Origin of the sequence: Desulfococcus sp., from assembly GCF_050178255.1 — a bacterium.
Lineage (GTDB): Bacteria > Desulfobacterota > Desulfobacteria > Desulfobacterales > Desulfococcaceae > Desulfococcus > Desulfococcus multivorans.
The window spans coordinates 1-57671 of record NZ_JBFXGG010000011.1 but is presented as its reverse complement, the minus strand read 5'-3'; the positions used below and the strand labels follow the sequence as shown (position 1 = coordinate 57671).

Here is a 57671-nt window from a genome sequence, read left to right as displayed (position 1 = left end):
ATCGAAACGTCCGACGGCATGAAAGCCTGCCAGGACTACGGAAAAGCGGTGGGATCGAAACTCCCCTCCTGACGGCCTCGCCGGCTTTCCTTAAGTATCCGACAACGACCGGGGCAATGCCCCGGTCGTTGTGTTATGGGGGAAATGTTTCTTGACACACCCACGCCGCTCGATTATATCTCATGGCTCAAAAATCGAATTTTCCCATTTCATTCTAAAAATTTAGGATTGTTCCTATGAACCGGCTTTCGATGCTGACCACATCGCTCACCACGATCGGTGCCAAAATCATCTTTATCGTCCAGGAGTTGGGCCGGCTCGGGATCTTCTTTTTCCGGGGCATCCTCCATATCTTTTCATTTCCGATTCAGTTCTCAAAATTCCTTGATCAGCTTTATTTCATCGGCATGAAGTCGGTTCTCGTCATCTGTCTGACAGGCGCCTTCACTGGAATGGTGCTGGGATTTCAAGGCTACTATACCCTCGTCAAATTCGGATCGGAGGGCATCCTGGGCACCATGGTGGCCCTCACCCTCATCCGGGAGCTGGGACCGGTTCTGACGGCCATCATGATCACCGGGAGAGCCGGCTCCGCCATGGCGGCGGAGATCGGCATCATGCGCATCTCCGAACAGATCGACGCTTTGGAGACTATGGGCATCAACTCCATCCGGTTCCTCTACAGCCCGAGACTTGCAGCCGCCCTCGTCTGTTTTCCCCTTCTTACTGCGATTTTCGACGCCGTCGGTATCTTCGGTGGATACCTGACCGGTTCGCTCCTTCTGGGCATCAGTCCGGGCATTTATTTCTATCGGGTGGAATACAGCGTCCAGATGGTGGACATCAACGGCGGATTCATCAAGGCCGTCGTCTTCGGGGCGGTGGTCATTACGATCTGCTGTTTCCAGGGGTACTATACCCATACCCGTAAAGAGGGATTCGGTGCAAAAGGGGTCGGTTTCGCCACGACTTCCGCCGTCGTCATCTCATCGGTTCTGATTCTGGCCACCGATTACGTGCTAACCTCATTCCTGATGTAGGACCACCTATGGTACAGCCTCTGATTCAATTGCAGGACGTCTATAAGGCATTCGGCGACAACGTCGTCCTGAACGGCGTCTCCTTGAGCATCTTCAAAGGGGAGATCACCTCCATCATCGGCAAAAGCGGCGAGGGCAAAAGTGTTCTTCTGAAGCACATCATCGGCCTCATCGAACAGGACCGGGGAACCATCCTTTACGAAGGAAAGTCGATATCCCGAATGAAAAAGGGTGAACGGAACGCCCTGAAAAAAAAATTCAGCTACATGTTCCAGGCAACCGCTCTTTTCGATTCCATGACCGTTTTTGAAAATATCGCCCTGCCCCTCAAGGAGAAAACCCGTATGCCCAAAAAAGAGATTCGGGAACGGGTGCGGAATAAGATGCATCAGCTGGACCTTGACGACATCGATCGGGACTACCCTTCCCAGCTGTCCGGGGGTATGAAGAAACGGGTGGCCCTGGCCCGCGCGCTCGTCACTGAGCCCGAGATCATTCTCTTTGACGAGCCCACAACCGGCCTCGACCCCATCCGCAAAAACGCGGTTCACAGCATGATATCCGATTACCAGCATCGATTTGGGTTCACCGGCGTTATCGTCAGCCACGAAATTCCGGATATTTTCTACATTTCCCAGCGTATTGCCATGCTCGACGAAGGTAGAATCATTTTTGAAGGCAGTCTGGAGGAGATGCAATCCTCCGACAATCCCCTTATCCAGCAGTTCATCCAGGGACAGGAGAGCCGTCGCGACGGTTTGACAGGCCTGACGCCCCAACCCCAGGGAGAACGCCGCTACCAGGAGGAGATGGCCCGCATGCGGAACGACAACACCACCTTCACTATTGTCATATTGACGATCGACAACCTGGATATGGTGAAAAAGATGGGTGGATACGAGGCCCGGCAGACGGCTTTCAAACAGTTTGCCAGCCGGGTTCAGCAGTCCCTGAGAATCACGGATATCTGCTCGAGGCTAGGCATGAACAAGATCCTCCTGATCCTGCCCCGAACCCGCAAAGATGAGGCCGAAGAACTCTGTCGACGGATGGCTGAAAAATTCAGATCGGAAGGCCATATGGAGATTCAGGCCTACCCGGGGTTCTGCTTTTCCGTGAGCGCCGGAATGGCGGAGGCGGAGATGGACAAACCCATCGCAAAACTCATTGCTGTGGCGGAATCGGCGAAAAACATCTTTTACGAATTCAAGGTCTGCTAGCGCCATGGAGGCAATATGAAAAAAGGAACCGTTGAAACCGCCGTGGGGATCTTTTTCGTCATCGGCATCATGTGCGTGGGATATCTCACCGTCAAGTTGGGAAAAATGGAATGGATCGGCAGCGACTATTATACGGTCAATGCCCGCTTCCAATCGGTTGCCGGCCTGAAGGAAGGCGCCGAGGTGGTAATCTCCGGCGTGGAGATCGGCAAGGTGGACAACATCAGCCTTGATCTCGACCGGATGGAGGCGCTTGTCCGGATGAAGATCAAGGACGAAGTCCGGCTTTCCGACGATGTCATCGCCTCCGTCAAAACCTCTGGACTCATCGGAGACAAATATATTAGAATGTCGCCGGGCGGTTCGGACGACATCATTCCGCCGGGCGGAATGATCATCGAAACCGAATCCCCCATCGATATCGAAGATCTGATCGGCAAATACGTTTTTGGCGGGGTTTCATCATCCACCGGCCAGGAATAGGTTTGGATTCAATTTCCGGCTTTCGTTATGGTGGCCGGATAGAGACGTTTGAAACCCCATCAGGAAGGGAGGAAATGATGATCAGAGCGATCGCGATTGTCATTATTTTGCTTTTAAACATTCAGATGCCGGTTTACGGCGCTCAGACAAAACCCTTGGACGATATCAGGGAACCCATTGAAAATGGGATCGCCCTGTTGAAAGATCCTCAGTATGCCGTCGCGTCAAAGCGAGATGAACAGCGGGAAAAAATCTGGGAGATCGTTCGGGATATTTTCGACTTCAGGATCATTTCAATGATGGCGCTGGCCCGGGATTGGAAGGCTTTCAACGCCAGACAGCAAAAGGATTTTACCGAGGCCTTTACGGAACTTCTCAAAACCAATTATCTCAACAAGATTCAAGGTCAGTTTCAAGACGAGCGGGTCGTTTTCCTCGGAGAAGACCTTCTTACCGAAAAAAAGGCCGTCGTCAGAAGCAAAATCCTTCGCCAGGACACCGAAATTCCCATGGACTACAAGGTCGTTTTCAGTCATGGGAAATGGCGGATTTACGATATCAACATCGAAGGCATCAGCCTCATCAAGAACTACCGGACCCAGTTCAAGAGCATTCTCGCCAAGGAATCTCCGGATGCGCTCATCGAGCGAATCCGGGAGACAACCCGGGAGGAGAAAAAAAGCGGAAAACCGAGCGCATAGAACGTCGAGCTCGGAAGCCTCCTGCACCGCGATACTGGAAAACCTTAAGCCGACGGAATGCACATGGAATCAAAAAGACAGACCAGGTGGTTTTGGGTGATGATCACGCTGGCGGGCCTATTTTTTGTTGTCACGAGCGCGCCGGCGCAGGAAGTTCCTCAGCAGATCCAAACGCTTTCGGCCGAAGACGAAGCTTTTGCCGTGGCGGAGGCACTGGAAGAGGATGAAGAACCCATGCCCCAGATTGCAGATCCTCTCTATTATTTAAACAAGGGCTTTTTTCATTTCAACGACAAGCTCTATTTCTGGGGCCTGAAGCCCGTTGCCGAAATTTATCGGTCGGTGCTGCCCAGACCCTTTAGAACCGGCATTCGGAATTTTTACGTCAATCTCAAGATGCCGATACGGTTCGTCAACTGCCTGCTCCAGGGCAAGACAGACCGGGCCGGCGTGGAATTGGGGCGGTTCATGGTCAATACCGTTTTCGGTGGTCTGGGGTTTTGGAACGCGGCGGATCTCGAACCCAATCTTTCGGAGCCCCCCGACGAGGATTTAGGGCAGACCTTCGGCTCTTACGGAATCCCCCACGGCTTCTACCTGGTGTGGCCCATTCTTGGCCCGTCGACGTTGAGGGATACCTTTGGAAGGGTCGGCGATATGTTCATCGATCCCGTTACCGTGATGACGCCGGACGCATCCCCTTACCTGAACGGTCATGAACAGGTAAACCGGCTTTCCTTGAACATTGGAGATTATGAATCGATAAAAGAGGCGGCGGTGGATCCATACGAATCCCTCAAAGGAATCTATCTCCAATATCGTGAAAAAGAACTCAAAAAATGATCGTGGTGCCGACAGCCACATGATGAAGAAGCTCCGGCGAATTCTCTATCAACCCTATAAATGGTTGATTCTGTCTCCGGTTTTTGTGGTGACCACCATCTTTTTCGGGGGTCTGGCCGTAGTCCTGTCCTCCTTTCTCAAGCCCCGGATCTCCAGCTATCTGTGCGGCGCCACCTGGGCCAGAATAAATGCCGGGATTACCCCCATGTTCGTCCGCGTCACCGGTCGGAGGTTCATCGACAAGCATCAGTCCTACGTCGTTATTTCCAACCACCAGAGTCAATATGACATATTTGTGCTTTACGGTTGGCTGGGCATAGACTTCAAATGGGTGATGAAGATCGAACTGAGAAGAATACCCTTCATCGGAGTGTCATGTGAAAAATTGGGGCACATCTTCATCGATCGGTCTGACCGGGCTGCCGCCATCCAGACCATCAACGCCGCTAAAAAACGGATTGTCGACGGGACATCGATCCTTTTCTTTCCGGAAGGCACCCGGAGCCGAAGCGGCCACCTCGGTCCCTTCAAAAAGGGTGCCTTCAAAATGGCCCTGGACCTCGGTCTCCCCATCCTTCCCATCACGATCCGCGGCACGCGATCTATTTTGCCGCCCGATACCCTGGACATCTTCCCCGGAAGAGCCGACCTCATCATTCATCCGCCGGTGGATACCCGTGAATACCACGAAGAGAACCTGGATATCCTCGTGGAGAAAGTCCGCGACATCGTGAAGGCGCCATTGGCGAAATCTTTATAAGGCGATCCGAATCGAATTCGTCTCGAAAAAACCGAGACCGTTAGCTTCAGAGGTCGTCCATACCAGCCGGATATCACCAGAATCGATATTGAACGATCATTCATTTCTGCCTGAATTCCTATTCGGCATCTTATGGCACTTCTGACACCCGAAATACGATTATATTTTGTTTAAACAGGCAGTTCTTCTCTTCCGGCCTCTTCAAAATCTGAAATGAAAATTCATTCGCTGTCGAATTGACAGTCACGTGAGGTTATCCGGACCGAATCGATTCATTCGTTTGAATGATATCAATAACATTTTTATTTTATAGAATTAAGACACCGATCCGCTTTCGAATAGTTTTGCTTGACATGCGGATCTTCCCTCTGATAAATGAATGAATATTCATTCATTAATGAAAAGAACTCTCGACTCAGGAGGTCAACATGGTCAGAAAAATCAAAAAAGCAGCCGTTATCGGCTCCGGCGTCATGGGCGGCGGAATTGCAGCACTCCTGGCCGGCGCCGGACTGAAAACCCTGTTGCTGGATATCGTCCCCTTTGATCTCGATGAAACGGAAAAAAAGGATCCCGCAGCCCGAAACCGCATCGTGAAAGCCGGTTTCGATGCCCTCGTCAAATCCCGCCCCGCCCTTTTGATGCAACCCAAAGACGTCGATCGGATCACCATCGGCAACCTCGAAGACGATTTCGATCAACTGAAAGAGTGCGATTGGATCGTCGAGGTCGTCGTTGAAAATCTGAAGATCAAGCAGGCCCTTTTTCAACGCATTGAACCCGTCAGAAAATCGAACGCCATTGTTTCGTCCAATACATCCGGCATCCCCTTGAAAAAAATGACCGAGGGTCTCGGCACGGCATTCAAGCAACATTTTCTGGGCACTCATTTCTTCAATCCAGTCCGTTACATGAAGCTGCTCGAGATCATTCCAGGTGAAGAGACTCTACCCGATATCCTTGAATTCATAGCTGATTTCGGCGAACGTACGCTGGGAAAAGGGATCGTCTGGGCCAAGGACACCCCCAACTTCGTCGGCAATCGCATCGGTGTCCACGGCATCGTCAAAACCATGCAGTTCATGGTTGAAGACGGTCTTACGATACCCGAGATCGACGCATTGTTTGGCCCGGCACTGGGACGACCCAAAACCGCCATGTTCAAAACCACCGATCTCGTGGGACTCGACACCATGTATCACGTCGCCCAAAATACCTATGATCTGGTACCCGAAGACGAGCAGCGGGAAGCCTTCAAGGTTCCGGAATTCGTAACCCACATGATCGACAGGAAATTCCTCGGCAAGAAAGCCAAGAGCGGTTTTTACAAGACCGAGGTGACGCCGGAATGGAAAAAGGTCCGAAAGGTCATCAACATCGACACCCTCGAGTATGAAGAATACGAAAATCCCGATTTCCCTTGTCTTGTGGCAGCAAAAAAAGCCAAAACCCTGCCGGAAAAAATGAAGGCCGTCCTTTACGGTGACGACCGCGGCGCCCGATTCGCCTGGAAAGCCATGGCCTGGGCACTGATCTACGCCGCCAACCGTGTCCCCGAGATCTCCGACACCATCGTCGAAATCGACAACGCCATGAAATGGGGCTATAATTTTGAAATGGGCCCCTTTGAAACATGGGAAGCCATCGGCATCAGAAGATCCGTGGAAAAAATGGACGCCGACGGCATACCGGTGCCGGAAAACATTCGGAAAATGCTGGAACAAGGTTATGAGACCTTCTACCGAACGGACAACGGAAAAAGATACTTCTACGATTTTGCATCAGGTGACTACCAGCCCGTAGCCGTCTCCGACAACGTCATCTCTCTTGCGACCCTCAAGGCCGGCGGCAAAACCGTGGATACCTGCAGATCCGCTTCCCTCGTGGATCTTGGAGACGGCGTCTTCTGCTGTGAATTCCATTCCAAGATGAACGCCATCAACGCGGAGATCGTCGACTTCATCAGTGGGGCGCTGGACCATGTGGACACCCACGGCGTCGGCCTCGTGATCGGTAATCAGGCCGGCGGCATGCCTGGTGCCTTTTCGGCCGGCGGGGATCTCTTTTACATGGCCGGCCTGGCCCAGGCCGGTAAATACGACGAGATCGACACATTTCTCAAGAAGGCTCAAGACGGTCTTCAGCGCGCGCGGTATGCCGCTTTTCCGGTAGTGGCCGCCCCCTTCGGCCTGACATTGGGGGGCGGATGCGAGGTCTGTCTCGCGGCCGACCGGATCGTTGCCCACGCGGAACTCTACATGGGCCTCGTGGAGATCGGGGTCGGACTTCTTCCCGCCGGCGGCGGATGCACCAATTTCTGGAAAAAAATTGTCGCCTCGATTCCCGACGCCGTAACCGGCGCGGACCTGACAACCTATTTTTTGCCGGTCTTCCAGGCTATTGCCATGGCAAAAGTCTCTTCGTCGGCGGCAGATGCCCGGAATATCGGGTTTCTGGGCCCCAACGACCGCATTGTCTTCAACCGGGACCACCAGATCGGCGAGGCTAAGAAAGAGGTGCTGCGAATGGTCGACGAAGGGTACGCTCCACCCGTCAAACGAAAAATTCCGGTGCCCGGTCAGGCGGCCCAGGGCATGGTCCATGCGGAACTCTTCAACCTGCAGAGTGGTGGATTCGTGAGTGAATACGACGTACTTTTGGCCCGAAGAATCGCCCATGTCATCTCCGGCGGCGACGTCAGGAAGGACAGCCGTGTCGATGAAGAGTTGCTGCTCAAACTCGAACGGGACGCTTTCGTGGATTTCTGGAAAAACGACAAAACCGCAGCCCGGGTCGACCATATGCTGAAAACCGGAAAGCCCTTGCGAAATTAAGATGTTAAAACCCAAGGAGGAACTCAACCATGAGAGATGCATATATCGTGACAGCCATCAGGACCCCCGGCTGCAGGCGCAACAAGGGGGGCTTTAAAGATACCCGGCCCGAGGAATTGCTCTCGTTTATCCTGAGAACCGTCGTTGAAAAGACGCCGGGCCTTGACGTCGGAATGGTGGACGACGTCATGATCGGCTGCGCCTTTCCCGAGGCGGAGCAGGGGCTTAACATCGGCCGAATCGCCGCACAGATCGCGGGGTTTCCCGAGAAGGTCGGCGGTGCGACCGTCAACCGATTCTGCGCCTCGGGTCTGGAGGCCATCGCCCTGTGCGCCATGCGCATCATGGCGGGCTGGTCCGACATCACCCTCGGCGGCGGCGTGGAGTCCATGACCTTTGTCCCCATGCCCGGCAACCTGCCCCGCCCCGATGCCGACTATTCAAGGGAACATCCCGAGCTCTATGTCTCCATGGGCATCACTGCGGAGAATGTGGCCTCCCGCTACGGGATTTCCCGGAAGGACCAGGACGAATTCGCACACCAATCCCAGATGAAAGCGTCGAAAGCCCTCGAAGGAAAATTGTTCAAAGAGATCGTTCCCACGCCGGCCGTTAAATTCGTTAAACGGAACAACGGAATCTTTGCAAAGGAAACCTTCCTCCAGGATTTCGATGACGGCATCCGGCCGGCCACCACCCTGGAAGGCCTGGGTAAGCTGTATCCGGTCTTTCGCGCCAACGGCTCGGTGACCGCCGGAAACTCGTCTCAAATGACGGACGGTGCCGCGGCAACGGTCCTCATGAGCGGTGAGATGGTGAACAAACTCGGCATCACCCCTATCGCCAGGCTCAAACACTACACCACCGTGGGATGCCGCGCCGACGAGATGGGTGTTGGCCCCCGGTACGCCATTCCCAAACTCCTGGATCTGGCAGGACTTTCCATCGAGGACATCGGCTTGTGGGAAATCAACGAGGCCTTCGCCTCCCAGGCCCTCTATTGTATCCGGGAGTTGGGGCTCGATAAATACATGGACCGCATCAATGTCTACGGGGGCGCCATCGCACTGGGGCACCCGCTGGGCTGCACCGGCGCCAAGCTCTGCGCACAACTGGTCCACCGTATGAAGGAACGGGGCGTCAAATACGGCGTGGAATCCATGTGCGTCGGCGGCGGCATGGGCGCCGCGGCCCTGTTCGAGCTGTGCGACTGACCCTATTCCTTGCCCGTAATTGCATCGGAGGGGGCGCCACTCCCCCTCCGAATCCCCTACCCTCTCTGTTTTTGATATTCCCACTTTGATGCATCCGCAAAAAGTCGCTTGAACGACATATTGACACAGCATATAGTGTTTATACGCTTGGACAACTCCAATACCATGTAGCTATAACTATAAATTCTGACTTTTTGCGAAGTCGGCGACTTTGGATTTTCTATTGATTTTTCCCATAAAACAGTTTTATTTTAGCACTCAACTTTCGACTTTCATGCGGTGACCGGAAAGAGGTGCCGGGAGGATACGGCCCGCGCCCCTTCAGCGGCGCTTGAACGAAACCGCGTCGGGCGCGGGCCGTATCTTCCCGGCACCGGTCTATGAAAGTCAAAAGTTGAGTTCAGCATTCAAGCATCGCTGCATCGGCGCGAATCAGACTGCGTCGCCATATTTCCTGAATTAAAAAGAGCCGGTCATGGAAAAAAACACCCGATTCAACTTCTACTACCTGATCCTGGCGTTCTGGGGCGTTCTCATCCTTCAGAACTTGATTTTCGGACAATTTAAACCCAAGGTTATCCCTTACAGCGAATTTCTCCAGGCCGTCAACGACAACCGGGTCAAAGAGATCGCCGTCGGAAAGGAGCAGATCAAGGGGCGCATGCTGGATGAAAGCGGAAATCCCGAGGTCTTCGTTACGGTGCGGGTCGACACGGACCTCTCCCGGACCTTGGAGCAGCATCAGGTGGAGTTCAGGGGAGAGGTCGAGAACACCTTCCTGAAAACCCTTCTTTCCTGGGTGGTGCCCATTTTTCTGTTCTATCTCATCTGGTTTTTCATGATGCGGAAAATGCAGATGTCCCAGGCCGGAATGATGACTTTCGGCAAGAACAAGGCCAAGCTGGTGGGGGAAAAGGATGTAGAGACACGCTTCGCCGACGTGGCCGGAGCAGATGAAGCCAAGGAAGAGTTGCAGGAGATCGTCTCCTATCTCAGAGAGCCCCACATCTATCAGGAACTGGGGGGCCAGATGCCCAAAGGTGTTCTGCTGGTCGGTCCGCCGGGAACAGGCAAAACATTGATTTCACGAGCCGTTGCCGGAGAAGCCGGGGTCCCGTTCTTCTCCATCAGCGGATCGGATTTCGTCGAGATGTTCGTGGGCATGGGGGCCGCCCGGGTGAGAGACCTTTTCATCCAGGCCCGGGAAAAGGCCCCGTGCATCATCTTTATCGACGAATTGGACGCCATCGGCAAGGCCAGGGGTATCGGAGGGTTCGGCGGCCATGACGAACGGGAGCAAACCCTCAACCAACTCCTGGTGGAAATGGACGGGTTCGACACGCGCAAGGGCGTTGTGATTATGGCGGCCACCAACCGCCCCGAGGTTCTTGACCCGGCGCTTCTGCGGTCGGGCCGGTTCGATCGCCAGGTCCTGGTGGACCGGCCCGACGTCAACGGGAGGGAAGCCATCCTCAAGATACACGCTCGAAAAATCAAACTGGCCGAGGAGGTGGACCTCCATGTGCTCGCCCAGAAAACCGCCGGATTCACAGGTGCGGATTTGGCCAACGTCATCAACGAAGCCGCTCTTCTCGCAGCCCGAAAACGGAAAAAAAGCGTCGGTATGACGGAACTGGATGAGGCTGCCGATCGTCTCATCGGCGGACTGGAAAAGAAAAACAGGGTTATCAATCCCAAAGAAAAGAAAATCGTCGCCTATCACGAAACCGGGCATGCCCTGGTGGCGGCCTTCACGCCCGGCGCCGACAAAGTTCACAAGATTTCCATCATCCCCCGAGGGGTTGCCGCCCTGGGATACACCCAACAGCGCCCCACCGAGGACCGCTACCTCATGAGCCGTGAAGAGCTTCTGGGCAAAATCGACGTCCTTCTGGGGGGCCGGGTGGCCGAAAAGATGGTGTTCGAAGACGTGACCACCGGAGCCGGAAACGACCTGCAGCGGGCAACGGATATCGCTCGTGCCATGATCTCGGAATACGGCATGGGAGAGACCCTCGGCCTGTCCACCTATCCCCGTCGCCAGACGCCGATCTTTCTCGGCAACGATCAAACCGGCATGAGAAGCCGGGATTACAGCGAGGAAACCGCTGCAAAACTGGATGCCGAGGTCAAGGATATCCTTACCCGGCGTGAAAAGCACGTCACCGGATTGCTGACGGCGCACAAGGAGACCCTGGTGACCATTGCCGAAACACTTCTTGAAAAAGAGGTGCTGGACAATGCCGCCTTCGAGGCCCTCATCCTTCGGCATGCGGCAGCTCCCGATCAACCCTCTTCTGAAAAACAGGCAATCCATGAATCCTGAAAGCCATTTAAAATTTTCTTGACAGATCCGGCGGTGCGTATCATTTTTTCGGGTAAATAATCTCGATTTAATGTAAAGGATGCCGCCTGCCTGGAAGGCCGCAGTTCGAAAACGGTTGCCCCCTCAGACCGTACGGCTGCTTTCCTGTTCCATTTATCGACGATGCAACCCGAGGAGGGTATAGTGAAGATCGGTTTTGTCTCTGAGCGCCGTTTCGGTGAGCCCCGCATAGCGGTGATGCCTTCCATGATCGACAGATATCGCAGGATCGGCATCGAAGTCGTCGTGGAGCGGGGGATCGGTGAACATATGGGCCTGGCTGACGGTGCCTTCCAGGAAGCCGGAGCCGAGCCGGCCGATCCGGGGACCGTCCCGGAGGTCTGTCAGGTTCTGGCACGTCTCAGGGCGCCCTCGGATGAAGAGATCTCCGCCATCCCCGCGGGAACCCTCCACATCAGTTTTCTCGATCCTTTCAGCGAAACCGAGCGGATAGCCCGCATGGCGGCCCAGGGAATCACGGCCGTCAGCATGCAGATGATCCCGAGATCGACCTACGCCCAGAAAATGGATGCCTTGAGTTCCCAGGCCAACCTCGGGGGTTACGTCGCGGTCATTCTCGGCGCAGCCCGGTCCGCCAGAATCATGCCGATGATGACCACCCCCGCGGGCACCATCAAGCCCATGGCCGTTCTGGTGATCGGCGTCGGAGTGGCCGGACTCCAGGCCATCGCAACGGCCCGAAGGCTTGGTGCCCGCGTATCCGCCTTTGATACCCGTCCGGTTGTCGAGGAGCAGGTCAAGTCCCTCGGCGCCAAATTCGTCAAAATCGATATCGGAGAAACCGGACAGACCCAGGACGGCTACGCAAAAGAGCTGACCCCGGAGCAACTCCGGATGCAGCGGGAAGGCATGACCAAAGTCTGCGCTCAGTCGGACATGATCATCACAACGGCCCAGGTTTTCGGACGCCCGGCACCCCGCATCATTACCGCCGATATGGTGGCGGCCATGCGCCCGGGCACCGTGGTGGTGGATATGGCGGTCGAGAGCGGCGGCAACGTTGAGGGTTCCCGGAAAGATGCCGAGGTCGACGAGAAGGGCGTCATCATCCTGGGGCATGCCAATCTTCCCGGCAGGGTGCCGGTGGATGCGAGCACCATGTACGCCATGAACGTCTTTCATCTGGTCCAGGAATTCTGGGATGCCGACGCCAAGACAATCCGACTCGATGCCGGAAACAAGATCATCGATGCCTGCCTCGCGACGCGGGACGGTGCCGTGTTGTCGAAGCGCCCTGAGTGATCCCCGATACGGCCGTCCGCCGTCGTCCCAACATCAATCGAGAGGATATGCCATGTCATTCGATATGCTTTTCGTGTTCATGTTGACCGTGTTTCTAGGGTTTGAACTGATTTCCAGGGTTCCGTCGACCCTCCACACCCCCCTCATGTCGGGGGCTAACGCCATCTCCGGCATCACCCTGATCGGCGCGATTACAGCGGTGAATCTATCCGACACAGGAGGGGGATTCAGCCACGTACTCGGAATCCTTGCGGTCATCTTCGCCACCATCAACGTCGTTGGCGGCTATGTCGTCACCAACCGAATGCTCGCCATGTTCAGGAAAAAGGACGGTTCCCGATGACCCCAACGACTGCGAATGAAACAATGCTGATCGTCACATCCCTGGCCTACATTCTCTCGGCAATGCTGTTCATCTTCGGTCTCAAGATGTTGAGTTCTCCGGAAACCGCACGACGGGGCAACCTGGTGTCGGCGACAGGGATGTTTATCGCCGTGATCTTCACCCTGATCCGGGCTGGACTGGACTTCAAGTGGATCGCCGTCGGCGTGGCGATCGGAGCGGCCGTCGGCGTCCTGGCGGCCCTCAAGGTAAAGATGACCGGAATGCCTGAAATGGTAGCGCTTTTCAACGGAGGCGGCGGATTGGCGAGCATGCTCGTTGGCTGGTCCGAATTTCATGCCCATCCTGATCAGACCGTCGTCTTCATTCTGGTTTCCGTCTTTCTGGCGGTTCTCATCGGGGGCATGACCTTCACCGGGTCCGTCGTGGCGTGGGGGAAACTGAGCGGAAACATTCCCTCTCGGCCGATCCTGTTTTCCGGTCAGCAGATCATCAACGGAGGACTCTTCGTCATCACCCTGGGGGTGGGGGTGCTCTTCTGCGGCAGCTTTTATCCGAGCATCTCGGCGGTCTATGTGCCGACTGCGGTCATCCTTTCCCTCGTCATCGGGATCGTCACTGTGATCCCCATCGGCGGCGCCGATATGCCCGTCGTGATCTCCCTGCTCAATTCCTATTCGGGGCTGGCCGCCTGTGCGGCCGGTTTCGCCATCGGCAACAATATCCTCATCGTGGCGGGAGGACTGGTGGGCGCGAGCGGACTGATTCTCACGAACATCATGTGCAAAGCCATGAACCGGTCCCTCACCAACGTCCTCTTCAGCGGATTCGGCTCCCACGAGGCTGCCGGGGGCGCCGGGGGCGCCGAGGGTACCGCCCAGTCCACTTCACCTCAGGATGCCTACTATGTCCTCGAGGCGGCCTCATCGGTGGTGTTCGTTCCCGGCTACGGCATGGCCGTGGCCCAGGCCCAGCACGTCGTCCGGGAATTGGCGGACCTCATCGAGGCCAACGGCGCGGAGGTCTCCTTCGCCATCCATCCGGTGGCCGGCCGCATGCCGGGCCATATGAACGTGCTCCTGGCCGAGGCGAACGTGCCTTACGACAAACTGGTGGAGATGGACGACATCAATCAGACCATAGACACCGTCGACGTCTGCATCGTCATCGGCGCCAACGACGTGGTGAACCCGGCAGCGCGGGAGGACGAAGGCAGCCCCATTTACGGCATGCCCATCATCGACGCCGACAAAGCGAGAAACGTTTTCGTACTGAAGCGGTCCATGGCATCCGGCTTTGCCGGTATTCCCAACCCCCTCTTCTACCGAAGCAACACCCGCATGATCTTCGGCGACGCCAAGGCGACAATCGAAGCCCTGGTGGAGGAATTCAAGAGCTGAGATCCACTCTCAAACCGATTTCCTCTCCGGCCATACTTCAATATCCGCAGGTGCCGTCATCAATCCGCATTATCCCCAGGTCCTTCGGTCTGAATTCCATTGAAAACCCTTTACCCGCCAAACGTCAACGCATGATAAAAATATCGTTATTTGACGCGCCCTTCATCAGGGCAACCGGATAGGGACTAAAAGTTGAAAGGGCATAAAAGCGCCAATCGCCAGAGCCACACGCCCCGTCGGCTTCGGCAGAACGCGTCAGATCCGCGGATCATGTATCGGCACATAGGAATTATCGTGATGAGGGACTTGTCGCCAAGGGAATATCCTGCTATGGGGAATGTCTTCAGGGTATTGCCATACAGGCGATACAGGCAAAACCTGCAACCTGAACACCAATATATTGTTATAATTAAGCATTTAATAAATTGAGGAATGAAAAGCAACGCAAGATTTTGGATTCATGCAACCCTGAAGATCAACACGGCAATCGAGAATCAAGATGGCTATACCGCCGGAAATTTCATAAAATACACCTCATCTTAACAGCTATACAATCATTCATCATGAATCTCAAAAAATACACCTATTCTCCCGCATGGAACCTTCTACTGATCACCTTGGGTTCGACATTGTTCTCTCTGGGTGCCAAGGGCATCGTTGTCCACCACAACTTCATTACCGGGGGCATCTACGGCACGAGCCTCCTGCTCTATTACAAAACCGAATGGCTCAGCCCGGGGATCTGGTATTTCCTCTTGAACCTGCCCCTGTTTGTCGTGGGCTGGTTTTATATCAGCCGACGCTTTTTCTTATACAGCCTATACGGGGTCGTGGCGCTCACCCTCACCTCCGAGCTGATCACCCTCGATTTCGGCATCCAGGAGCAGATCTACGCGGCTGTCGCCGGCGGCATCATCTGCGGTGCAGGAAGCGGCATCGTCCTGAGATCCCTGGGCTCAGGCGGGGGCCTCGACATCGTCGCCGTCATCCTCAACCAGAAGTTCAACATGGGGTTCGGCAGGCTCTATCTGATGTTCAACGCCGTGCTGTTCAGCTTCGTCATCACTTACTACAATGCGGATATCTTCATTGCATCGGTTATCCTGGTCTTCATCACCTCCGTATCCCTGGAGCATATCCTGTCGCTGTTCAACCAGCGCAAGGTGATCTTCATTGTGAGCGACAAGAACGAGGAGATTTCAAAGGTCCTCATTCACGATCTCAATCAGGGCGCCACTTTCCTCAAAGGCCGGGGCGTATACAGCGGCAGGGACAAGCTGCTTCTGATGGCCATCACCAACAATATCCAGATGAAGCGCGTCGAGGAGGCGGTATTCAACATTGATCCCAACGCCCTGTTCATCGTCGAGAACAGCTTCACGGTCATCGGTTCCAGCTTCGGGGGACGCAAGATCTACTGATATGGAGGAAAGCCGTCTATGCCCGCCCCGAAGGCTTGTCATATGAATACCGACTCCAGGACCGCAACAGGCAGAGAGCCCCGGCGCCGGATTCACGGCATCGAAACCGGCATCCGCGACAGCGGGAACCATACGCCGTGAAGCGTTTCCGTCTTTTCACCGGCAACCGCCTGGAAGCCTTGGCGGCGGCCCTGGCGAATACCCTCCGCCGCCCTTTGGCCGATCCTTTGACACCCGAAATCGTCGTTGTCCAGAGCCTCGGCATGGAGCGATGGCTCTCCATGGTTCTGGCCCGTCGTCACGGCATCTGCGCCAACATGGCCTTCCCTTTCCCCAACACCTTTGTCTATTCCGACATCTTTCGGGCGCTCCTGCCCGGTCTGCCCGAACATTCACCTTTCGAGCGCCCGGTGATGACATGGGCCATCATGGCGACGCTCCCCGGCGAACTGGGAAATCCCGATTTCACGCCCTTGAGGCATTACCTTGACGGCGACGCCGGAGATCTCAAATGGTTTCAACTCGCCAAACGGATCGCCGATCTTTACGATCAATACCTGATTTTCCGTCCGGATTGGATTCTTGACTGGGAGGCAGGCGGCGGCGAAGGTTGGCAACCGGCCCTCTGGCGGCGACTTTCCGAAGGCCGGCAAGCCCGCCATCAGGCGGCCTTGGGCAGGTCTCTCGCCGACATTCTCGCCGACGCCCCCCTTCTCTCGGAAATCCTGCCCGAACGCATATCGGTTTTCGGCATTTCGAGTCTGCCGCGTTTTCATATGGAAATTCTGGACATTCTCTCCCTGCACCGGGAGGTCAATCTGTTTCTGATGAATCCCTGCGCCGAGTACTGGGGGGACACCCTCTCCAAGAGCGAACAACGTCGGGTGCTTCGCAAAGGCCGGGAAAAGGCGGTGCCCGAGGCGGACCTCCACATCGGCGAACAGAACAGCCTGTTAGCTTCCCTCGGAATTCTTGGCCGGGATTTCTTCGACATGCTCATCGCCTTCGATCCGGAGGTTGTAAACATCTTCGAGGATCCCGGCCGGGAAACCCTTCTGGCCTGTATCCAATCCGACATCCTGAACCGGGTCGATCGCCCGTCGGAAGACGCTCCCCGACAACGCATCCCTCCCGAGGACCGATCCATCACCTTTCACGTCTGCCACAGCCCCATGAGAGAGATAGAGGTGCTTTTCGATCAGCTCCTGTCTTTCTTTTCGGCAGACGAAACCCTCCGACCCAGCGACATTCTCATCATGATGCCGGATATCGAAACCTATGCCCCTTACATTCATGCCGTCTTCGATCGTCCCGCGGGCGACCCGAAGCGAATTCCTTACAGCATCGCCGACCGAGGCATCCGAAGCGAAAGTCGTCTTATCGAAGCCTTTCTCGATCTGATCGACCCCGGCGACGGCCGCATGGATGCGGCACACGTGACGGCGCTCCTTGAACGCCCCTGGATCCACCGGAAATTCGATCTCGACGAGGCTGAAGTCGACCGCATCCGTCAATGGATCCGGGATGTCCGGATACGCTGGGGTGTCGACGGACCCAGCCGGGCGAAGTTGGGACTGCCCGATATTTCGGAGCACACCTGGCGAGCGGGACTCGACCGCCTTCTCATGGGATACGCCATGGCTGGAAAAGATGAACGTACATTCGCCGACATTCTCCCCTACGATCCCATGGAGGGCTCGGAAACGGCGGCTTTGGGCGGCCTTCTCGAATTCACGGACCGATTGTTCTCTCACACGGAACAATTGTCGATCCCCAGGCCCCCCGCGGAATGGGCACGTTTCCTGAACGAGGTGCTCGATGCTTTTTTCGAAATCGATGCCGCCGCCGAGAGAGACGCCCAACTCATCGGGGATGCCGTCGCCGAACTTCGCCGGACGGCGGACCGGGCACTGTTCGAGCGCCCCGTGGACATCCAGGTGATTCGAGCCTATCTGTCCGGTCGACTCGATCGGGACGCCTTCGGGTTCGGCTTTATCACCGGCGGCGTGACATTCTGTGCCATGCTGCCCATGCGAAGCATCCCGTTCCGGATCATCGGCCTGATGGGCATGAACGCCGCCGACTATCCCCGAAACACCCCGACCCCGGGCTTCGATCTTATGGCTGCGCACCCGAGGCCCGGGGACCGTTCCCGTCGCAAGGACGATCGCTATCTTTTCCTGGAAACCCTCCTTTCAGCCCGGGAGAAGCTTTACGTGAGCTATGTGGGACAGAGCATCCGGGACAACGGGGTCATTCCACCGTCGGTCCTCGTCAGCGAACTCCAGGATGTTATCGAACGGGGATTTATTTTTCACGACGGGACGAACCTCGACACGCCCATCATCACCCGGCATCGGCTTCAAGCCTTCAGTCCCGCCTATTTCACGAAAGCGACGGATCGTGACAATCGGCTCTTCAGCTATTCCGAAACCAATCTGACCACGGCCCGGAAGCTCCTCGCCGAGCGCTCACATCTACCGCCCTTCATTTCTGCAGGGCTTCCGGAACCCGACGATACCTGGCGCACCGTCGACATAGAACATCTCTGCCGCTTTTTCGGAAACCCCCACAAGTATCTTCTGAATCATCGCCTGGGGGTATTCCTTGCGGAGCGGGAGATTACCGTCGAGGAAAAGGAGCCTTTCGACATCGCCGGTCTGGATCGTTACATCCTGGCGGAGAACATGGTCCGGAAACATCTATCGGGACAACCGCCCGAAGCTCTGTTCGCCTTGAAACGGAGCGCCGGAGATCTGCCTCATGGGCGTGTCGGTGAAGCCCTCTATGAAGAACTGTCAGTGGAAACGGCGGCCTTTTTCAAAAAAATCTCAGGCCTGGTAGGCATGGCCGCCGAACCGCCCGCGGCCATCCGCCTGGATCTGGAAGGCTTCAGCCTTTCCGGCCGAATTGACGAATTCCACGGCGATCGCCGGGTGCAGCATCGGTTTGCGACAGTGAAGGCAGGAGACCAGCTGAACACCTGGATCCGACACCTCGCCCTGAACGCCGCGGAGGGTCCCCATCCCAGGCAGTCGGTGGTCGCCGGAACAGACAAGGTATGGAAATTTTTACCTGTCGAAAACGCCGCGGCTCACCTTGCACGCCTGCTCACACTGTATTGGGAAGGCCTTCAACAGCCCCTGCCGTTCTTCCCCCGATCGTCCATGGCCTTTGCCGAACAACGCCGGGAGCGCGGGAAGCCCCTGGAAACCGCCCTGGCGGCCGCCCGGAAATCATGGGTCGGTTACAATGGCAGCGGCGAAGGCGAAGATATCTATTATCAGCGGTGCATCGGCGACGGCGATCCCTTTGATGAAGCCTTCCAGAAGATAGCCCTCGCGGTCTTTGCGCCGCTTTTTGACCACAGACAGGAGATCCGGTAACGCTGTGAACACCGACGAAGCGCCCGAAACCCTTCCACCGCCGTTCGATCTGCCGGAGAGTCCCCTGGTCGGCACCACCCTCATCGAAGCGGGGGCCGGCACCGGCAAGACCTACACCATCACAGGGATTGTTCTCAGGCTTATCGTCGAACAGAAGATACCCATCAGCCGTATCCTTGCGGTCACCTTCACCGAAGCCGCAACCGAGGAGCTCAAGGGTCGGATCCGTGACCGCCTCAAGTTGGCCCTCGGCGTGCTCCGCGGGGAGGCTATGGGAGACCGTCTCCTTGAACGGCTTGCGGAGAAATGGGACCACCGTTCGAAATCCGGTTCGGCAGAAGCGATCCAGGCCCTCAAGGAAGCCGTCCGGGACTTTGATGAAGCGGCCATATTTACCATCCATGGGTTCTGCAATCGAATGCTCCGGGAAAATGCCTTTGAAAGCGGCGCCCTTTTCGATACGGAACTGACGGCCGACCAGGACGGTATTCGACGCGCCGTTGTCGAGGATTTCTGGCGGACCCGCCTCTACACGGCCGATCCAATCTTCGTCCGTTACGTGTTGGCCAAAACCAATCCCGAAGCCTTGTTCGCCCTTCTTTCGAGTCGGCACATCCAGCCGGACATCGCCGTCATCCCTGTCGGAGAAACACCCGATACCCGCATTGCCGAGGCGGCATTCCAAAAGGGCTATGCGTCACTTCAAAAGACATGGGCATCATGTAAAGAAGAAATCGTAGAAATTCTTCTGAATGCGCCGGGGCTGCATCGGGGCATCTATAAAACCGCGCTCATTCCCGTGTGGACGGATATCCTGGAGCGTTATCTCCGCCGGGCAACGCCCCATCCGATACCGCCCGAAAAATTCGATAAATTCACACGGTCGGGGCTGACGAAAGGCACCAAAAAATCCGCCGCCTCTCCAGATCATCCATTCTTTCGCTTGTGCGACGAATTCAAGCAAGCCTGCGACGCTCTCAACGCGCTTTACGCCCAAAAACTCGTTCACCTCAAGCGGGAACTGATTACCTACGCCGGCAAAAGAATCCGGGAGCGAATGCGGGAGAGCAACCGCCAGTCCTTCGACGATCTGCTTCAGAACATGAGTGAAGCCCTCAAAACCCCGGGAGGCAGCCTATTGGCGGAACGCATCCGGGGACGCTACCAGGCTGCTCTCATCGACGAATTCCAGGACACGGATCCGGTTCAATATCATATTTTCAAAACCCTTTTCGACACCCCCGGCCACCGTCTGTTTCTGATCGGCGATCCTAAACAGGCCATTTACAGCTTCCGCGGCGCCGATATCTTTGCCTACATGGCCGCCGCCCGATCCGCTGCAGCCCGATACACGCTGCTCACCAACTGGCGCTCCGATCCCGGCCTCGTTACCGCGGTCAACACTGTGTTCAGCAGCTGCCCACAAGCTTTTGTCTATGGCGAGATCCCTTTTGGCCCTGCCGGAGCCTCCGAGGACAAATCCGGTGCTCCGGGACTCAGCATCGACGGCGAAAAGCTTCCTCCGCTCACTGTTTGGCGTTTGGAGCAGTCCGGAAAAGGCGATGCCCGACAAGAGGTCATCCGGGCGACGGCGACCGAAATTTCCCGACTTCTCGACCTGGGGGGGCAGGGGCGTGCCCGGCTCCAGGGAAACCCGGTCCGGGCAGGAGACATCGCGGTACTGGTCCGGACCAACCGTGAAGCGGCTGCGGTACATGAAAGCTTGACGGCCCTGGGCATTCCTGCCGTCCTCTACAACACCGGGGATATTTTCGATACCCATGAAGCGGCCGAAACGGCACGGATTCTGGCTGCACTGGTCGAGCCTCGAAACGACGCCCGGGTTCGTGCGGCCCTGGTTTCCGACATGATGGGGGTCAACGGGGAGGAACTGGCCGGAGGGGCTCTGGACGAAGACGAATGGGAGACCCGTTTGACGCGGTTTGATCATTATCACCGCCTCTGGCGGGAACGCGGGTTTATTCGGATGTTCAAGGCCTTTCTGGCGGAAGAAGGCGTTTTGTCCCGGTTGATGCGTCTGCCCGACGGCGAAAGGCGCTGCACCAACATTCGCCACCTGAGCGAGCTGCTACACCAGGCAAGCCTTTCGCGGAACATGTCGCCGTCACGGCTTACCGCCTGGCTTTCCGAGCAACGATTCAACGTCGATCACCGATCCGAGGAACACCCGCTTAGACTGGAAAGTGATGAAAACGCCGTAAAACTGGTCACAATCCACAAGAGCAAAGGCCTGGAGTATGGGTTGGTCTTCTGCCCGTTTGTCTGGGTTGGGTCCCGATGGAACGACACGGACCACGGCATTCTGTTCCACAACGAGGACAGCGGGCGGCAACTGACCCTTGACCTGGGCTCCGGCAACATGTCTCGCCACCGCCGGATGGCGGACAAAGAGATTCTGGCCGAAAACCTCCGGTTGCTCTATGTTGCGCTGACACGCGCCAAACACCGTTGCATTTTCGCCTGGGGCCCCGTCAACGCAGCGGAAATTCCGGCCCCGGCCTATCTTCTCCGTGGAGATGCAGGCCCGATCGATACGGACGATCCACTGGAAAGGCTGGAAGAGCGTCTCGCAATAATGGACGATGCCGGGTGGGAAAAAAACCTTACCGACCTTGAACGACGCTCCGGCGGCACCATCCGGATCGAGCGGGCGCCCCGACACATCGGGGTGAGACAGCCCTCACGCGACGAAAAAAGCATCCCCCTCGATGCCCGACGGTTCAGCGGACGCATTCCCTTCGACTTCGGCGTATCCAGCTTCTCTTCCATTGTTTCGATCGGCTCGGAACGACCGACCGTTGCCGGCGGTCTGAATGACCCGGCGGAACTGGCCGACCACGACGACTTCACCGCGGTCGATGAGACAGCCGCGGCATCGGCGGTGAATCCGTCAACGATCCATGACGGCAAGGACATCTTTGCCTTCCCTCGAGGCGCCCGGGCCGGCACCTGCCTCCATGAAATTTTCGAGCACCTCGATTTCACCCGCACCGACGAAAAAGACCTGACGCCGCTGATTCACGATATCTTGCGGAAATACCGCTTTGACGCCGCATGGATTCCCGCCGTCGCCGGAATGATCCGAAAGGTAATGAAGCTCGACCTTGACGCGGCGAAGGAAGGGTGTCCCGACGAAGATCATGGAAAGGATGTCATCCTCAGCCTTTCAGCCGTCACTCCGAAGCGCCGCATCAACGAGATGGCTTTTTATTTTCCAGCCCCCGCCCTGAGCGGTCGTCGGCTGGCGGCGGTGTTTGCCGCGCACGGCATCACCGGGCCGTCGGGAAATTTCCCCGAACGGATCGGACAGCTTACCGTTTCAAGGACCCGCGGGATGATGAAAGGATTCATCGATCTGGTTTTCGAACACCGCGGCCGCTTCTATATCGTTGACTGGAAATCGAACCACTTGGGAGACCAGCCGAAAGACTACAGCCCTGAGATTCTCGAGACGATCATGACCGATGCCTTTTACACCCTGCAGTACCATCTCTACGCCCTGGCCCTCCACCGGTATTTGAGACATCGGGTACCCGGATACGATCCTGCCGTCCATTTCGGGGGTGTCCGCTACCTGTTCGTGCGGGGTGTCGATCCGGAGGTCAATCCCGCATTCGGAATGTTCAAGGATCGGCCCGCCGCAGCGCTCATCGAGGATCTGGATAGGCTCTTCACGGATATCGCTTCGGATGACGGTTGATTTTACAACACCGTCAAATCTCGATTCCCACTATCATCAGTTCCGCCTCGATCGTGCCGACCCAATCCCGATTCGCCCGAGGGTTGGCGGGGCTGGGATGGGTTATTCTGCCAATGCTCGCCTCAAAACCTGAAAGAGCCGCCCTCGCTCTGGCCTCCGCGAACACGCCGACGCCGATCACCCATCGTGGCCTGAAATGCAGAACAGCGGCACGAAGCGCGGCATCACAGGCTGTAAAAAGCGGGACTCGTTCGCCTTTCTTGAGTTTGTCGGGGGTCCGGTTCCGTCCCTCTGCGTCCAGAAACATGAGCGGGCAATAGTTGACGACAAAAAATCGGGCAAAAAAAGCGGCGGGGTCGCCAAACCGATCTCTGGCCCATCCCCAGAGTCTTCGACCGCTCGCTTCACTTTTTGGGCACGCAAACCCCTCCACCGGCTTTCGGGGGTGAACGGCGACAGGCTTTTTCACCGGCGCTTCGATCCCCATCCATTCCTTCACCGCCGCCACCTCGCCAAAAGGGACACCCGTCTGGGCCATTCCCCAGGGGCCGGGATTCATCCCCACCAACAGAATCTCCCTGGGCGCCCGGCCGAATTTCCGGACATACCGGCGATATCCTTCGCCGGCATAGATGAGAGGGTTGTAAACGTAGGCTACAGGCGGGTCGAACCGGAGCGGTGCCAATGCTGAGACAAGCTCGTCGATCGCACGCTCCAGCATTCCGACGTCGTGAATCACGGATCACACCTGCGCTCTCAGCAAGGGCGCGTCGCAGGCGAAGGCCTCGGATGGGTTGAAGTCAAATTGTGTTTCCGATTGCCGGGAGATGGGCGGACGCACCGGGACAAGTCGGGAAAACATGTAGTCGATGACGTCTTTGGCGCTGTATTCCCGCCCCAGACAACCTGCGATCGTCATTACCGCAGAAAAGTCTTCACCGGCCGTGATAATCGGCAGTTCCCGATCGCTCCCGCGCACCTGCCCAAGTCCGACAGTGGCCATAAGCCCATTGCACAGGCACATCTTACCGACCGTGTCGACCTCGGTGCCCCCTTTACTGATGAAGGCGTTTACCGGCTCCCCGGGACATCGGTATTGGATCCCGTCTTCTCCGTTAAAGACAAGCTGTTGCAGATAACCGAGATCGCAAACACGGTTCCTGCACTTGACGGCGTCAATGGTTGCCGGATACCCTTTTAAATCAAGCAACTTGAATGGATATCCCGTAGGCGAGGCCTGAAAATCGGTCAAAATGTCGACGCCCTCGGTAAGCAGTCTGTCGATGACAGCCTTTCGGATGTCGGGCATGATGCCCGATTCCTCACAATAGGCGAAGACCGTCCCAATCTGGACGCCGTTGGCCCCGGAGTCCAGGGCCGATTTCAATTTTCCCGGAGAGGCGTAACCGCCGGCCAGCCAGAACGGCTTTTCGAGTGCCTTGATCCGATCGATATTGGGAGCGTCCTTTGGGCCGTATGCGGACGCCGTATCACCTTTGGGCTTCGGCGTTCTGCGCGGTGGTGCGTTGTGTCCGCCCGCGGTATGGTTCTCCACGACAAACCCGTCGACCGTTCCGGTGGCTTTTCGAATCATGGTTTTGGCGATGATGTCCGACGAAACAATGGCCAGGAACCGGGGACGCTTCAAAGGGAAAATCGCTCCTTCCCGAAAGGTTTCAGGATCGAATGCATGGGAAAACTGGATGTGTTCGGGGTTGTTTTCGACGTGGAGCTTGAGCGTGGCCGATTGCCACGCCGAAAGTCGATCGAGTATTCCGGGAATGGACAATGGAATGCCGGCCCCCATGAGTACTACGTCGACGCCGGCCAGTATCGCGCCGAACAGGGACGGCAGGGTGGGCAGTTGGACCTTTTCGAGATAGTTGATCCCCACCACCCCGTCATGGTCCTCCTTGGCCAGGAACACCTCGACAAAATTGGCGACGATCATGGTTTCCATCACGAACCGCTCCATTCGAACAGTGGTTCGCGGAAGCAGTTTGAAGGGCTTGCCGGGTGATTTTCCGCCGGCAACGTAAAAAGCATCCAAAAACCGCCGAGCCATATCCGGCCAAGGGAAATGAGACAAAGCCCGCCGAATGTTCCCACCCGTATCGCCCAGTTGAAGGCGCCGCGCCACCACCGTATCGATGGCGGTACCGGAGACGACGCCCATCTGCCCCAGTTTGGAAACGGCTCTGGCCAACCGCCAATCCGACACGGCGATCCCCATCCCGCCTTGAATGATCTTGGGTAATTCTTTAAAATTTTTCATATTTATGTTGTACTGCCCTTGTTAGAGATTGTCGTCCACGATGCATCGACGATCGCCTCCCCGGCGCAGCAGCCGGGAATATCGCCGCATCCTTTATATGTCAAACATGCCGTCCGGCGTAAAGACGAGCTTTCGTGGAGGCCCAGCCTATTCGAAAGAATTTCTTTTTATTTCAATAACTCAAACAAATATGTAAAAGTTTTGTATTCATCTCAAAACCCGTGATGCTCCCGTAAGTCGAATTGTCCGCTCCACATCCCGTTGTCACACATGGTTTTCCTTTCGAACGCCCTATCTCGTCTGGATACCGAAACGGCATCACCGTTTCAGGCCGTATGACAGGGATTTATTCGGATCTCACTTTACATCGAAACAAGAATAGTTACATTTTGGTTATCTTTGTGGCCGCTCAAAATCCCAAAACCATTACCCAAGGAGATATGACCTATGGAGATCAAAAAAATTCTCTGGCCTACCGACTTTTCCAGAAGCGCGGAAAAAGCGCTTCCCCACGTCAAATCCCTCACGCAAAAATATGACGCCGAAATTCACGTGCTCTATGTTATCGAAGACACTGCTCATCATGAGCCATGGTACGGTGTCTTCGAAAAGGAGCACGTTGAAAAATTGATCGACCGCGCTAAAAAATCCGCCAACGAAAGGCTCGAGCAGATCTGCAGCAAATATCTGGAGGGCTGCCCGCTGTACATCCGGCACGTCGACATCGGCGATCCCGCCCGGAAGATCCTTGATTTCATCAAGAAAGAATCGGTAGACATGGTTGTGATGGCGACCCGGGGCACCAAAGGTGATTTTCCCTTCGGCAGCGTCACGGAGAAGGTGGTCAAGAATTCTACCGTACCTGTTGTCAGCATTCCGATTCGTGAGGATGAAGAAGAGGCCTGATCAGTTTACCGTCCGGTTATGCCTTGCCGTTCCAATCGGTTGATGTTTTAATGGGTCCTCCTGTATGGGGGATCAGAACAGGTTTTGAGTTCAATCGGATCTTCTATCTGACGGGATTAATAATGGAGAATAAATTCATCAAATTCAACCCCCGCTTCTGGGGGTATGATTTCACGTGTAAAATATGCGGAAAGATCGGTTCCGCCGACGGGGAGGCACCGGTGAACGCCAGGATCACCATGATCGAGCACGGATGGCGGTTCATTGAAGAGAATGAGGCTTTCATTCCGGTGTGTGCGTCCTGTGAAAAAAAATGTCCGTCGCTTTGTTTTCGCGAGGAGGCTGGATAATATCGCAACTCGTTTTTCAGACGGTTCCGAAAAACGTCATGGATCAGGACATCAGCATCCGCAGGATCTCGGTCTGCCGGCACTCAGCCGTTATACCGGAAGATATCCTCAACAGCCCTGCAGGACTTTTTCGGAACCGTCAACGTTTTCTGAACTCGAACCACAGCATGCCCCCCACCACCAGGAAACAGGCAATCTGAATACAAAGTGCCGGGGTGTTTATTCGCGCCTGCACGCTGCCTTTCTCGGGCAGCCGGGCGATGAAGGCATAGCCGAAATCGTGATGATACTCGGCCCCTGGATATGAAAACATGTAGATATCGTAGGGCGGAAAAAGAATCATGAAGACGATCGCGACCGCGACGATACAGACCAAACGCGTTTGCTTCGCATTCATGCCGAAGCCCTTTCTCACTTCAATCCTGTGATGTCAACACGCCATGCGGCGTCTATAGATGGGAAGTCGAGCCCTCTCCGGCGCCGTCGATTGCTTATCTTTTCCTGTTATACCGCGACGGTGGTTTCCCGATAGATACCAGTGCCGATTTTGACGGGCGTTGGAGCAGTGCCATGGTTCATTGAACCCCTAACACTTTCTTCGGATCGCCGCTGCGAAATATTACCGGAAAAACTGGAAAGCGAATCACATGGAACGCGATCGGGTCTTCCGGAAAGTCTCTCGTCGCGGTTTCGTCAATTAGCAGTTTTGACCCCTCAAAATAACCTTCTTCACCTGTCTTTGTAACAGGGCGATAGCGGTATTATTATTTACTCAAGCGACCAGAATCGCATCCCGGCAATTACGCACAACCTTAAAAAGAGGTGGTCATCATGAACACGGACATCTATAGACCGGTGAAGGATAAAAACGGCGAGGATTACCTATGCCCGGTGTCTCCGGATGCGGCCATACCGCAAAGCCCCGTGGCGGACTGCGTTGAAAAAGACGTGACGGAGCGGTACTCGGGCAACTTTGTCGTCGAGGGAAAAAAACAATCCGCAACAATCACTAAATATTGAAGCGAACCCGTCACGAACCAGAGGAGAAAAACCATGAACAGGCATCTTCAAGAAACGCTGCTGAAAATCGCTGAGGATTTCAAGTCGGATATCGTCGAAGGCTCGCGGTTCTACATCGAGGTCGATATCGGGAAATGGGCTTCACGTCTCGGTTACGACGATATCTATGAGCAGTATGGCCAAAGCCATGTCATCGTACCCATCAAGCGCCCCCAACCGGGAATGAAGGTACGCATCGACGGCCGAACCTTCGTGAACTACGCACAGTTCGAGTCCGGCATTGCAGCCCCGGCCTATATCGCCAGAGAGACGGACCTGCCCTATCGAACCTATATTCCCAATGACAGCATGATCAGAAATTTCACATGATTACCGGCACACCTGTGCCCAATCCCGCCAGAACCCGGGGGAGAAGCCGGATACATCTCTCGCTCCTCCCCTCCGGCTTTTTCATTCGTCTGAAGGGCTGTTCCGATCACGGCCGGGCCGTCCTCACGTCACGATCCGCACAGATATGCGGTTGCGTTTGGGTTCAATATTTGTTAAGTGCCCTGATCCATGACAGTTAAACCACGCCCATATCTCGAAGGGACCGGTCTCTTCTCCCGTCTGGATATTCATTTCGCCCGTTTCATCGGACGAATCGACGACGGCGCTTCTCCGGAGGTTTACCTGGCAGCGGCACTCCTCAGTCGAAACCAACGGATGGGGCACATCTGTCTCGATCTGGCCTCGGCCGCGAAAGAGATTCCCGCAAGCGAACTCGCGGCGGCGGGAATCACCCTTCCCCAACCGCTTTCCTGGGCGGACAAGTTGAGGCAAAGCCCCACCGTCGGCAGCCCCACGGAACTCGCCCCTCTGATCCTGGACGATCGCCTTCGGCTATACCTGCATCGGTACTGGGAATACCAGACTTTGATTGCAAAGGAAATCCGAAAGCGCGTGGAAACCACGCTCACGGATCTCGACATGCCGCGGCTCTCCAAGGGAATGTCACGCCTCTTTCCATCCCCAGCCGGCGCGGAAACAGATGAAACCGACTGGCAGAGAGTGGCCGCCTTCGCGGCCGTCACCCGCCGTTTTTCCGTTATCTCCGGCGGCCCCGGCACAGGAAAAACGACGACGGTAGCTAAAATTTTAGCACTGCTTCTCGAACAGGCGGGCACAGTTTCTTTCAGGATCGCCCTGGCGGCCCCGACGGGAAAAGCGGCCGCCAGGCTCAGGGAGGCCGTCAACCGGGAAAAAGCGCGGATCGACAGCCCGCTTCGGGACGCCATTCCCGAATCGGTCAGTACCCTTCACCGCCTCCTGGGGAGCCTGCCCGACACCCCTTATTTCAGACACAACGCCGACCAGCCCCTTCCGGTGGATCTGGTGGTCGTGGACGAAGCCTCCATGATCGACGTCGCGCTCATGGCCAAACTCATCCAGGCCGTTCCACCCCAAGCCCGCCTCATCCTCCTGGGTGATCGGGATCAGTTGGCATCGGTGGAGGCCGGCGCCGTTCTCGGCGACATCTGCGACACGGGCAATTTTCACCATTTTTCAGAGTCCTTCTGCCGGATCCTGGGTGAGATAACCCAAGAAGCCCTGACCTGCCCCCTTGATGACGGGAACGAATCCGATGCCCCGCAGCTTTCAGACGGCGTCATTCTGCTGCAAAAAAGCTATCGCTTTGATGAAGACAGCGGCATCGGGCGGCTCAGCCGCCGGATCAACGCCGGCGACGGCGATGGTGCCCTTGAAGTGCTGGCATCCGACGCATACCCGGATGTCCAATGGCGGACGATTCCCCGGGCGGAAGACCTGCCCCGTGCCGTCCGCAAGACCGTGGTCTCTCAGTTCGGAGCCTATCTGAAGCACCTCGACGATCCGGCTTCCGCTTTCCAGGCTTTCGATCGTTTCCGGATTCTGGGGGCGCTTCGTCAAGGGCCGTTCGGCGTCGTCCGCCTGAACGAGATCGTCGAGGCCATCCTCGGGTCGGAAGGCCTCATACAATCCTCAGTGCCCTGGTATCCGGGTCGCCCGGTGATGGTCATCCGGAACGACTATGCCCTCCGACTCTATAACGGCGACGTGGGAATCACCATGACGGATTCGGCCGGACGCGTCCGCGTCTGGTTCCCGGACGGCAAGGGGAAATTCCGATCCTTTTCCCCTCTCCGTCTCCCAGAGCATGAAACCGTATATGCCATGACCGTTCACAAAAGCCAGGGATCCGAGTTCAACCAGGTCTTGTTGATCCTGCCAAGCCAGGATTCACCCGTAATGACCCGAGAACTTCTGTACACGGGCGTCACCCGAGCGGTCCACTGCGTGGAGATCTGGGGCTTGCAGCCCATACTGCTCAAGGCGGCGGCCCATCGGATCCAACGCACCTCCGGCCTCCGAGACGCCCTCTGGGAACGGACCGCTCCCTGAACCAATCGGATTGTCCGCGGAGTCCAGGAATGTCGACCGGAAGCAACCTTCTTTTCTGTTTACAAAGGGCAAATACGGCTTTATTATTATTGGTTATCCAACTTTCAGCTTCTGTAGCGGTTACCGACTGAAGACTGAAGGGGGGATAAGCGCCCTTTTGCCGCAGACGTACCCCATCAGCCTTCAGCCGATGTCCCTGCCGGCACCGGCGTATAAACACCGAGAGTTGAGTAGATTACTCAACTCTCGACTATATGATGGTGACCGGATAGAGATGCCGGGCCTATGAAAGTTGAACAGGTTATCTGAAAAGGAAAAGCCTCCGGCTGTCAGGGCCGTAACGGATGGACGGCGGAATCGACGATCTTATCCGGATAAGGCGTTCCGGAAAATGCGTTTGACTGAATGCCTCAGAGCAGAACATTATGATCAGTTTTGAAAATATATCCAAAAGCTTCGGGGCACAGACCCTGTTCGAGGAGGCCGGCGTTAAATTGAATCCGCGGGAACGGGTCGGACTCGTGGGGCGGAACGGCCACGGCAAGACCACCCTTTTCCGTCTCATCATCGGCGAGGAAGTGCCGGACGACGGCGAGATCGTGATCCCCAAGAACTACCGCATCGGCTACGTCGAGCAGCATATCCGGTTCACCGAGGATACCGTTCTCAAGGAAGGGATGCGGGGATTGACCGAATCCGAACGGGATCATCACTGGAAGGTGGAAAAGGTCCTGTCGGGGCTTGGCTTTTCAGAGGCGGATATGCACCGGAACCCGAATGCGTTTTCCGGAGGATATCAGGTACGCCTCAACCTGGCCAAGGTCCTGGTTTCCGATCCGGACCTGCTTTTACTGGACGAGCCGACCAATTATCTCGACATCACATCCATTCGCTGGATCGAGCAATTCCTTCAGGCCTGGCCCCGGGAACTGCTTCTGATCACCCATGATCGGGGATTCATGGACAAGGTGATCACCCACACCATGGCCATCCATCGGAAAAAAATCCGCAAGATTGCCGGAGACACCGGCCAACTCTACGCCCAGATCGCCCAGGATGAAGAGGTCTACGAAAAAACGCGGATCAACGACGAACGCCGCCAGAAGGAAATCGAGCTCTTCATCAGCCGATTCAGGGCCAAGGCCCGACTGGCCAATATGGTCCAGTCCCGTATCAAGACCCTCGAGAAAATGGAAAAACGAAACAGGCTCGAGGAGATCAGGAATCTGGAGTTCTCTTTCAGGAGCAAGCCCTTCCGGGGCAAACACGTCATGACCGTGGAGAACCTCACCTTTTCCTATCCTGGAGGCTCGCCCCTCATCCGCGGCTTGAACTTTCAGGCAGCGCCGGGCGATCGAATCTGTATCGTGGGCAAAAACGGAAAGGGAAAAACCACTCTCATCAAATTGCTCGCAGGCGTGATCGATCCGGATAAAGGCCAGATCGTATACAACCCCAACATTACCAAAGGCTTTTTTGAGCAGACCAATGTCCAGAGCCTGGTGGACAGCCGAACGGTGCTCGAGGAGATTCTTTACGCGGACGAAGGCATAGACCAGCAAAAAGCCCGGAACATCTGCGGCGCCATGATGTTCGAGGGCGATGACGCCCTGAAAAGAGTGGCGGTTCTCTCCGGTGGGGAAAAAAGCCGGGTCATGCTTGGAAAACTGCTGGCCACCCCCGTCAACCTCCTGCTTCTGGACGAACCCACCAACCACCTGGATATGGAGTCCTGCGATTCCCTATTGGCGGCCCTCGACGATTTCGACGGCGTCGTGATCATGGTGACCCACAATGAAATGTTCCTTCATACGCTCGCCCGACGCCTCATCGTTTTTCAGGACGACACGGTCACCCTCTTTGAGGGAAGTTACGCCCGCTTTCTGGAAAAGGGCGGCTGGCGGGAGGAATCCGGCGGCGGCAAGGCATCGGACGTTCCAAGGGACAAGCTGCCGGCCCGGTCGGGCGAATCGAAAGAGGGTAATCCCGGAACCCGTCACGATAAAAAGGCGCTCCGTCGCCTTCGCTCCGAGATTCTGACCGAACGGGGAAAAATACTGAAACCCATCGAGAAACGGATTGCCGATGCCGAGGACGCCATCGACGGCCATGAAAAAGAGTTGGAAACCTTGAACCGGGAAATGCAGTCGGCCTCCGAAAACAGCGACGGCACCCGGATCGTCGCCCTCTCCCAGGCCATCCATGCCGCCGAGACGGCGATTGAAGCCCGCTTCAACGATCTGGAGGTCTTGGCCGCCCACCTCGAGGAGGAGACGGCCCGCTTCGATCGAAAGCTGGCACAAATCGATGAGGGCGTCGAAATTTGACCGCTCAGCATTTGTTTTGCAGGATCAAAGAGAGTTTGCTATAGCATTCTGAACAACAATACTTGAAAGAGGATACCCGCCATGGCGATCAATAAGGAACTGCTCGATATTCTGGCCTGTCCGAAGTGCAAGGGGGACATCCGGCTCACGGAAGCCGAAAACGGTCTCATCTGTGATCACTGCAAACTGCTATACGAGATCAAGGACGACATTCCCATCATGCTCATCGAGGAGGCCAAACCCATTACCGATTGAACAGGCGATATGAGCATACCCCATCCTCCCGCGCCGGCAAAACTGGTCATCGGCCTTTTCATGAAAGAGCGAACCTTGATCCGACCCCTGACGGAAATCCTGGTATCCCGCTTCGGGCCCCTGGATATGGTCAGCCCGTGGCTGGATTTCGACTTCACGGGCTATTATGCGGCGGAGATGGGCGCGCCTCTGTTCCGACGCCTGATGACATTCAAGACCTTGATTTCCCAGGAACGGCTGCCGGAAATCAAGCTCGCCACCAACGACATCGAAAATCGCTTTGCCGAGATCGGACGCCGCCGGGTCAACATCGATCCCGGCTATCTGCTCCTGGAACGATTCGTTTTGGCCACCGGAAAAAATTTTACCCATAGAATTTACATCGGTAGAGGCATCTATGCGGATCTGACGCTGATCTACACCAGGGGAAATTTTCAGACACTACCATGGACGTATCCTGATTACCGGGATTCGAAGATGATTCGCCATCTCCATCAGATCCGCTACCGCTATACCATCGATTTGAAAGCGACTTCGCCATGATCAAAAGCATGACTGCATTTGCAAGGGCCGAACGCTCGGAGGCCGCCCTGACCGTATCCGTTGAACTCCGCTCATACAACAGCCGTTACCAGGATATTCTCCTTAAACTACCCCAAGCCTATCTCCCCCTCGAGGAAAAGGCCAAGGGGCTGATCTCTCAGGCCATGTCCCGAGGTCGAATCGAGGCCAGAATCCAGATCAGAGATAACGACGATGAAGCATGCGCCTTCGAGGTCGATGAAATGATGGCCAAGGCCTACTATCGATCCCTGGTCCGTCTCATCGAACGGTTCCACCTCAAAACGGACATTTCTCTGGAGCACCTGGTCCAGATGCCGGGTCTCGTCAAACCGGCGGAAACCGAAAAAGACGTATCGGTCTGCTGGAGCGTGCTGGGGCCCTGCCTGAGCCAGGCCCTGTCGGATCTGGACGCCATGAAAACCAAGGAGGGCGACTTTCTGGCCGGGGACTTCGGAGCCCGTCTCACCGCCATCGAGGGTGTTCTTGCCGAAATCAAGCAGGACGCGGAAGGGCTTCTCCCCATTTACCGGGATCGCCTCAAAGACCGCATCGAAGCGCTGACCCAAGGCATGGTGGAAATCGATCCTGCGCGGATCGCTCAGGAAGCGGCGTTTCTGGCGGATCGAAGCGACATTTCCGAGGAGATCATCCGGGCCGAAAGCCATATCCGGCAATTCCGGGCCATCATGGCCGGGGATGAGCCCGCGGGGCGGAAGCTCAACTTTCTGCTCCAGGAATTCAACCGTGAATTCAACACCATCGGGTCAAAAACCGGAAACGCCGATGTATCGCATCGCGTCGTCTGGCTGAAATCCGAACTTGAAAAAATCCGGGAACAAGTACAGAATGTGGAATAAATGAACCATCTGTTGAAAACACCCAAAATGAACGCGGGAGGCATGATGGAGCAGACCCTGTTGAACATTGGATTCGGCGGCACCGTCGTGGCGGACCGGGTGGTCGCCATCGTATCCCCCAACTCGGCACCGATGAAGCGCCTCAAGGATGAAGCCAAGGAGGATCGGCGTCTGGTGGACGCCACCCATGGGCGCCGGACCCGCTCCATCATCATCATGGACAGCAATCACATCGTCCTGTCGGCCATCCAGGCGGAAACCGTCTCTCAACGCTACGAGGCCGCCATCCGGGAAGCCAAAGCCAAATCATGACATCATACCGGCCCGGGCGCCGTGTCCGGCGACCGGGCCCAACCCGCCAAGGAAAGCAACAATACCGTGAATGATTCGACCGTTGAAGCGCCGGCTCGGCGACAAGGGAATCTATTTATCGTATCGGCGCCGTCCGGCGCCGGCAAGACCACGCTGTGCCGGGCAGCGCTGTCCCATTTCAGCGACATCTATTACTCCGTGTCCCACACCACCCGTCCTCCCCGGGGAGAGGAGCGGGACGGCATCGACTATTTCTTCATCCCGAAAGCGGAATTTCTCCAGGGCATAGCCGCGGGACGCTGGGTCGAGTGGGCCGAGGTCCACGACAATTTTTACGGAACATCCCGGGAACTTCTGGAAAAACACCTGGCCGAAGGCCGGGACGTCCTCCTCGACATCGATGTCCAGGGAATGACCCAGATCGTCGGGCAGTATCCCGAAAGCGTCACCATTTTCATCATGCCGCCGTCCCTCGAAGCCTTGAGGACCCGGATGGAATCCCGGGGCGCCGATACCGCACCCGTTATTGAAAAACGGCTCAAAAACGCCGAGAAGGAGATCGGCGCCAGGGACCGGTATCAACATGTGATCGTCAACGATCGACTGCCGGAGGCGATCGAGGCGTTGATCGCCCTCATATCAGCCTGCCGAGCCCGCACTCAGGGCCTGGAATCCTGAGTCGTCCATGAAAACGGAAATCCTTTTCGGTATTCATCCCGTCAGGGAGACGCTCCGGGCCGGCCGCCGCGAGTTTGGGATTCTCTATCTCGCCCGCACCCGATCCGGTGATAGAGCGGAGACCCTGGCGGAGACCGCGGCGTCCCATGGAGCATCGGTCCGGAGAGTCGCGCCGGAAAAACTCCGCGCCCTGACCGGCTCGGAATTTCACCAGGGCGTCGCCGCCGAGGTCGGACCTTATCCGCTGGTGCCTGTGTCCGAACTCGCTGACCGCCCCGACCCCTTTCTCCTGGTCATCGACAGCGTGGTGGACCCCCGCAACCTGGGGGCATTGATTCGAACAGCCCTGTGCGCGGGCGTAGACGGCGTGATTCTCCCCAAGGACAGAGCCGCCGCCCCCACACCCGTCGTGTCCAAGGCCTCGGCCGGAGCGATGGAGCACATCCGCATCTCCCTGGCAACCAATCTGGCCCGGACACTTGTGGATCTCAAGGAAATGGGCCTGTGGATTTTCGGGACGGCCGTGGACGGAGCCCGCTCTGTTTTCAAGACAGAGTTCACCGGGCCCATCGCCATCGTCGTCGGTGGAGAAGAAAAAGGCATTCGTCCCCTTGTTCAGCGACAATGCGATCATCTCATCACGATTCCCCAGAAAGGGCCCATCAACTCATTGAACGCCTCCGCCGCCGGAGCGGTGGTGATGTACGAGGCGTTCCGGCAACGCACCACACCGGCCGTCGGCTGCGGTCCCCAAAAAAAGATGTTGTCTCATAACGATTAATGGTTAAAAATGTTAACAGGGATTTCCGGCACGGAATCGGTATGATCCCGTAAAAACAGCTTCAACACGATACGAATCGGAAAGGATGACGGTATGGGAAAGAAGATCACGAAAAACGGCGACGGCAGCTTGAACGTTCCGGACAACCCGGTAATCCCGTTTATCGAGGGTGACGGCATCGGCCCCGATATCTGGCATGCCGCCCGAATGGTCATGGACGGCGCCGTCGCCGTCGCCTACGGGGATAGCCGCGGCATCGACTGGTTGGAGGTGGATGCCGGAGAGAAGGGGTACCGACGGACCGGCGAATGGCTGCCCGACAAAACCCTCGAGACCATCGAGGCTCACGTAGTGGCAATCAAGGGCCCCATGACAACGCCGGTGGGCAAGGGCATCCGCAGTCTGAACGTCGCTATCCGACAGAAGCTCGATCTCTACGCCTGCGTTCGACCGGTAAAATACATCGACCCGGTGCCCAGTCCCATGAAGGACCCGAAGGATGTGAACATGGTGGTCTTCCGGGAGAACACCGAGGACCTCTATGCCGGTATCGAATTCGAGTCCGGTACGGCGGAGGCCCGGGCCCTCATCGACTTCCTCAGGGAAAAGACCGGGGCGGACCTTGCGCCGGATACGGGCATCGGCATCAAACCCATCAGTCCAGGGAACACCAAACGTCTGGTGGCCGCAGCCATCCGATATGCCCTCGACAATCGCCTGCCCAGCGTCACCTTGATGCACAAGGGCAACATCATGAAATACACCGAGGGCGCTTTTCGAAAATGGGGGTACGAAGCGGCACTGGAACAATTCGGCGACCAGACCCTCACCGAGGCCGAACTCTGGGAAAAGTACGACGGCGTTCCGCCCTCAGGTAAGGTCGTCATCAAGGACAGGATCGCGGACATGCTGTTCCAGCAGATTCTTCTCAGGCCGGCCGAATATTCGGTGATCGCCACCCCCAACCTCAACGGGGATTACATCTCCGACGCCCTGGCGGCCCAGGTGGGCGGTCTCGGGATGGCACCGGGCGCCAATATCGGGGATACCTGCGCGGTCTTCGAGGCGACCCACGGCACCGCCCCCAAATACACGGGGCTCGACAAGGTCAATCCCGGATCCCTGATCCTTTCCGGCGCCATGATGCTGGACTACATGGGGTGGAGGGAGGCGGCCGCCCTGATACGGGACGGCATCTCCGCGGCCATCAAGGCCGGCACCGTCACCTACGACCTCGCACGTCAGATCGAGGGAGCCACGGAGGTCAAATGCTCTGAATTCGCCCGGAAAATCATTGAAAAAATGGCGGGGAAGTGACGACGCCCGCAACATTCAAGGTCGGATTCATCCAGTTCGACATCCTGACGGGCGAGGTCTCGGGCAATATGACCGAGGCGGAAAGGCACCTCGAGCATCTGGGCGATGCAGGGGTTGCCATGGCCGTGCTTCCGGAGATGTGGTCCTGCGGGTTCGACAACGCGAACCTTGCCCGCCACGCCGAAAGCACGCCGCGTATCCTCGATCGGTTGTCGAAAACGGCAATTCGTCACCGCATGGTGATCGCCGGGTCTCTGCCCGAAGTCGCCGAGGGCAGGATATACAACACCCTTTACCTGCTGGACGCCGACGGCCGGATCGCCGGAACCTACCGGAAAATTCACCTCTTCTCGGTCGCGGGTGAACACAAGCACTTCAGTGCCGGAACCCGGAGCGTGGTCTGCGACACCGCCCTGGGTCCGGTGGGCCTCATGATCTGCTACGATCTGAGATTTCCGGAACTCTGTCGCGCCCTCGCCCTCAAGGGTGCCCGCATCGTGGTGGTCCCTGCACAGTGGCCCGATATCCGCATCGAGGTATGGGACGTTCTGGCCCGGGCCCGAGCCATGGAAAACCAGATCTATATCATCGGCGCCAATCGGTGCGGCGTTGAAAACGAAACCCGGTTTCCAGGCCATTCCATCATCGTCGACCCCGGCGGAAGCGTTCTGGCCTGGGCTCCCGACGGCGATACCCGGACCGACACGGCGGTTGTGGATCTTCCACACCTTGAACGGATCCGGGAAAAAGTGCCGGCGTTGAATGAAAGAATGCCCGAGGCTTATGTCACCTAAGCTCATGCCGCAAGCCGGATTGGCGCTTTTCCTGAAAGACACCCGGTCTCCGAATCGTCCCGTCGTGTTCACCAACGGCTGTTTCGATCTGCTTCACGTCGGGCATGTCCGGTATCTTACCGCGGCGCGACGCCTCGGCGGACTTTTGGTGGTGGGGCTCAACTCCGACGATTCCGTCCGCCGAATCAAGGGCCCCCTCAGACCCATCATCGGACAAGCCGAGCGGGCCGAGGTCCTGTGCGGGCTTGCGTGCGTCGATTTTGTCACCATTTTCGACGAACCTGATCCCCTCGCGCTTATTCAGGCGATTCAGCCGGACATCCTCGTCAAAGGAGCAGACTGGGCGCTTCAAGACATTATCGGTGCCGACGCCGTTATCTCCAGGGGGGGGCGAGTCGAACGGATATCCATCGTCCCGGGGGCCTCCACCAGTGAAATCATCGAGAGGATCATCGAGCGATATGCCCGGCGCTGAACGAAAAACCACCCATGGGAACCTGCATCCATCATCCTGAACGGGAAACAGCACATCTCTGCATGAAGCATCCGGTTTATCCGTGCGAAGATTGCCTCACCCGCAGGGAACCGGAACGCTACTGCAAATTCCGGCAATCCTGCCCCATCCGAGCGATCAGTAAGGAAGGACGACGCCGGAAAAGGCGTGCCCCCGAGGCGGGGACTGGATATCCGCCCCCTTGACAGACAGCACGACAAATCTTAGCTTTTCTGCTTCCGGGACTGCCGAAATCGGGTCTCTGCAGGGCTGGGAAAGAAGACACCGATCATGCCGTCTGAAAATTCATTGAATCCGGGAGAATGCCGTTGAAATCCATACCGCCGATCATCTCGTTTATAGGACAGTCCGGATCGGGCAAAACCACGCTGCTCGTCAAATTGATCCCGGAACTCAAGCGTCGCGGCTACCGCATCGGGACCATCAAACATACCCATCACGAACCCGAAGCCTGCAATCCGGCAAAAGACAGCGCCCGGCATCTGGCTGCCGGCGCGGAGACAGTGATATTCGCCTCGTCCAGCCGGATTTCAATGGTCAGAACGACTTCCGGAGACGATCCCGAGAGCCTTCTGCCCTATTTCAACGACATGGATCTGGTCATCACTGAGGGATTCAAAAAGAAAACCCCACCCAAGATCGAGGTGTTCCGAACGGCGACACACCCGAACCCGCTTTACCGGGGTCAGCCTGATTACGTAGCCATGGTGACCGACGCCGGAGTCCCCCTCGACATCCCGAAATTTCATCCGGACGACATTGAAGGCCTGGCCGATTTCATCGAGGAGCGCTTTCTGGCCGACGATCGTTCAAAAACATTGCCTTGAGGAGGTAACATGAAAGGAATATTGTTTTTATTGCTGTTCATCGGGATCTGGTTTCTGCTCCAGTCCTATGTCCTGCCCAAGCTTGGCATCTCCACCTGAATGCGGAATGCCTGTCAGGTGACGGGCAAGAAAAAAGCACCTCAGACCAAAACGCAAACCCAAACGCCAAGGATCGATTCCGACGAAAACCATCCCTGAAGCGACCCGACGGTACATGCCGGGCCGCTTCAGGCATCAGTTTTTCAACCCGTGGCGAGCCGCCATCTGGGAAATAACGGCAGGTTGGACGTCTCGATACTGTTTTCTCAAAAGCGGCTTCTCGATCTTGCCCGTAGGATTTCTCGGCACATCTCCGAAAAAGATCCGCCGAGGCCGCTTGTAGCGGGCCAATCCGCGGCAGAATTCATTGATCTCCGCTTCGGTAAGGATCGCTCTCGGCTTGGCCTTGATCACCGCCGCGACAATTTCCCCCAGCCGCTCGTCGGGAACGCCGATCACGCCAACGTCCTGAATCTTTTCGTGCTGCATGAGAAAATCCTCGATCTCCACCGGAAAGATATTCTCACCGCCGGTGATGATGACGTCTTTCTTGCGATCCACGAGCCATATGAAACCGTCATCGTCCATCCGGCAGATATCCCCTGTAAGCAGCCATCCGTCGACAAGGGTTTCCGCGGTGGCCTCCGGGTTCTTGTAGTACTCCTTCATGACGGCCGGCCCCCGGACGGCCAACTCTCCGGAATCACCCGGCGCCACGGGATGACCGTCGTTGTCGATGATCTTGCATTCCCAGTCGAACCCGGGCACGCCGATAGCGCCGACCTTGTGAATATTCTCCATGCCGAGATGGATACACCCCGGTCCCGTAGCCTCGGTCAGACCATAATTGGTATCGTAGTCATGGTGGGGAAACACCTTCTTCCACTGACGGATGAGGCTTGGAGGCACCGGCTGGGCGCCGATATGCATCAGTCGCCATTGGTCGAGGCGGTAGCCCGCAAGATCGATCTCACCGTTCTCGATACCGATGAGGATATCGTGGGCCCAGGGGACCAGGAGCCATACCACCGTTACGCCTTCCTCGGAGACCGCCTCGAGGATCCACTGGGGTTTGACGCCTTTCAGGATAACCGTTCTGGCGCCGACGATAAAGTTCCCGAACCAGTGCATCTTCGCCCCGGTATGGTATAAAGGAGGAATGCAGAGGAAATTGTCGTCGTGGGTCTGGTTGTGATGACGATTCTCCACGTAGCATGAAAACTCGAGGCTCCGATGGGTGAGGTGGACGGCCTTGGGCTTTCCGGTGGTGCCCGACGTGAAATAAAGGGCTGCGCTGTCGCAAAGGTTCAACGGCACAACAGACGCCGTCCTTTCACCTTCCTGAAGCAGCTCGCCGTAGCCGATCGCGTATTCAGGCCGTTTTCCCTGCTGCCCCACAAAGATATAATGACTTACTGCGGCATCCAACTCGGATTTGACTTCAGCCAACCGATCGATGAACTCCTCTCCGAAAATCATGGCCTTGGCTTCGGAGATCAGTGTGCATCTGGCGATGGTCTTTGCCAGAAACCTGAAATTGAGGGGAACGGCCATGGCGCCGGCTCGGAGGATGCCGAAATAGGCGGGAAGCCACTCGATACAGTTGGTCATGAGCAGGACTACCCGATCTCCTTTTTGAATACCGCGCAGGATCAGCGCATTGGCCAGAGCGCCGGCCTGTTCGTCGAATTCCCGCCAGGTGATCTCCCTGCGGCTTCCCGTGGCGGGCTCCCTTTCGATAAGGGCCGGCTGGTCGCCGTAGCGTCTGGCGTTCCGACTTAAAATTTCCGTAATGATCATGTCCTTTTCCTTTCGTAAAAAGGCCCATTACCAGAAGCCCATTAAATGTTCAACCCGCATTTTCACATCTCCCCGCCGGGGCCGAGCTGCCGGGGTTCTTCACTCAACATCGACGGTTGTGACGTCGGCTGGAAAGCGGTGCCGGGAGGATACGGCCCGCACACCTTCAGCGGTGAGTTTTAGTGCCGCTCAAGCGCCGCGGCGGATCAGCGGCCCGGACGGTTTGAGCGCCGGCGAGTTTCCGGGCCGCCCGGAGCAAGCTTCAGCGGCACTTGAACGAAACCGCGTGGGGCGCGGGCCGTATCCTCCCGGCACCGACCTATGAAAGTCGAAAGTTGAATTCTTGACTTGAAACGACAACGGTGTTAACGGGGAAGACGCTCAATCATGGCCCCTGACTCACGACGGTATTCCCGGCATGATGAAAATGTACATCTGTTCCCCCACCGACGTGAAAGGTCATTTTCCCCAACAGAAGTCAAGGAGGCCTTTTGCCCGATGCCGTGGATTTTCTTCTCCCTGCTGACCGCTCTCGCTGTCTCGGCCCAGGATACCTGGACCAAGAAATTCCTCTCCCACATGACCCTCTATGAGATGTCCGCCTATCCCCTTGTCTACAGCCTGCCTTTTTTTATGGTATCCATGATCTTCGTTCCGGTGCCGGCTTTGGGAGATGCGTTCGCATGGACTTTTGCTTTAAGCCTGCCCCTCAACGCCGTGGGCTTCGTCCTTTACATGAAAGCCATCAAGCTCTCACCACTTTCCCTGACGGTGCCCTACCTGGCCTTCACCCCGGTCTTCATGCTGTTCACCGGCTATATCTTCCTTGGAGAAATGCCCGGCATCCGGGGACTTTCCGGAATTCTCACCATCTGCATCGGCGGTTACATTCTCAACATCGATCCCGCCCGGTGGCGGCTGCTGGCCCCCTTCCGGGCCATTTTCCATCAACCCGGCTCCTGGATCATGCTGATTGTCGCCTTTGTATACAGCTTCACCGCAGTCATCGGAAAAAAAGCGATTCTCAACTCCTCCCCCCTCTTTTTCGGCATCTCCTTTTTCATCGTCTTCAACCTCTGTCTGATCCTGCTGCTTCGTCTCACCGGAAAGATCCGGTTGAAGGACCTCTCGAGATCTCCTCTAAAAGGGCTGGTGTCGGGCGTTTTCCTCTACCTTCAGATTGTTTTTCACTGTGTTGCCGTCTCCCTGATCGAAGCGGCAATCATGATATCGGTAAAGCGGCTCTCCATCCTTTTCAGTATCCTTTTCGGGAAAATGGTCTTCAAAGAGCGGCACACATCGGTCCGGTTCAGCGGCGCCCTCTTGATGCTCGCAGGCACTCTCCTGATCACCTTGTAGGGAAGGACCTTTTCACCGGTGCGCCGCACCCTCGATTTTCCTCGGGAAGGCCCACAGTTAGCACTTGATTTAATAACGAACTGTGGTATTCAGGCTGAAGGTCTGGAGACTGGAAGCCGAAGGCCCGTAAAGGAAACGAACCGACAGGCATCCAAAACCGGAAGCGGAGAATCACCGCCGTTCTTCAGCCTGGATCCCTGAACAACATACCGGTCAGGCTTATGGACTGAAAACTGAAGATGACCGTTGTATCGCCTTCGGTTTTTGGCCTTCAGCCTGAACCTATTGAAGCAGATGAAATACACGGAATACAGCCCCGGCAGGTTGCTGCTGGGAAATCTTCCCAAAGGGGAAGATATCCTCGCATCAATCACGACCCTCTGCAAAGCCGCATCGGTTCGCACGGCGTCGTTTTCCGTTCGGGGCGTGGTGTCGTCTTACACCATCGGGACCTACGATCCCCGGCAACAGGTCTATGTGACGAGCGCCGAATCCGTGCCCCGGGAAATTATCTTCTGCTCCGGCAACGTCTACTCCCGGGACGGCGAAGTCGAATCATCCGCCCATATCGTCCTGGCGGATGACCGGGGCGCCCTCACCGGCGGACGCCTCTTCTCGGAGACACGCATTTTTTCGGGGGAAATCCGCCTCCAGGAGTGTATCGGCCCGCCGCCCTTGAGGGTCTATGACGACGCCACCGGACAGATGCTCTGGCATTTCTGCCGTGAATGACATTCCGCTTCCATCGCCTGCGGATGAACATTCGTTAATGAACCCTAATAAGCGCTGACAGTATGAGAACTGAGGAGGAAGCATGGAGCTAACCATCACCAAGGCGAAACACCTTAAACCGAAACCCCAGGACGAAAGCCGGCTCGGTTTCGGAAAGATATTTACCGACCACATGTTCAACATGGATTACAATACCGAAAAGGGGTGGCACAACGCCCGCATCGAACCCTACTGCAATATCGATATGGATCCGGCAACCATGGTCCTTCATTACGGTCAGGCGGTATTCGAGGGAATGAAGGCTTACCGGACCCCCAAGGGAACCCTCCAGCTGTTCAGGCCCCAGAGCAATTTCCACCGCATGAACGCCTCCAGCCGGCTGCTGTGCATTCCGGAAATCGATGAACATTTCGTGCTCCACGCCCTGAAGGAGCTGATCCGGGTCGAGCAGGAATGGGTGCCGAGTTCGCCGGGGACATCCCTCTATATCCGTCCGACCATCATCGCCACCGATGTATTCCTGGGCGTCCGGGCATCCCAGACGTACCGTTTCTTCATCATCCTGTCGCCGGTAGGGGCGTACTATCCCGAGGGCTTCAACCCCGTCAAGATATGGGTCACCAAACGACATGTCCGGGCGGTCCGGGGCGGCATCGGCGAGGCCAAAACCCCCGGCAACTACGCCGCGAGTCTTTATGCCGGCGAACAGGCCCACAAGGAGGGCTACACCCAGGTGCTGTGGCTGGACGGCGTGGAACAGCGCTATGTCGAAGAGGTCGGCTCCATGAACATCTTCTTCTGCATTGACGGCGAACTTATCACCCCCGTCCTGAACGGCAGCATTCTTCCGGGCGTCACCCGGGATTCCATCATCTCCCTGGCCCGGCTCTGGAACATCCCCTGCGCGGAACGCCGCATCGCCATCGAGGAGGTGATCAACGCCCAGAAAGAAGGTAAAAAAGTGGAGATCTTCGGCAGCGGAACGGCGGCGGTGGTATCGCCGGTGGGCACCGTGAAATACAAGGACGAGGTTATCACCATCAACAACAACGAGGTCGGCCCCATGACCCAGAAGTTTTACGACGCCCTCACCGACATCCAGTACGGCCGGGCCGAGGATCCCAGGGGCTGGATAGAGAAAATCTGACCCACGCCGCCTTCTGAACCGACCATTCCTTTTCACCGAGGGCGAACACCGTGCACCGAGCGGGCACGGTGTTCGCCGGCCTTTTTCAACTCCCGTTCTCAAGAGAGGTGATCATGCGCCACGCGAAATCGAACCACCTGCCGGAATTCATTGACAAGATGCGGCGGGCGGGCCTTGCCCCCATCGTCATCGATACCTTCGCCCACTATTACGACAAAGTTCTCACCGGAGAAACCGGGATGATTTCCGACGCCGAGATCGAGGCGTTGAAAGAGACGGAGATTCCCCGATACGAGGAGTTGGCCGCCTATGAAAATGTCGGTCAAAAGGCTTTTCCCCGTTCGGTCCGGATTATTCTGAACGGCGGGCTGGGGACAAGTATGGGCCTCACCGGTCCCAAATCCCTCCTTCCGGTGAAAAACGGCCGGAGCTTTCTGGAGCTCTTGATCCGCCAGTCTGAGCGACAGGGTGTCGTTCTGGCCCTCATGAACAGCTTCAGCACCCATGAGGCCACCCTGGCGGCCCTCGATCGGATCGCCCCCGCCCACCCGCCCCTCTGCTTCCTTCAACACAAATTTCCAAAGATTCTTCAGGCTGGGCTCGGCCCGGCGGAATGGCCCCAAAACCCCGAACTCGAATGGAACCCGCCCGGCCACGGAGACATCTATACGGCTCTTGAAACCTCCGGAATGCTTGACCGACTCCTGGACGCCGGCATCACCCATGCTTTCATCTCCAATTCCGACAACCTGGGTGCCGACATGGACGAGCGTCTTCTCGGATATTTTGTCGAAAAAGGACTTCCCTTCATGATGGAGGCGGCTAAACGCACCCCGGCGGACGTGAAGGGCGGCCATCTTGCCCGAGCCAGGACCGGAGAGTTGCTGCTCCGGGAATCGGCCCAGTGCCCGGACGAGGAACTGGACGCCTTTCGGGACATCGGTCGTTACCGCTTCTTCAACACCAACAACCTCTGGGTCGACCTGACCTATCTGAAGACCTTGATCACCGAAAAAAAGGGCGTTCGCCTGCCCATGATTCTGAACCCAAAGCACCTCGATCCCAGGGACGACGACAGTCCCATGGTCTTTCAGGTCGAAACGGCCATGGGGGCGGCGATCTCTCTGTTCAAAGACGCCGCGGCGGTGTGCGTCCCCCGGTCCCGCTTCTTCCCGGTCAAAAAATGCAACGACCTCCTGGTGGTCCGGTCCGATTATGTAATGCCCAACGACGACGACCGCATGGTGCTCAACCCGAGCCGACGATCGGAAGATCTGAAGGTCTCCCTCGATCCGGCGTTCTACGGCATGATCGACGACTTTGAGGCCCGCTTTCCCGAGGGTGCCCCGTCCCTTGCCGCCTGCGAATCCTTGACCGTCAAAGGTGACGTCCTGTTCGAAGCGGGCGTGACGATCCGCGGCCGCGTGGTTATTACCAATCCCTCGACCGCCCAGGCCGTCGTTCGGAAAGGGACGGTCGTCGAAGGCGATCTGACGTTCTAACATCCATCGTCTTTTTCCGCCCCGCGCCGTTTCGACTCACGGCGCGGGGCCTGATATCCGCTCCCAGCCGCCCCCGACCATCCGACTTTCCTCTAAAAAACCACGCCTGCCGCTGGCATCCCGGCTGGGATGTGTTATTTTTGAGTGTTGGCGTTTTAACACGCGTCGGCAAAGGGATTATCGATCGGAACATGTAATCTCCGCCGACAGCAGCATTCCATTCAGAACCAAGGAGTACAGTATGCGACTATCGCCTTATCGTTTTAAGCTCTGCCTTGCCTTAACAGCTCTTCTTGCGCTTTTTCTGATCTCCTGCGGATCCTCTACCCGCGGCGGCTCCCCCACGGCTTCCCGCGGCATCCAAAATCAATGGCCCCATGAAACCGGCCATATAGACCCCGACCCCGACCTGGCTTTCGGAAAGCTGCCCAACGGCTTTCGCTACGTGCTCCTGAAAAACAGAACCCCCAAGGACCGGGTCAGCATGCATCTCATGGTCGAGGCGGGTTCGGTCCACGAAACCGACGCCCAGCAGGGTTTTGCCCATTTTCTGGAGCACATGCTGTTCAACGGATCGACCCATTTCCCCCCGGGAGAGCTGGTGAAATACTTCCAGCGGATCGGGATGGATTTTGGCCCGGATGCCAATGCCAGTACAGGATTCTACCACACCAAATACGACATTCTCCTGCCCGACGGCAAGCCCGAGAGTATCGCCGAAGGCCTTCTGGTTCTGGGGGATTACGCCGAAGGAGCTCTGCTGCTGGAAACCGAGGTCGAACGGGAACGGAAGGTCATTCTGGCCGAAATGCGAACCCGGGATTCAGCCGAGTTCCGGACCTTCGTCGAAACGCTCAAATTCGAGCTTCCGAATGACCGCATCTCCCAAAGGATCCCCATCGGGACGAAGGAAACCATTCTCTCGGCCGATCGAGCGCTGTTAAAGGATTTTTACGATACCTGGTACCGACCCGAACGCATGATCCTCGTCATGGTCGGCGATTTCGACCCCGACGCCGTTGACCCCATGATCCGGGAAGAGTTCGCCGGTATGACCCCAAGAGCACCGGCAAGGCCGGAACCGGACATGGGTGAGGTCCGTCATAGCGGTATCCGGCCTTTCTATCACTTCGAAGGAGAAGCCGGGGACACAGACACCACCCTCCAGGTCATCCAGAACATCCCTCTTGAGCCCGATTCCGTTGACCGTGGCCGGCGCGAGCTGACCCTGGACATCGCCAATCAGATTGTCCAGAACCGCCTCGACCGGATCATACGACAGCCGGACACCCCGTTCACCAGCGCTGCCGCCGCATCGGAAATTTATCCTCCTCATGTGTTCTACACCTACATCACCGCCCAGAGCCGTCCGGAAAATTGGGAAAGGACCCTATCAGTCCTGGACCGCACACTGCGGCAGGCCCTCGAACACCCCTTCACGGAAGCGGAACTCTCCCGGGTGAAGAAAGACTTTCTGGCGGCCCTGGACAAAGCCGTCAAAAACGCCTCCACACGGGAGAGCCCGATGTTGGCTCGCCGGATCATGGGCAAGTTGGGCATGAACCGGGTCTTCCAATCGCCCGAACAACAGCGGGATCTGTATGCGCCTTTCATCAAGGCGTTGACGGGGGAAGCGGTGCACGACGCCTTCAAATCGGCCTGGGCCCCGGACCACCGGCTGGTCATGGTGAGCGGCAATGCCCGGATATCCGAAGCGTCGAATGATCCCGAAAGTCTTATCCTGAGCGCTTACCAGTCCAGCGTGGAAACGCCGGTATCCGCCCCGGAAACCCAAGCCGTCGCGACCTTTCCCTACCTGGATCCGCCTGAAAACACGGCCCGCATCGTCCGCCGGGAGGAGATTCCCGACCTGGGGATCACCCGGATTGATTTTGCCAACGGCGTTCGCCTCAATCTGAAGCCGACAACCTTCAAGGCCAACGAGGTCACGGCAAACCTGAATTTCGGAAGGGGACGATCGGCAGAACCGGCGGACAAACCCGGCCTCGCCCAGATCAGCGAGGCGGTGGTCAATGAAAGCGGCCTGGGCGTCCTGAACCGGGACGACCTGGAGCAGGCCCTGGCCGGCAAGAACACTGCGGTGCGCCTGAACATCTCGGACGAGGCTTTCGCCTTCCAGGCTAAAAGCGTCACGACGGAAATGCCTCTCATGTTTCAGCTGCTCCACGCCCGACTGGTGGATCCGGGATTCCGGGAGACGGCCTTTGCCTTGACTTTGGAGCGATATCGTCAGACTTATGAGGCACTGTCCCAGACCGTCGAAGGGGCCATGCGCCTTTGGGGTCCCCGGTTCCTGGCCGGCGGCGACACCCGCTTCGGCCTCGCCGCATATGACGACGTATCCCGGCTGACCCTGGGAGACGTCGAGGCATGGCTTAGGGAGGCCCTCGAGAACGCTCCCCTGGAGCTCTCCATTGTCGGGGACTTCAAGACGGCGGATGCCCTGGAACTGGCGTCCGCTTATTTCGGCAGCCTTCCCGCCCGAAAAGTGGATACGCCTGAGGGCCCCGCAGGTACCATCGCCTTTCCCAAAGGCAAAACCCTGGAAATCCCGGTCCGAACCCGCATCGACAAAGGACTGATCCAGGTGGCTTACCCTACCGATGACATCTGGGATATCGAGAAAACCCGACGGTTATCGATCCTCTCCGCCGTGTTTTCGGACCGAATGCGGGAGGTCATCCGCGAACAAATGGGGGCCTCCTACAATCAGGACGCCTACAACGTTCCCAGCAGAGCCTATCCGGGCTACGGCGTCATGTCGGCGGTTATCGGCGTAAAGCCCGACGATGCCGAGAAGGTGGTAAGGGCGGTCAAGGATATCGCATCGGCCATAGTCCGACAGGGTGTCACCGACGACGAACTGCGTCGCGCCCTGGATCCCACACTGACCGGCATCAAGGATCTCCAGCAGGAAAACGGCTACTGGCTCAATACCGTCCTCGCCGGCTCACGGAAGCATCCCGAGCAGATCGCATGGAGTCGGACCATGATCGAGGACTACGCCGCCATCACCCGAGAACAACTGCGGCAGCTGGCCCGGCGGTATCTCGACAACGCCGCGGCTGCAATCGTCATCATCCGGCCCACCATAGGCGCGGGCGGTCAACCCGAAGGCCAAAAGGCAGGATGAACCATGCGCCGGTTTCATGTCGATACATCGGTTATCGAGGCGTTATTTGAGAAGGTCTCCTCCGAAGCGGTCCACGATTTCCGGACGTACGGCGGCAGCGTCCCCCTCTCCCCCGGTGACGCCAAGCACGTCCGGAACGTCCTTCGCCTGAAGCCGGGGGACCCGGTGCGCCTTTTCGACGGCAGGGGCGCTGAATACGACGCCCGAATCGCCGAAATCTCCGAAGCCGGCGTCATGGCGGCGGTCCTTTCCCGAATTCCGTCGGACACGGAATCCCCCTTGGGTATCACCATCGCTCAGGGCTTTCTCAAGGAAAAAAAGATGGACACCCTCGTGCGGCAGTTGACGGAGTTGGGCATCGTCCGCTGGATTCCCTTCATTGCCGAACGTTCGGTGGCCCGACCTGATCCCAAGCGGCTTCGGACAAGACGGGAGCGCTGGGAAAAGATCGCCGCCGAATCCCTCAAACAATGCCGCCGCAGCCGCATCCCCGACATTGGGGAAACGCTTTCCTTTGAAAACATGATTGCGGCCGCCGACGGCGCCGATCTCAAAATTCTCTTCTGGGAACAGGCGCCCGAGGGCTCCCGGGATCTCTTTGCGCTGTCGAAGGCCGGCTCCTATGGGACGGTATTTGCCGTTTTGGGCCCCGAGGGAGGCCTCAGTTCCACCGAGACCGCAGCCGCCGCAGCCGCGGGGTTCACCATCTCGGCCCTGGGACCCCGCATTCTGAGGGCCGAGACCGCCACGGTGGCCGCTTGCGCCCTGCTTCAATATTTTTTGGGTGACCTCGGAAAAAACCCTTGACATCCGAACGGATTTCTAATAATTATGCCTTCGTTTTTGGTGCGCCGAGGTAGCTCAGTCGGTAGAGCAGGGGACTGAAAATCCCCGTGTCGGCAGTTCGATTCTGTCCCTCGGCACCACAAAAACACCAGTTTTAAAAGGGGTTGGCCTGATGAAGGTCAGCCCTTTTTTCGTTGTGCGCCCGGCATGACGCGAACACTTGGAGGTGCACGTCCTCTTCCGGCCCGACAGGGGGAACGGACAGCCGAACGGCAGGGGTGTCCACCGCGAAGGCAAGGTGTTGGTGCGCCAGATGACACGGCAAGGAGAGGCGGCTTCTGTCAAGGATCCCGGCGCCCCCGGCTCCTCCCGGCCGCAGCGCTGCGGATCTTCATCACGATGATGGGGAGCCACAGCAGGCAGCCGATGGCGTTGAACGCCACCACCGGAGCGGCGCCGATGAAAACGCCGTAGATCGCCCAGAGGAAGAGGCCGGAGAAAAGCATTACCAGAAACCGAAGGTCGAAGCTCTCCACGTCCCGTGTCCGGTAGGTGGTCACCAGCTGCGGCAGGGCGCTGAAGGTGGTCAGCAGCCCCGCAAGGGAGCCGATGCCCTCGATCCAGATCGATTCAGACATGATCCGTCACCTTTTTTGCCATTTTCCCAAATCCCTGTTTGTCAATTGGGTCGGTTCACGCATTGTGGCGCCGCTTTCGCCGTATACCGCCGGCAGGTTTCATTTGGACCGGGAGCCTGGATGCCCAGGGCCGGCCAATTCTGCGCAAATTTGACAGGACGCCTGCGGATCGCCGATCCGCGGGCGTCTGACGATAGGGGCAAGCCCCCCGTGGGCCCGGGCGAACCGGTCGAGGGTTCTATTTGTTGAACCTGGACTTGGCCGCCTTCATGGCAGATTCCATGGCGTCCCAGGCGCTTTCAACCCCTTTTTTCAGATCCTCCCAGGCGTCCCCTCCCGCGCTGCGCATCGTGGCCATCTTCTGCTCGACCTCTTTTTGCTTCTGCTTGAGGTTTTGGATCTGCTCCTGGTATTCGACCCGTTTTTCAGCCCCCGCGGCATCGAGTTTGGCCTTCAGCTTGTCGATCTCTGCATTCCATTCATCCAGTTTTGAGTGAAGTTTCTCAAGATAAGCGTCTTTTTTGCTCATGATGATTTCCTTTCAACCGGTCAATTGCTTGACGGCGGTGGTTTGTTTTTTAAAGCACGATCCGTTTCGTTCCCCCAGGCGCACGTTCGGTTCCCCGAAGTTCCCCGAAGGGCGCCCGGTCCATTTCGTACATGGCGGTATCTCAGTAGCGGAGGATGGCTGCGGCCTCGGCATGCTGCTCGGGCATCCGCTCTTTTTTCAGGACGTAGACGTCGCCGCCGCCGCGGATGGTCTCTACCACGGCCAGATCCAGAAGGTCCTCAGCGCCGTTCGCCGCGCCCTCCTCGGCAAGGACCACCTCGTTCTTCTCCCGATCGAATGTGCCTGGCAGGCGCTCGCCCGACGCCACGAAAAGGGTGTCCACCCGCCCATAGGCAGCGGCGGGCAGCACGCTTCTGATGCCGGCGGCGGTGTAGCCCTTGCCGGCGACTTCGCGGTACCGCGCTTCAGCCTCCCGCTGCTTCTTCTCCAGCGCTGTGTTGACGATGGCAAGGGCCTTCTCGTGAAGTTCCTCGGCCCTGAGATTTTCGGGGTTGCCGGTGACGACCGCGTCCATCACCCACCGGTAGGAGAGGGCCTCCCGGAAAATGGGAAGGAGGTAGTCGACGCCGGCCAGCACCAGGGGAACCGTCCCTTCGGACAGAATGGACGACAGGCCGCGGTCCACATCCTGGAAGTACCGCAGAATTTCATCCTTGCGGTCGTCGATGCCCGCGCCCTGGCCGTGGTACATCGCCGGACGGTCGCCGGCGCCGGCGGCCGTGCCCGTATGAAACTGGATCTGGTAATGCTTGCTGTCATACTGGAGCGATGCCGAGATCCCGGCGGGGACGTCCATCAGGTCGATTTCCATCACATGGAAGCGCGTGCAGGAAAAGAGGCGGATCTGCGACTGGCTCAGCGCCAGGATGTAAAACCGCCCGTCGGACATGAACATGGGGATCAAGGGTTTTACCGCCGGACGGTTCGAAATCCAAAAGGCCTCTTCAAAGGGGATCGGGAGCTGGTAAACCCAGAAGTTTTCCGGCGTGATGAAGACTGCCAGGCCGTGGCTTCGGGGGCGCCAGAAATCCGGGTCTTCCATCAGACGGCGTCCATCCTCGATCCTGGCGTAGATCTCCTTGTTCTTGGGCGACCGCTCCGCGATCGCTTTTTCAGCCTGCCTCAGCAGGTTCTTGAATCGGATCCGGGGCGGATCGATGGTGCTGGTCGCCTGTTCGACGGGCATGTACACGGAGACGCAGACCTCACCCGCGAGCCCGGTCAGGCGCTTCATTTCTTCCAGTGATATGTGTTTCATGGTTTGGATTGGTTGCATGACGACTCCTTTGCTTGCAAAACATCGTCCATTATTGATTCACGACCAGGTTGTTGTCCACCATGAACGCTCCGCCTTCATAGGCATTCCGACCTGCATCGCCGTATTCCCGCCATCTTTGCCGCTCAGGGCAACGATCCCCTCTTTGGTGCCGACGTCGATACAGTGGCTGGAAACGGCGCTGTCCGCGAGAAGCTCGTCCGCCACGGCATCGCTGATGGACAGTCGCGCACCGGCACGGCGGATGCCCTCTCCGGGCCAGGGATGATCCCGATCTACAGGATGATGAACATGACGAGTAAAAACATGGGCCCAGCCTTTGCGGTCTTGAAATTCACAGCGGCCTTCTTTGCGTTTCTTCTGTGATTTGAACGGATTTGAAAGGAAACGATCCGTCAATCTGATGTAAGCTTAAGGTATCCGCCCGAAAGTGTGAATAGGTCCGAGGCCTTATCTTGCATGGGCTCAGGACATACCCGCGGGCGCCGGGGCCTGTGGAGACCCCGCCGCCGGCGCCGGCCTGCGCAAGCCTTTTCATACAGGAAGTTCACGCGCCATATACATTCGAACCTGTATTGCATCTGCGGGAGATCCTGTGCGAATTTCTATCCTGCGGGTGCCCGACATATCTCCCCCTGCACATCTCATTGGACCAGCCTTTTCGCCGCGAATCCCCATCCCCGAAACGACCGCCGATATCAGCCGTGGCAGCCGGCCGTGCCCACCTTATGCATGTCATGATTTCATGTGGCCACGTTCTTCGAAAACCATTTCCAGGGAGGCTGTTATGATGAAAAGACCCCGTACCCGAGACCAAGGCCGCGGATGGTCGATCCCCCGCTGCGGCTTTCTGGCCAGTGCCGGCACCGGCGCCGTCTGCCTGGCCGTCTCCGGTTCCCTGTTTGCGTCCCGGGGGGTGATCGAAGAGGCGCTGGATCGGATCTCGCGGCCATGACCCTTTCCCTCATACCGGGCACGGCGAACCCCGCCCTGGCGGAGGCGATCGTCGGCCGCCTCGGGATGACGGCGACGACATGCCGAATCGAGGCCTTTCCCGATGACGAGCTTCAGGTCAGGATCGGTCATTCCCTGGCAGGGAGCGACGTCTACATCGTCCAGTCCACCGGGCCGCCGGTGGGGCGGAACCTGCTGGAGCTGCTCCTCATCGCCGACGCCGCCAGGCGCGCCGGCGCAATGCGCGTCACGGCGGTGGTCCCCTATTTCGGCTACGCCCGCCAGGATCGCCGCACCGATACAGGGGAGCCGGTGGGGGCCAAGGTCCTGGCGGACATGATCGCGACGCGCGCGGACCAGATGATCACCGTCCACCTCCACAATCCGGCCATCGAAGGCTTCTTTTCCCTGCCCGTCGAACACCTCCTCCCGACACGGCTGATCGCCGGCCGCCTCAAGGAGATCGTCTCCGGCGACGCCGTGCTGGTGGCGCCGGACCTGGGCGCCGTCAAGCTGACCCAGCGCTACGCCGACGACCTGGACCTGCCCGTGGCTTACGTCCACAAGGAGCGCGTCAGCGGCGAGCGCGTGGCGGTGCGGCGGATCATCGGCGAGATCGCGGACCGCTCCCCGATCGTAGTCGACGACATGATCAGCACCGGCAGGACCCTGATCTCGACCATCGAGGCCCTCGGCGAGCGCGGCTGCCGGCTCCCCGCCACGGTGGCCGTCACCCACGCGCTGCCTGTGGAGGGCGCCGTGGCAAGACTCATGTCCCATCCAGTCGGCAGCATCATCGCCACCAACTCCCTCGTCCAGACGCCGGAGCGGCCCGCCGCCATGGAGATCCTTGACCTCGCCCCGCTGATCGCCGAGGCGATCCGCCGCCGCCACGAGAAGACGAGCGCTGCGGGGCATTAGCGGTTCGGCATGCGCTGCGCTGGGCGTCTCTCTCATCTGATCCCGAGGACCCCGCCGTGGAGATCCCCGAAGGTAGCCTTTCGGCGCCGGAAGCTGCCGGCCACGACCACCTTCCCCACACTCTCGTCCGCCGCCAGATAGGCGACATAGGCACGGGCGACCTTTTCGGCGACATGCCATGGGGTCCGGAGGCGACCCCAGCTTTTTTTTCGGATTTCTTCCAGGATGTTCGCTTCGAGGGTGGCGCCGAACCCTTCCAGCTCCCGGATCCTGCCGCTCTCGGCGGCCTCCCGCAGGGATTCCGGGTCGCCGATGTCCTTGTTGTAGATCGGCATGGGGTTTTCCTTGGCAGCTGAGGATTCAGGGGACCTTTGTCATTCAGCTCACGGCGACGGGTTTTATTGCTCCCTGGACAAATCCCGGATCAGCGCCTTGAAGGCCTGCCACTCCTTCGCCCCCCAGATCTCGGTATGGGCATATCCGTAGGAGCGGATGATGGTCGCCACCTTGAACGCGTCGGCGTCGTCGGGGGCGCGGAAGATGTCCATGTAGTCATAGGGCCCCAGAATGGCGTAGCTGTGGAGCCACTCCACCCGTGGGCATTCGGAGCGGATCTGCGCCATGATTTTTTTCTCGAGCTCCTCCAGCGCCATCGGCAGATGGACGGCATTGGCAGAGAGCCGCGTGAGCATCACGAACTCAGACATGATGCCTCCTTTCGGTTCATGGGAAACTTGGGAGGAAACTTGAAAACTTCAGATCGATGTGGTGGGTCGGTTTCCTCAATCGGCCCATCGCTGTATCTTAATATTCGGACTTCAGGAGGGAAATCAAATGGGTTTTGTGCCGCATTGTCATGGCGGAAAAGATGTATTCAGCCGAAGTCGATTTCGAGGCTCGACGGCGCACCGGCCATGGCCGGTGCGCCGTCAAGCTTCACCAGCACCGTCTTTGCGAGCTCCTTCCCGGGGATTCCCGCCGCCTCGGCGATCTCCTGGGATGTATAGGCGGGGGAATGGCTGATGGTAATTCAGGCAATAGGGGCATTTCCGCGATGAAATGGGGTCTTTCCCACATTTACCCATCCCGGGCATCCGAAGGACATTATGGATGTTCATGATCCGCTTCGCGGACCCGGTGCCGGGGCCGCATTCAACAGGGACAGACCGGAGCCTCCCCCTTCGCGGGGGATCAACCGATTGACTGGAAAGGATGGTATCCACATGAAACCCGTAAGCGAACAGTCCATATTGATCACCGGCGCCACCGACGGCATCGGCAGAATCACGGCCGAGCGCTTGGCGCAGATGGGCGCCCGGGTGCTGCTTCACGGCCGCGATCCGGAAAAGTGTCGCGCGGCCAGGGATGAGATCCGACGGGAAACCGGCAGCGACAAGCTGGAATTCTATGTCGCCGATTTTTCGTCGCTGCCCGAGGTGCGGCGCATGGCGGCGGAGGTGCTCGCCGCCCACGACGGCCTCGATGTCCTGATCAACAACGCCGGCGTCCTCCCGGTCCCCGGCGGGAAGAAGGATCGGCCCCGGAGCGACCAGGGGCATGAGCTCTGCATGGCGGTCAACTACCTGGCCCCGTTTCTGTTGACTATTCTGCTCCTGCCGCTCCTTCGGGCTTCGGGAGCCGCCCGGATCGTCAACGTGAGTTCAGCCGCCCAGGAAGCCATCGATTTCGAGGACTTCATGCTCGCCGACGGGTACAGCCCCATGCGCGCCTACGCCCGGAGCAAGCTGGCCCTGGCTATGTTCACCATTGAGCTGGACCGACGGCTCAAGTCGGACGGCATTACCGTCAACTGCCTGCATCCCGGCAGCCTTCTGGACACCAAGATGGTCCGACAGGCCTTTGGCACGCCCCAGGGCACCGCCGAATCCGGCGCCGAGGTCGAGGTCTACGTGGCCGTCTCCCCCGATGTGGATGGGGTGAGCGGCGCCTATTTCGATCGAATGACCCAGGCCGAGGCCCACGCTCAGGCATATGATGCAGAGATTCGGCAGCGACTGTGGGCGCTCAGCCTCGAGTTGACCGATGCGGGGGCGGGCACCGATCATTGACTCCCGCCCCTGCGCGCCGGCAGGCCTGATTTTTCACGGATTCCAGCCTTCCGGCGTCTCCACCTTCGGCTCGGGCACCTGGGCCATGGCCGCGCCCGGCTTGTCGATGATCTGCACGGTGCTCGCCTGGGGCCCTTTCTCGCCCTCCCGGGGAAAGCACCGCACACCGGTGCCGACCTCGAGGCGCCCGAAGTCATCGTGAAGCACACTGTTCCGGTGGAAATAGAGTTCACGCCCCTCGAGGGTGCGGAGAAACCCGAAACCCTCATCGGGGAAGAGCCGCACCACGTGGCCGATGACACCCGGCGTTTCATGGACCTTGACATCGCCGTGCTGCTTCTGCTTCAACCTGACCAGCTGCCGGCGCATGGTGTCGAATGCATCGTTCACCGCGGTTTTCAGGCGTTCATTCACGTCGCCGTTGCCGGGATCGCGGCTGACGACGAGCTCTTTGTTCGGCGGCACCCGGACGATGATCCGCACGCGATACGGGCTTCCGCTGCGCTGGTGCTCCTGGACCTTTTCGATGGCGGTCCGGCAGCTCATAATCTTGTCATGGACCTCGTCCAACTTGGCCGCCTTCTCGAGGATGATAGACTCGAGGGCGGGGCTGCTGTCGACGTTTCGGCAGGTGATTTCAGGGGGTATAATCATGTGTCACTCCTTCGTTGGGGTGGTGTCCGACAGACCTGCCGGGTTCTCCCCCGCGAGGGGGATGCCCCGGCCGCCTGGAGCACCTGGAATATGAGGGGGCATTCCGATCGTCCCGAAAAATAAGATGCGGTTTACTTCCCAATATCTGGAAAATATGCTGTCATCCCCCAAAAACCTATCGGATCGATCCTGTATTTTCCGCGGCTGGAGTCGGTATCACCGATGCGGCATCCTTTCCGACGGACGCTTCTACGCCCGGGATAGGCCGCGAATACGGGGTTGACCCGATTGCGGGGTGCGGCGGCGGCAGTCGGACCACCAGGATCGTCGATGCCTCCCGGAGGGAGCGCCGCGATTTTATTTCGTCGACCACCTCAGCCAGGGGCTGGGAAAGATCGCGGCGTCGCGCTATTACCAACCGGTTGTGGTGCGGATGAGCGACTTCATGGCCTGCGGCGGCTGGGAGGGGCCGCCGAAGCGGATTTGATGAGCTTATCAAGGTACACGCGGAGCTATCAGTGCTCCGGTACTGGAAAACCGGGGACCTAAAACCCGGCAGGGAAAACGAAAAGTGGCTGAATGTTTTTGTCCGGAAGTCTGGAGCCACCCCGGGATGTGATTAGGGTGTGATTCCCGGGTAAACGGTTTTCCATGATTGGTGATTTGTCGAGAGGAGCCACAGCCCGAAAACAGGCTACTTTGAGGTATGACCTGCGGGCAAACCGTCTGGTGTAGAGGCTCTGATGAAGCCGAGTGAGGGTCCTGCACGGGTACAGGCATACCGGAATCCACTTGCATCTTCCGCCGCGGTCTCCGGCTCGCGGTTATGATTCCGATCCTTCATCTGACTGATGGCCTGATTTTTGTTCCAATTTTT

The 57671-nt window shown here is 57.6% G+C and carries 55 protein-coding genes and 1 tRNA gene (1 of these 56 running past the window's edge); 43 read left to right on the top strand and 13 right to left on the bottom strand.

Annotated elements, in window-relative coordinates:
* The 16 genes from AB7S84_RS04085 to recB form a co-directional block, all read left to right on the top strand.
* Positions 1 to 72, top strand: partial view of a flavodoxin domain-containing protein gene (locus tag AB7S84_RS04085; protein WP_020876858.1) — the final stretch only. Its footprint begins 375 nt before the window's first position; 72 of the gene's 447 nt are visible here — the last part of the coding sequence; its start codon lies beyond the left edge, outside the window; the stop codon is at positions 70 to 72.
* A 164-nt stretch (positions 73 to 236) separates the two neighbouring features.
* A complete protein-coding gene (locus AB7S84_RS04080) occupies positions 237 to 1040 on the top strand; it encodes an MlaE family ABC transporter permease (protein ID WP_020876857.1) in 804 nt (267 codons plus the stop codon).
* 8 nt (positions 1041 to 1048) lie between these two features.
* Positions 1049 to 2260: an ATP-binding cassette domain-containing protein gene (locus AB7S84_RS04075; protein WP_020876856.1), complete on the top strand. Its 1212-nt coding sequence runs from the start codon at positions 1049 to 1051 to the stop codon at positions 2258 to 2260.
* Between the two features lie 15 nt (positions 2261 to 2275).
* Positions 2276 to 2743 carry an outer membrane lipid asymmetry maintenance protein MlaD gene (mlaD, locus tag AB7S84_RS04070; protein ID WP_020876855.1) on the top strand — a complete coding sequence of 156 codons (468 nt, stop codon included), beginning with the start codon at positions 2276 to 2278 and terminating at the stop codon, positions 2741 to 2743.
* A gap of 74 nt (positions 2744 to 2817) precedes the next feature.
* A complete protein-coding gene (locus tag AB7S84_RS04065; RefSeq protein WP_052018570.1) occupies positions 2818 to 3444 on the top strand; it encodes an MlaC/ttg2D family ABC transporter substrate-binding protein in 627 nt (208 codons plus the stop codon).
* A gap of 63 nt (positions 3445 to 3507) precedes the next feature.
* Positions 3508 to 4287: an MlaA family lipoprotein gene (locus AB7S84_RS04060; protein WP_052018569.1), complete on the top strand. Its 780-nt coding sequence runs from the start codon at positions 3508 to 3510 to the stop codon at positions 4285 to 4287.
* Positions 4288 to 4306: 19 nt separating this feature from the next.
* Positions 4307 to 5047: a lysophospholipid acyltransferase family protein gene (locus AB7S84_RS04055; protein ID WP_428153032.1), complete on the top strand. Its 741-nt coding sequence runs from the start codon at positions 4307 to 4309 to the stop codon at positions 5045 to 5047.
* A 428-nt stretch (positions 5048 to 5475) separates the two neighbouring features.
* Complete coding sequence (locus AB7S84_RS04050) at positions 5476 to 7881, top strand: 3-hydroxyacyl-CoA dehydrogenase/enoyl-CoA hydratase family protein (RefSeq protein WP_428153030.1); 2406 nt, start codon at positions 5476 to 5478, stop codon at positions 7879 to 7881.
* Between the two features lie 29 nt (positions 7882 to 7910).
* On the top strand, positions 7911 to 9095 hold the full coding sequence (locus AB7S84_RS04045; protein ID WP_428153028.1) for a thiolase family protein: 1185 nt from the start codon (positions 7911 to 7913) through the stop codon (positions 9093 to 9095).
* Between the two features lie 475 nt (positions 9096 to 9570).
* Entirely contained in the window at positions 9571 to 11421 is a 1851-nt protein-coding gene (ftsH, locus tag AB7S84_RS04040; protein WP_428153026.1) for an ATP-dependent zinc metalloprotease FtsH, read from the top strand.
* 183 nt (positions 11422 to 11604) lie between these two features.
* The gene (locus AB7S84_RS04035) at positions 11605 to 12723 is read left to right on the top strand and encodes an NAD(P) transhydrogenase subunit alpha (RefSeq protein ID WP_428153024.1); all 1119 of its coding nucleotides are present in this window, start codon (positions 11605 to 11607) and stop codon (positions 12721 to 12723) included.
* A gap of 52 nt (positions 12724 to 12775) precedes the next feature.
* A complete protein-coding gene (locus AB7S84_RS04030; RefSeq protein WP_020876847.1) occupies positions 12776 to 13066 on the top strand; it encodes an NAD(P) transhydrogenase subunit alpha in 291 nt (96 codons plus the stop codon).
* Positions 13063 to 14466 carry an NAD(P)(+) transhydrogenase (Re/Si-specific) subunit beta gene (locus AB7S84_RS04025; RefSeq protein ID WP_428153021.1) on the top strand — a complete coding sequence of 468 codons (1404 nt, stop codon included), beginning with the start codon at positions 13063 to 13065 and terminating at the stop codon, positions 14464 to 14466. The genes AB7S84_RS04030 and AB7S84_RS04025 overlap by 4 nt, the downstream gene beginning before the upstream one ends.
* Before the next feature lie 563 nt (positions 14467 to 15029).
* Positions 15030 to 15887, top strand: coding sequence for a YitT family protein (locus AB7S84_RS04020; protein WP_020876845.1), 858 nt, complete (start codon positions 15030 to 15032; stop codon positions 15885 to 15887).
* Between the two features lie 137 nt (positions 15888 to 16024).
* Complete coding sequence (gene recC, locus AB7S84_RS04015; RefSeq protein WP_428153018.1) at positions 16025 to 19273, top strand: exodeoxyribonuclease V subunit gamma; 3249 nt, start codon at positions 16025 to 16027, stop codon at positions 19271 to 19273.
* A 4-nt stretch (positions 19274 to 19277) separates the two neighbouring features.
* Complete coding sequence (recB, locus tag AB7S84_RS04010; protein ID WP_428153016.1) at positions 19278 to 22994, top strand: exodeoxyribonuclease V subunit beta; 3717 nt, start codon at positions 19278 to 19280, stop codon at positions 22992 to 22994.
* Positions 22995 to 23007: 13 nt separating this feature from the next.
* Here recB and AB7S84_RS04005 read toward each other — a convergent pair whose 3' ends face one another.
* Together AB7S84_RS04005 and AB7S84_RS04000 are read right to left on the bottom strand one after the other, a co-directional pair.
* Positions 23008 to 23733: a uracil-DNA glycosylase family protein gene (locus AB7S84_RS04005; RefSeq protein ID WP_020876841.1), complete on the bottom strand. Its 726-nt coding sequence runs from the start codon at positions 23731 to 23733 to the stop codon at positions 23008 to 23010.
* A gap of 3 nt (positions 23734 to 23736) precedes the next feature.
* Positions 23737 to 25269, bottom strand: a complete 1533-nt coding sequence (locus AB7S84_RS04000) for a nitronate monooxygenase (protein ID WP_020876840.1) — start codon at positions 25267 to 25269, stop codon at positions 23737 to 23739.
* A gap of 447 nt (positions 25270 to 25716) precedes the next feature.
* Here AB7S84_RS04000 and AB7S84_RS03995 point away from each other — a divergent pair, with 447 nt between their 5' ends.
* Both AB7S84_RS03995 and AB7S84_RS03990 read left to right on the top strand, forming a co-directional pair.
* Complete coding sequence (locus tag AB7S84_RS03995) at positions 25717 to 26175, top strand: universal stress protein (protein ID WP_020876839.1); 459 nt, start codon at positions 25717 to 25719, stop codon at positions 26173 to 26175.
* 122 nt (positions 26176 to 26297) lie between these two features.
* Positions 26298 to 26525 (top strand): hypothetical protein, encoded by a 228-nt coding sequence (locus AB7S84_RS03990; RefSeq protein ID WP_020876838.1) that lies wholly within the window; start codon positions 26298 to 26300, stop codon positions 26523 to 26525.
* A gap of 139 nt (positions 26526 to 26664) precedes the next feature.
* On the opposite strand, the gene AB7S84_RS03985 is transcribed toward AB7S84_RS03990, so the two are convergent.
* Entirely contained in the window at positions 26665 to 26922 is a 258-nt protein-coding gene (locus tag AB7S84_RS03985; protein WP_144016485.1) for a hypothetical protein, read from the bottom strand.
* A gap of 434 nt (positions 26923 to 27356) precedes the next feature.
* On the opposite strand from AB7S84_RS03985, the gene AB7S84_RS03980 reads away from it, so the two are divergent.
* From AB7S84_RS03980 to mobB, 14 genes are all read left to right on the top strand, one after another.
* Positions 27357 to 27545: a hypothetical protein gene (locus AB7S84_RS03980; protein ID WP_020876836.1), complete on the top strand. Its 189-nt coding sequence runs from the start codon at positions 27357 to 27359 to the stop codon at positions 27543 to 27545.
* Between the two features lie 33 nt (positions 27546 to 27578).
* The gene (locus tag AB7S84_RS03975) at positions 27579 to 27914 is read left to right on the top strand and encodes a hypothetical protein (protein ID WP_020876835.1); all 336 of its coding nucleotides are present in this window, start codon (positions 27579 to 27581) and stop codon (positions 27912 to 27914) included.
* Between the two features lie 189 nt (positions 27915 to 28103).
* Positions 28104 to 29966 carry an exodeoxyribonuclease V subunit alpha gene (gene recD, locus AB7S84_RS03970; RefSeq protein WP_020876833.1) on the top strand — a complete coding sequence of 621 codons (1863 nt, stop codon included), beginning with the start codon at positions 28104 to 28106 and terminating at the stop codon, positions 29964 to 29966.
* Between the two features lie 425 nt (positions 29967 to 30391).
* Entirely contained in the window at positions 30392 to 32293 is a 1902-nt protein-coding gene (locus AB7S84_RS03965; protein WP_020876832.1) for an ATP-binding cassette domain-containing protein, read from the top strand.
* Positions 32294 to 32374: 81 nt separating this feature from the next.
* Positions 32375 to 32548, top strand: coding sequence for a Trm112 family protein (locus AB7S84_RS03960; RefSeq protein ID WP_020876831.1), 174 nt, complete (start codon positions 32375 to 32377; stop codon positions 32546 to 32548).
* 9 nt (positions 32549 to 32557) lie between these two features.
* Positions 32558 to 33091, top strand: a complete 534-nt coding sequence (locus AB7S84_RS03955) for a DUF4416 family protein (protein WP_020876830.1) — start codon at positions 32558 to 32560, stop codon at positions 33089 to 33091.
* A gap of 8 nt (positions 33092 to 33099) precedes the next feature.
* A complete protein-coding gene (locus AB7S84_RS03950; RefSeq protein ID WP_159449719.1) occupies positions 33100 to 33969 on the top strand; it encodes a YicC/YloC family endoribonuclease in 870 nt (289 codons plus the stop codon).
* Between the two features lie 45 nt (positions 33970 to 34014).
* On the top strand, positions 34015 to 34281 hold the full coding sequence (locus tag AB7S84_RS03945) for a DUF370 domain-containing protein (RefSeq protein WP_020876828.1): 267 nt from the start codon (positions 34015 to 34017) through the stop codon (positions 34279 to 34281).
* Between the two features lie 66 nt (positions 34282 to 34347).
* Positions 34348 to 34959 carry a guanylate kinase gene (gene gmk, locus AB7S84_RS03940; protein ID WP_040415638.1) on the top strand — a complete coding sequence of 204 codons (612 nt, stop codon included), beginning with the start codon at positions 34348 to 34350 and terminating at the stop codon, positions 34957 to 34959.
* 7 nt (positions 34960 to 34966) lie between these two features.
* A complete protein-coding gene (gene rlmB / locus AB7S84_RS03935) occupies positions 34967 to 35740 on the top strand; it encodes a 23S rRNA (guanosine(2251)-2'-O)-methyltransferase RlmB (RefSeq protein WP_020876826.1) in 774 nt (257 codons plus the stop codon).
* A gap of 93 nt (positions 35741 to 35833) precedes the next feature.
* Positions 35834 to 37057, top strand: a complete 1224-nt coding sequence (icd, locus tag AB7S84_RS03930; protein WP_020876825.1) for an isocitrate dehydrogenase (NADP(+)) — start codon at positions 35834 to 35836, stop codon at positions 37055 to 37057.
* Positions 37054 to 37851 carry a carbon-nitrogen family hydrolase gene (locus AB7S84_RS03925; protein WP_020876824.1) on the top strand — a complete coding sequence of 266 codons (798 nt, stop codon included), beginning with the start codon at positions 37054 to 37056 and terminating at the stop codon, positions 37849 to 37851. Before icd ends, AB7S84_RS03925 begins: the two co-directional genes overlap by 4 nt.
* The gene (gene rfaE2 / locus AB7S84_RS03920) at positions 37841 to 38326 is read left to right on the top strand and encodes a D-glycero-beta-D-manno-heptose 1-phosphate adenylyltransferase (protein ID WP_020876823.1); all 486 of its coding nucleotides are present in this window, start codon (positions 37841 to 37843) and stop codon (positions 38324 to 38326) included. The genes AB7S84_RS03925 and rfaE2 overlap by 11 nt, the downstream gene beginning before the upstream one ends.
* Before the next feature lie 347 nt (positions 38327 to 38673).
* Entirely contained in the window at positions 38674 to 39192 is a 519-nt protein-coding gene (mobB, locus tag AB7S84_RS03915) for a molybdopterin-guanine dinucleotide biosynthesis protein B (RefSeq protein WP_020876822.1), read from the top strand.
* A 234-nt stretch (positions 39193 to 39426) separates the two neighbouring features.
* Here mobB and AB7S84_RS03910 read toward each other — a convergent pair whose 3' ends face one another.
* Complete coding sequence (locus AB7S84_RS03910) at positions 39427 to 41031, bottom strand: class I adenylate-forming enzyme family protein (RefSeq protein WP_020876821.1); 1605 nt, start codon at positions 41029 to 41031, stop codon at positions 39427 to 39429.
* A 498-nt stretch (positions 41032 to 41529) separates the two neighbouring features.
* Between AB7S84_RS03910 and AB7S84_RS03905 the strand changes: the two genes are divergently transcribed.
* The 7 genes from AB7S84_RS03905 to AB7S84_RS03875 all read left to right on the top strand — a co-directional run bounded on the left by AB7S84_RS03905 (position 41530) and on the right by AB7S84_RS03875 (position 49851).
* Complete coding sequence (locus AB7S84_RS03905) at positions 41530 to 42390, top strand: DMT family transporter (protein ID WP_020875405.1); 861 nt, start codon at positions 41530 to 41532, stop codon at positions 42388 to 42390.
* Positions 42391 to 42684: 294 nt separating this feature from the next.
* Positions 42685 to 43122, top strand: coding sequence for a PPC domain-containing DNA-binding protein (locus AB7S84_RS03900; protein ID WP_020875406.1), 438 nt, complete (start codon positions 42685 to 42687; stop codon positions 43120 to 43122).
* An 82-nt stretch (positions 43123 to 43204) separates the two neighbouring features.
* Entirely contained in the window at positions 43205 to 44269 is a 1065-nt protein-coding gene (locus AB7S84_RS03895) for a branched-chain amino acid aminotransferase (RefSeq protein WP_020875407.1), read from the top strand.
* A gap of 113 nt (positions 44270 to 44382) precedes the next feature.
* The gene (locus AB7S84_RS03890) at positions 44383 to 45771 is read left to right on the top strand and encodes a UTP--glucose-1-phosphate uridylyltransferase (RefSeq protein ID WP_020875408.1); all 1389 of its coding nucleotides are present in this window, start codon (positions 44383 to 44385) and stop codon (positions 45769 to 45771) included.
* Positions 45772 to 46012: 241 nt separating this feature from the next.
* A complete protein-coding gene (locus tag AB7S84_RS03885; protein ID WP_428153004.1) occupies positions 46013 to 48925 on the top strand; it encodes a M16 family metallopeptidase in 2913 nt (970 codons plus the stop codon).
* Between the two features lie 3 nt (positions 48926 to 48928).
* Positions 48929 to 49732, top strand: coding sequence for a 16S rRNA (uracil(1498)-N(3))-methyltransferase (locus AB7S84_RS03880; protein WP_020875410.1), 804 nt, complete (start codon positions 48929 to 48931; stop codon positions 49730 to 49732).
* A gap of 43 nt (positions 49733 to 49775) precedes the next feature.
* Positions 49776 to 49851: transfer RNA gene (locus AB7S84_RS03875), tRNA-Phe, on the top strand.
* A 201-nt stretch (positions 49852 to 50052) separates the two neighbouring features.
* On the opposite strand, the gene AB7S84_RS03870 is transcribed toward AB7S84_RS03875, so the two are convergent.
* The 4 genes from AB7S84_RS03870 to AB7S84_RS03855 all read right to left on the bottom strand — a co-directional run bounded on the left by AB7S84_RS03870 (position 50053) and on the right by AB7S84_RS03855 (position 52595).
* Positions 50053 to 50349, bottom strand: a complete 297-nt coding sequence (locus AB7S84_RS03870; RefSeq protein ID WP_020875411.1) for a SemiSWEET family sugar transporter — start codon at positions 50347 to 50349, stop codon at positions 50053 to 50055.
* 238 nt (positions 50350 to 50587) lie between these two features.
* Positions 50588 to 50878 (bottom strand): hypothetical protein, encoded by a 291-nt coding sequence (locus AB7S84_RS03865; protein ID WP_020875412.1) that lies wholly within the window; start codon positions 50876 to 50878, stop codon positions 50588 to 50590.
* Between the two features lie 142 nt (positions 50879 to 51020).
* Positions 51021 to 52196 (bottom strand): hypothetical protein, encoded by a 1176-nt coding sequence (locus AB7S84_RS03860; RefSeq protein WP_020875413.1) that lies wholly within the window; start codon positions 52194 to 52196, stop codon positions 51021 to 51023.
* Positions 52197 to 52235: 39 nt separating this feature from the next.
* Entirely contained in the window at positions 52236 to 52595 is a 360-nt protein-coding gene (locus AB7S84_RS03855) for a hypothetical protein (protein WP_040414134.1), read from the bottom strand.
* A gap of 388 nt (positions 52596 to 52983) precedes the next feature.
* Here AB7S84_RS03855 and AB7S84_RS03850 point away from each other — a divergent pair, with 388 nt between their 5' ends.
* Positions 52984 to 53151, top strand: coding sequence for a hypothetical protein (locus AB7S84_RS03850; RefSeq protein ID WP_020875414.1), 168 nt, complete (start codon positions 52984 to 52986; stop codon positions 53149 to 53151).
* Positions 53148 to 54071: a ribose-phosphate diphosphokinase gene (locus tag AB7S84_RS03845; protein WP_020875415.1), complete on the top strand. Its 924-nt coding sequence runs from the start codon at positions 53148 to 53150 to the stop codon at positions 54069 to 54071. The genes AB7S84_RS03850 and AB7S84_RS03845 overlap by 4 nt, the downstream gene beginning before the upstream one ends.
* Before the next feature lie 32 nt (positions 54072 to 54103).
* Here AB7S84_RS03845 and AB7S84_RS03840 read toward each other — a convergent pair whose 3' ends face one another.
* From AB7S84_RS03840 to AB7S84_RS03830, 3 genes are all read right to left on the bottom strand, one after another.
* On the bottom strand, positions 54104 to 54406 hold the full coding sequence (locus AB7S84_RS03840; protein WP_020875416.1) for a PHP domain-containing protein: 303 nt from the start codon (positions 54404 to 54406) through the stop codon (positions 54104 to 54106).
* Between the two features lie 63 nt (positions 54407 to 54469).
* Positions 54470 to 54778 (bottom strand): GYD domain-containing protein, encoded by a 309-nt coding sequence (locus tag AB7S84_RS03835; RefSeq protein WP_020875417.1) that lies wholly within the window; start codon positions 54776 to 54778, stop codon positions 54470 to 54472.
* 167 nt (positions 54779 to 54945) lie between these two features.
* On the bottom strand, positions 54946 to 55095 hold the full coding sequence (locus AB7S84_RS03830; protein WP_353740095.1) for a YbaK/EbsC family protein: 150 nt from the start codon (positions 55093 to 55095) through the stop codon (positions 54946 to 54948).
* 199 nt (positions 55096 to 55294) lie between these two features.
* Here AB7S84_RS03830 and AB7S84_RS03825 point away from each other — a divergent pair, with 199 nt between their 5' ends.
* A complete protein-coding gene (locus tag AB7S84_RS03825) occupies positions 55295 to 56140 on the top strand; it encodes an SDR family oxidoreductase (RefSeq protein WP_020875418.1) in 846 nt (281 codons plus the stop codon).
* 33 nt (positions 56141 to 56173) lie between these two features.
* On the opposite strand, the gene AB7S84_RS03820 is transcribed toward AB7S84_RS03825, so the two are convergent.
* Positions 56174 to 56794: an HPF/RaiA family ribosome-associated protein gene (locus AB7S84_RS03820; RefSeq protein WP_020875419.1), complete on the bottom strand. Its 621-nt coding sequence runs from the start codon at positions 56792 to 56794 to the stop codon at positions 56174 to 56176.
* A gap of 295 nt (positions 56795 to 57089) precedes the next feature.
* Between AB7S84_RS03820 and AB7S84_RS03815 the strand changes: the two genes are divergently transcribed.
* A complete protein-coding gene (locus tag AB7S84_RS03815) occupies positions 57090 to 57281 on the top strand; it encodes a hypothetical protein (RefSeq protein ID WP_040414140.1) in 192 nt (63 codons plus the stop codon).
* A gap of 207 nt (positions 57282 to 57488) precedes the next feature.
* Here AB7S84_RS03815 and AB7S84_RS03810 read toward each other — a convergent pair.
* The coding region (locus tag AB7S84_RS03810) for a hypothetical protein (RefSeq protein WP_428152996.1) at positions 57489 to 57671 on the bottom strand (183 nt) is incomplete at its 5' end.

Excerpts from the sequence above, each read along its gene's own strand:
- AB7S84_RS04080 (WP_020876857.1), top strand. The coding sequence starts at position 237 with ATGAACCGGCTTTCGATGCTGACCACATCGCTCACCACGATCGGTGCC.
- AB7S84_RS04075 (WP_020876856.1), top strand. The coding sequence starts at position 1,049 with ATGGTACAGCCTCTGATTCAATTGCAGGACGTCTATAAGGCATTCGGC.
- mlaD (WP_020876855.1), top strand. The coding sequence starts at position 2,276 with ATGAAAAAAGGAACCGTTGAAACCGCCGTGGGGATCTTTTTCGTCATC.
- AB7S84_RS04065 (WP_052018570.1), top strand. The coding sequence starts at position 2,818 with ATGATGATCAGAGCGATCGCGATTGTCATTATTTTGCTTTTAAACATT.
- AB7S84_RS04060 (WP_052018569.1), top strand. The coding sequence starts at position 3,508 with ATGGAATCAAAAAGACAGACCAGGTGGTTTTGGGTGATGATCACGCTG.
- AB7S84_RS04055 (WP_428153032.1), top strand. The coding sequence starts at position 4,307 with ATGATGAAGAAGCTCCGGCGAATTCTCTATCAACCCTATAAATGGTTG.
- AB7S84_RS04050 (WP_428153030.1), top strand. The coding sequence starts at position 5,476 with ATGGTCAGAAAAATCAAAAAAGCAGCCGTTATCGGCTCCGGCGTCATG.
- AB7S84_RS04045 (WP_428153028.1), top strand. The coding sequence starts at position 7,911 with ATGAGAGATGCATATATCGTGACAGCCATCAGGACCCCCGGCTGCAGG.
- ftsH (WP_428153026.1), top strand. The coding sequence starts at position 9,571 with ATGGAAAAAAACACCCGATTCAACTTCTACTACCTGATCCTGGCGTTC.
- AB7S84_RS04030 (WP_020876847.1), top strand. The coding sequence starts at position 12,776 with ATGTCATTCGATATGCTTTTCGTGTTCATGTTGACCGTGTTTCTAGGG.
- AB7S84_RS04025 (WP_428153021.1), top strand. The coding sequence starts at position 13,063 with ATGACCCCAACGACTGCGAATGAAACAATGCTGATCGTCACATCCCTG.
- AB7S84_RS04020 (WP_020876845.1), top strand. The coding sequence starts at position 15,030 with ATGAATCTCAAAAAATACACCTATTCTCCCGCATGGAACCTTCTACTG.
- AB7S84_RS04000 (WP_020876840.1), bottom strand. The coding sequence starts at position 25,269 with ATGAAAAATTTTAAAGAATTACCCAAGATCATTCAAGGCGGGATGGGG.
- AB7S84_RS03995 (WP_020876839.1), top strand. The coding sequence starts at position 25,717 with ATGGAGATCAAAAAAATTCTCTGGCCTACCGACTTTTCCAGAAGCGCG.
- AB7S84_RS03990 (WP_020876838.1), top strand. The coding sequence starts at position 26,298 with ATGGAGAATAAATTCATCAAATTCAACCCCCGCTTCTGGGGGTATGAT.
- AB7S84_RS03985 (WP_144016485.1), bottom strand. The coding sequence starts at position 26,922 with ATGAATGCGAAGCAAACGCGTTTGGTCTGTATCGTCGCGGTCGCGATC.
- AB7S84_RS03980 (WP_020876836.1), top strand. The coding sequence starts at position 27,357 with ATGAACACGGACATCTATAGACCGGTGAAGGATAAAAACGGCGAGGAT.
- AB7S84_RS03975 (WP_020876835.1), top strand. The coding sequence starts at position 27,579 with ATGAACAGGCATCTTCAAGAAACGCTGCTGAAAATCGCTGAGGATTTC.
- recD (WP_020876833.1), top strand. The coding sequence starts at position 28,104 with ATGACAGTTAAACCACGCCCATATCTCGAAGGGACCGGTCTCTTCTCC.
- AB7S84_RS03965 (WP_020876832.1), top strand. The coding sequence starts at position 30,392 with ATGATCAGTTTTGAAAATATATCCAAAAGCTTCGGGGCACAGACCCTG.
- AB7S84_RS03960 (WP_020876831.1), top strand. The coding sequence starts at position 32,375 with ATGGCGATCAATAAGGAACTGCTCGATATTCTGGCCTGTCCGAAGTGC.
- AB7S84_RS03955 (WP_020876830.1), top strand. The coding sequence starts at position 32,558 with ATGAGCATACCCCATCCTCCCGCGCCGGCAAAACTGGTCATCGGCCTT.
- AB7S84_RS03950 (WP_159449719.1), top strand. The coding sequence starts at position 33,100 with ATGACTGCATTTGCAAGGGCCGAACGCTCGGAGGCCGCCCTGACCGTA.
- AB7S84_RS03945 (WP_020876828.1), top strand. The coding sequence starts at position 34,015 with ATGGAGCAGACCCTGTTGAACATTGGATTCGGCGGCACCGTCGTGGCG.
- rlmB (WP_020876826.1), top strand. The coding sequence starts at position 34,967 with ATGAAAACGGAAATCCTTTTCGGTATTCATCCCGTCAGGGAGACGCTC.
- icd (WP_020876825.1), top strand. The coding sequence starts at position 35,834 with ATGGGAAAGAAGATCACGAAAAACGGCGACGGCAGCTTGAACGTTCCG.
- rfaE2 (WP_020876823.1), top strand. The coding sequence starts at position 37,841 with ATGTCACCTAAGCTCATGCCGCAAGCCGGATTGGCGCTTTTCCTGAAA.
- AB7S84_RS03910 (WP_020876821.1), bottom strand. The coding sequence starts at position 41,031 with ATGATCATTACGGAAATTTTAAGTCGGAACGCCAGACGCTACGGCGAC.
- AB7S84_RS03905 (WP_020875405.1), top strand. The coding sequence starts at position 41,530 with ATGCCGTGGATTTTCTTCTCCCTGCTGACCGCTCTCGCTGTCTCGGCC.
- AB7S84_RS03900 (WP_020875406.1), top strand. The coding sequence starts at position 42,685 with ATGAAATACACGGAATACAGCCCCGGCAGGTTGCTGCTGGGAAATCTT.
- AB7S84_RS03895 (WP_020875407.1), top strand. The coding sequence starts at position 43,205 with ATGGAGCTAACCATCACCAAGGCGAAACACCTTAAACCGAAACCCCAG.
- AB7S84_RS03890 (WP_020875408.1), top strand. The coding sequence starts at position 44,383 with ATGCGCCACGCGAAATCGAACCACCTGCCGGAATTCATTGACAAGATG.
- AB7S84_RS03885 (WP_428153004.1), top strand. The coding sequence starts at position 46,013 with ATGCGACTATCGCCTTATCGTTTTAAGCTCTGCCTTGCCTTAACAGCT.
- AB7S84_RS03880 (WP_020875410.1), top strand. The coding sequence starts at position 48,929 with ATGCGCCGGTTTCATGTCGATACATCGGTTATCGAGGCGTTATTTGAG.
- AB7S84_RS03870 (WP_020875411.1), bottom strand. The coding sequence starts at position 50,349 with ATGTCTGAATCGATCTGGATCGAGGGCATCGGCTCCCTTGCGGGGCTG.
- AB7S84_RS03865 (WP_020875412.1), bottom strand. The coding sequence starts at position 50,878 with ATGAGCAAAAAAGACGCTTATCTTGAGAAACTTCACTCAAAACTGGAT.
- AB7S84_RS03860 (WP_020875413.1), bottom strand. The coding sequence starts at position 52,196 with ATGCAACCAATCCAAACCATGAAACACATATCACTGGAAGAAATGAAG.
- AB7S84_RS03850 (WP_020875414.1), top strand. The coding sequence starts at position 52,984 with ATGATGAAAAGACCCCGTACCCGAGACCAAGGCCGCGGATGGTCGATC.
- AB7S84_RS03845 (WP_020875415.1), top strand. The coding sequence starts at position 53,148 with ATGACCCTTTCCCTCATACCGGGCACGGCGAACCCCGCCCTGGCGGAG.
- AB7S84_RS03840 (WP_020875416.1), bottom strand. The coding sequence starts at position 54,406 with ATGCCGATCTACAACAAGGACATCGGCGACCCGGAATCCCTGCGGGAG.
- AB7S84_RS03835 (WP_020875417.1), bottom strand. The coding sequence starts at position 54,778 with ATGTCTGAGTTCGTGATGCTCACGCGGCTCTCTGCCAATGCCGTCCAT.
- AB7S84_RS03825 (WP_020875418.1), top strand. The coding sequence starts at position 55,295 with ATGAAACCCGTAAGCGAACAGTCCATATTGATCACCGGCGCCACCGAC.
- AB7S84_RS03820 (WP_020875419.1), bottom strand. The coding sequence starts at position 56,794 with ATGATTATACCCCCTGAAATCACCTGCCGAAACGTCGACAGCAGCCCC.